49 protein-coding genes (2 of these 49 cut by a window edge) are annotated in these 57,671 nt (G+C 55.3%); 16 read left to right on the top strand and 33 right to left on the bottom strand.

The window, feature by feature from the left end:
- From LBW88_RS08945 to LBW88_RS08985, 9 genes are all read right to left on the bottom strand, one after another.
- A protein-coding gene (locus LBW88_RS08945) for a diguanylate cyclase (protein ID WP_224930653.1) crosses the window boundary here: on the bottom strand, positions 1-756 show its start. The gene continues 837 nt to the left of window position 1, outside the view; only the first 756 of its 1,593 coding nucleotides appear in the window; it begins with the start codon at positions 754-756; its stop codon lies off the left edge, out of view.
- A 165-nt stretch (positions 757-921) separates the two neighbouring features.
- Positions 922-1,752, bottom strand: coding sequence for a phosphodiesterase (locus LBW88_RS08950; protein WP_224930650.1), 831 nt, complete (start codon positions 1,750-1,752; stop codon positions 922-924).
- Positions 1,753-1,763: 11 nt separating this feature from the next.
- Positions 1,764-2,753: an ABC transporter ATP-binding protein gene (locus LBW88_RS08955; RefSeq protein WP_224930648.1), complete on the bottom strand. Its 990-nt coding sequence runs from the start codon at positions 2,751-2,753 to the stop codon at positions 1,764-1,766.
- Positions 2,750-3,562 carry an ABC transporter permease gene (locus tag LBW88_RS08960; RefSeq protein ID WP_224930645.1) on the bottom strand — a complete coding sequence of 271 codons (813 nt, stop codon included), beginning with the start codon at positions 3,560-3,562 and terminating at the stop codon, positions 2,750-2,752. Before LBW88_RS08960 ends, LBW88_RS08955 begins: the two co-directional genes overlap by 4 nt.
- The gene (locus LBW88_RS08965; protein WP_224930642.1) at positions 3,559-4,416 is read right to left on the bottom strand and encodes an ABC transporter permease; all 858 of its coding nucleotides are present in this window, start codon (positions 4,414-4,416) and stop codon (positions 3,559-3,561) included. The genes LBW88_RS08960 and LBW88_RS08965 overlap by 4 nt, the downstream gene beginning before the upstream one ends.
- A 2-nt stretch (positions 4,417-4,418) precedes the next feature.
- Positions 4,419-5,423 (bottom strand): ABC transporter substrate-binding protein, encoded by a 1,005-nt coding sequence (locus tag LBW88_RS08970; RefSeq protein ID WP_414004078.1) that lies wholly within the window; start codon positions 5,421-5,423, stop codon positions 4,419-4,421.
- 23 nt (positions 5,424-5,446) lie between these two features.
- Positions 5,447-6,463 carry a substrate-binding domain-containing protein gene (locus tag LBW88_RS08975; RefSeq protein ID WP_224930637.1) on the bottom strand — a complete coding sequence of 339 codons (1,017 nt, stop codon included), beginning with the start codon at positions 6,461-6,463 and terminating at the stop codon, positions 5,447-5,449.
- Positions 6,464-6,589: 126 nt separating this feature from the next.
- Positions 6,590-7,198, bottom strand: coding sequence for a DsrE family protein (locus LBW88_RS08980; RefSeq protein WP_224930634.1), 609 nt, complete (start codon positions 7,196-7,198; stop codon positions 6,590-6,592).
- Positions 7,199-7,231: 33 nt separating this feature from the next.
- Positions 7,232-7,837 (bottom strand): DsrE family protein, encoded by a 606-nt coding sequence (locus tag LBW88_RS08985; RefSeq protein WP_224930631.1) that lies wholly within the window; start codon positions 7,835-7,837, stop codon positions 7,232-7,234.
- A gap of 639 nt (positions 7,838-8,476) precedes the next feature.
- Between LBW88_RS08985 and LBW88_RS08990 the strand changes: the two genes are divergently transcribed.
- Together LBW88_RS08990 and arsC are read left to right on the top strand one after the other, a co-directional pair.
- Positions 8,477-9,940 (top strand): tetratricopeptide repeat protein, encoded by a 1,464-nt coding sequence (locus LBW88_RS08990; protein WP_224930629.1) that lies wholly within the window; start codon positions 8,477-8,479, stop codon positions 9,938-9,940.
- 7 nt (positions 9,941-9,947) lie between these two features.
- Positions 9,948-10,295 carry an arsenate reductase (glutaredoxin) gene (gene arsC, locus LBW88_RS08995; protein ID WP_224930627.1) on the top strand — a complete coding sequence of 116 codons (348 nt, stop codon included), beginning with the start codon at positions 9,948-9,950 and terminating at the stop codon, positions 10,293-10,295.
- On the opposite strand, the gene hda is transcribed toward arsC, so the two are convergent.
- The 3 genes from hda to upp form a co-directional block, all read right to left on the bottom strand.
- The gene (gene hda / locus LBW88_RS09000) at positions 10,292-10,993 is read right to left on the bottom strand and encodes a DnaA inactivator Hda (RefSeq protein ID WP_034825971.1); all 702 of its coding nucleotides are present in this window, start codon (positions 10,991-10,993) and stop codon (positions 10,292-10,294) included. The two genes, arsC and hda, sit on opposite strands and share 4 nt — an antisense overlap.
- Before the next feature lie 93 nt (positions 10,994-11,086).
- The gene (gene uraA, locus LBW88_RS09005; protein WP_224932006.1) at positions 11,087-12,370 is read right to left on the bottom strand and encodes a uracil permease; all 1,284 of its coding nucleotides are present in this window, start codon (positions 12,368-12,370) and stop codon (positions 11,087-11,089) included.
- A 191-nt stretch (positions 12,371-12,561) separates the two neighbouring features.
- Positions 12,562-13,188: a uracil phosphoribosyltransferase gene (gene upp / locus LBW88_RS09010; RefSeq protein ID WP_100701256.1), complete on the bottom strand. Its 627-nt coding sequence runs from the start codon at positions 13,186-13,188 to the stop codon at positions 12,562-12,564.
- A 240-nt stretch (positions 13,189-13,428) separates the two neighbouring features.
- Between upp and purM the strand changes: the two genes are divergently transcribed.
- On the top strand, positions 13,429-14,469 hold the full coding sequence (gene purM, locus LBW88_RS09015; RefSeq protein WP_224930623.1) for a phosphoribosylformylglycinamidine cyclo-ligase: 1,041 nt from the start codon (positions 13,429-13,431) through the stop codon (positions 14,467-14,469).
- Positions 14,466-15,104, top strand: a complete 639-nt coding sequence (gene purN, locus LBW88_RS09020) for a phosphoribosylglycinamide formyltransferase (protein WP_224930620.1) — start codon at positions 14,466-14,468, stop codon at positions 15,102-15,104. Before purM ends, purN begins: the two co-directional genes overlap by 4 nt.
- 135 nt (positions 15,105-15,239) lie before the next feature.
- Here the strand turns inward: purN and pstB are convergent, their stop codons facing one another.
- The 3 genes from pstB to LBW88_RS09035 are packed head-to-tail and all read right to left on the bottom strand — an operon-like array spanning position 15,240 to position 19,707.
- Complete coding sequence (pstB, locus tag LBW88_RS09025) at positions 15,240-16,007, bottom strand: phosphate ABC transporter ATP-binding protein PstB (RefSeq protein WP_224930617.1); 768 nt, start codon at positions 16,005-16,007, stop codon at positions 15,240-15,242.
- Positions 16,008-16,018: 11 nt separating this feature from the next.
- Positions 16,019-17,617, bottom strand: coding sequence for a phosphate ABC transporter permease PstA (pstA, locus tag LBW88_RS09030; RefSeq protein ID WP_224930614.1), 1,599 nt, complete (start codon positions 17,615-17,617; stop codon positions 16,019-16,021).
- Entirely contained in the window at positions 17,614-19,707 is a 2,094-nt protein-coding gene (locus LBW88_RS09035; protein ID WP_224930611.1) for an ABC transporter permease subunit, read from the bottom strand. Before LBW88_RS09035 ends, pstA begins: the two co-directional genes overlap by 4 nt.
- A gap of 182 nt (positions 19,708-19,889) precedes the next feature.
- Between LBW88_RS09035 and ppk1 the strand changes: the two genes are divergently transcribed.
- The 5 genes from ppk1 (at position 19,890) to mgtE (ending at position 26,005) form a co-directional block, all read left to right on the top strand.
- On the top strand, positions 19,890-21,950 hold the full coding sequence (gene ppk1, locus LBW88_RS09040) for a polyphosphate kinase 1 (protein ID WP_224930608.1): 2,061 nt from the start codon (positions 19,890-19,892) through the stop codon (positions 21,948-21,950).
- 5 nt (positions 21,951-21,955) lie between these two features.
- Entirely contained in the window at positions 21,956-23,479 is a 1,524-nt protein-coding gene (gene ppx, locus LBW88_RS09045; RefSeq protein ID WP_224930605.1) for an exopolyphosphatase, read from the top strand.
- 27 nt (positions 23,480-23,506) lie between these two features.
- A complete protein-coding gene (tehB, locus tag LBW88_RS09050; RefSeq protein ID WP_224930601.1) occupies positions 23,507-24,106 on the top strand; it encodes a tellurite resistance methyltransferase TehB in 600 nt (199 codons plus the stop codon).
- 150 nt (positions 24,107-24,256) lie between these two features.
- Complete coding sequence (locus LBW88_RS09055; RefSeq protein ID WP_034825717.1) at positions 24,257-24,445, top strand: YfgG family protein; 189 nt, start codon at positions 24,257-24,259, stop codon at positions 24,443-24,445.
- A 126-nt stretch (positions 24,446-24,571) separates the two neighbouring features.
- On the top strand, positions 24,572-26,005 hold the full coding sequence (gene mgtE, locus LBW88_RS09060; protein ID WP_224930598.1) for a magnesium transporter: 1,434 nt from the start codon (positions 24,572-24,574) through the stop codon (positions 26,003-26,005).
- 1 nt (position 26,006) lies between these two features.
- Here the strand turns inward: mgtE and LBW88_RS09065 are convergent, their stop codons facing one another.
- Positions 26,007-26,501, bottom strand: coding sequence for a DNA-binding protein (locus LBW88_RS09065; RefSeq protein ID WP_224930595.1), 495 nt, complete (start codon positions 26,499-26,501; stop codon positions 26,007-26,009).
- A gap of 271 nt (positions 26,502-26,772) precedes the next feature.
- Here LBW88_RS09065 and LBW88_RS09070 point away from each other — a divergent pair, with 271 nt between their 5' ends.
- Positions 26,773-26,952: a hypothetical protein gene (locus tag LBW88_RS09070; protein WP_034825711.1), complete on the top strand. Its 180-nt coding sequence runs from the start codon at positions 26,773-26,775 to the stop codon at positions 26,950-26,952.
- 223 nt (positions 26,953-27,175) lie between these two features.
- Here LBW88_RS09070 and LBW88_RS09075 read toward each other — a convergent pair whose 3' ends face one another.
- Positions 27,176-27,952, bottom strand: a complete 777-nt coding sequence (locus LBW88_RS09075; protein WP_224930593.1) for a DUF3750 domain-containing protein — start codon at positions 27,950-27,952, stop codon at positions 27,176-27,178.
- 250 nt (positions 27,953-28,202) lie between these two features.
- Here LBW88_RS09075 and LBW88_RS09080 point away from each other — a divergent pair, with 250 nt between their 5' ends.
- A complete protein-coding gene (locus LBW88_RS09080) occupies positions 28,203-28,532 on the top strand; it encodes an addiction module antidote protein (RefSeq protein ID WP_224930590.1) in 330 nt (109 codons plus the stop codon).
- A 51-nt stretch (positions 28,533-28,583) separates the two neighbouring features.
- Here the strand turns inward: LBW88_RS09080 and guaA are convergent, their stop codons facing one another.
- Both guaA and guaB read right to left on the bottom strand, forming a co-directional pair.
- On the bottom strand, positions 28,584-30,164 hold the full coding sequence (guaA, locus tag LBW88_RS09085) for a glutamine-hydrolyzing GMP synthase (protein WP_224930587.1): 1,581 nt from the start codon (positions 30,162-30,164) through the stop codon (positions 28,584-28,586).
- A gap of 72 nt (positions 30,165-30,236) precedes the next feature.
- A complete protein-coding gene (guaB, locus tag LBW88_RS09090) occupies positions 30,237-31,703 on the bottom strand; it encodes an IMP dehydrogenase (RefSeq protein ID WP_224930584.1) in 1,467 nt (488 codons plus the stop codon).
- A 169-nt stretch (positions 31,704-31,872) separates the two neighbouring features.
- Here guaB and xseA point away from each other — a divergent pair, with 169 nt between their 5' ends.
- The 4 genes from xseA to LBW88_RS09110 all read left to right on the top strand — a co-directional run bounded on the left by xseA (position 31,873) and on the right by LBW88_RS09110 (position 34,918).
- On the top strand, positions 31,873-33,246 hold the full coding sequence (gene xseA, locus LBW88_RS09095) for an exodeoxyribonuclease VII large subunit (protein WP_224930581.1): 1,374 nt from the start codon (positions 31,873-31,875) through the stop codon (positions 33,244-33,246).
- A 47-nt stretch (positions 33,247-33,293) separates the two neighbouring features.
- Complete coding sequence (locus LBW88_RS09100) at positions 33,294-34,307, top strand: M4 family metallopeptidase (RefSeq protein WP_224930578.1); 1,014 nt, start codon at positions 33,294-33,296, stop codon at positions 34,305-34,307.
- Positions 34,304-34,630, top strand: coding sequence for a protealysin inhibitor emfourin (locus LBW88_RS09105; RefSeq protein ID WP_045831618.1), 327 nt, complete (start codon positions 34,304-34,306; stop codon positions 34,628-34,630). The genes LBW88_RS09100 and LBW88_RS09105 overlap by 4 nt, the downstream gene beginning before the upstream one ends.
- Positions 34,631-34,735: 105 nt before the next feature.
- Positions 34,736-34,918, top strand: a complete 183-nt coding sequence (locus tag LBW88_RS09110; RefSeq protein ID WP_045814915.1) for a general stress protein — start codon at positions 34,736-34,738, stop codon at positions 34,916-34,918.
- A gap of 89 nt (positions 34,919-35,007) precedes the next feature.
- Here the strand turns inward: LBW88_RS09110 and LBW88_RS09115 are convergent, their stop codons facing one another.
- From LBW88_RS09115 to LBW88_RS09170, 12 genes are all read right to left on the bottom strand, one after another.
- Positions 35,008-37,446, bottom strand: coding sequence for a glucose/quinate/shikimate family membrane-bound PQQ-dependent dehydrogenase (locus tag LBW88_RS09115; RefSeq protein ID WP_224930575.1), 2,439 nt, complete (start codon positions 37,444-37,446; stop codon positions 35,008-35,010).
- A 421-nt stretch (positions 37,447-37,867) separates the two neighbouring features.
- Positions 37,868-39,361 (bottom strand): ribosome biogenesis GTPase Der, encoded by a 1,494-nt coding sequence (gene der, locus LBW88_RS09120; RefSeq protein ID WP_224930572.1) that lies wholly within the window; start codon positions 39,359-39,361, stop codon positions 37,868-37,870.
- A gap of 177 nt (positions 39,362-39,538) precedes the next feature.
- Positions 39,539-40,720, bottom strand: coding sequence for an outer membrane protein assembly factor BamB (bamB, locus tag LBW88_RS09125; protein WP_038645419.1), 1,182 nt, complete (start codon positions 40,718-40,720; stop codon positions 39,539-39,541).
- 19 nt (positions 40,721-40,739) lie between these two features.
- Positions 40,740-41,357 carry a YfgM family protein gene (locus LBW88_RS09130; protein ID WP_100701277.1) on the bottom strand — a complete coding sequence of 206 codons (618 nt, stop codon included), beginning with the start codon at positions 41,355-41,357 and terminating at the stop codon, positions 40,740-40,742.
- A gap of 39 nt (positions 41,358-41,396) precedes the next feature.
- Positions 41,397-42,671 carry a histidine--tRNA ligase gene (gene hisS, locus LBW88_RS09135; protein ID WP_224930569.1) on the bottom strand — a complete coding sequence of 425 codons (1,275 nt, stop codon included), beginning with the start codon at positions 42,669-42,671 and terminating at the stop codon, positions 41,397-41,399.
- Between the two features lie 106 nt (positions 42,672-42,777).
- Complete coding sequence (gene ispG, locus LBW88_RS09140) at positions 42,778-43,899, bottom strand: flavodoxin-dependent (E)-4-hydroxy-3-methylbut-2-enyl-diphosphate synthase (RefSeq protein WP_224930567.1); 1,122 nt, start codon at positions 43,897-43,899, stop codon at positions 42,778-42,780.
- Between the two features lie 38 nt (positions 43,900-43,937).
- Positions 43,938-44,948 (bottom strand): cytoskeleton protein RodZ, encoded by a 1,011-nt coding sequence (gene rodZ / locus LBW88_RS09145; protein WP_224930564.1) that lies wholly within the window; start codon positions 44,946-44,948, stop codon positions 43,938-43,940.
- A complete protein-coding gene (pilW, locus tag LBW88_RS09150; protein WP_224930561.1) occupies positions 44,938-45,672 on the bottom strand; it encodes a type IV pilus biogenesis/stability protein PilW in 735 nt (244 codons plus the stop codon). Before pilW ends, rodZ begins: the two co-directional genes overlap by 11 nt.
- A 76-nt stretch (positions 45,673-45,748) precedes the next feature.
- Entirely contained in the window at positions 45,749-46,918 is a 1,170-nt protein-coding gene (locus tag LBW88_RS09155; RefSeq protein WP_224930559.1) for a bifunctional tRNA (adenosine(37)-C2)-methyltransferase TrmG/ribosomal RNA large subunit methyltransferase RlmN, read from the bottom strand.
- A gap of 187 nt (positions 46,919-47,105) precedes the next feature.
- A complete protein-coding gene (gene ndk / locus LBW88_RS09160; RefSeq protein ID WP_007884899.1) occupies positions 47,106-47,537 on the bottom strand; it encodes a nucleoside-diphosphate kinase in 432 nt (143 codons plus the stop codon).
- A 169-nt stretch (positions 47,538-47,706) separates the two neighbouring features.
- A complete protein-coding gene (gene pbpC, locus LBW88_RS09165) occupies positions 47,707-50,025 on the bottom strand; it encodes a peptidoglycan glycosyltransferase PbpC (protein ID WP_224930555.1) in 2,319 nt (772 codons plus the stop codon).
- 6 nt (positions 50,026-50,031) lie between these two features.
- Positions 50,032-54,918, bottom strand: coding sequence for an alpha-2-macroglobulin family protein (locus tag LBW88_RS09170; protein WP_224930552.1), 4,887 nt, complete (start codon positions 54,916-54,918; stop codon positions 50,032-50,034).
- A 153-nt stretch (positions 54,919-55,071) separates the two neighbouring features.
- On the opposite strand from LBW88_RS09170, the gene sseA reads away from it, so the two are divergent.
- Positions 55,072-55,914, top strand: coding sequence for a 3-mercaptopyruvate sulfurtransferase (gene sseA / locus LBW88_RS09175; RefSeq protein WP_224930549.1), 843 nt, complete (start codon positions 55,072-55,074; stop codon positions 55,912-55,914).
- Between the two features lie 240 nt (positions 55,915-56,154).
- Here the strand turns inward: sseA and sseB are convergent, their stop codons facing one another.
- Together sseB and pepB are read right to left on the bottom strand one after the other, a co-directional pair.
- On the bottom strand, positions 56,155-56,922 hold the full coding sequence (gene sseB / locus LBW88_RS09180) for an enhanced serine sensitivity protein SseB (protein WP_224930546.1): 768 nt from the start codon (positions 56,920-56,922) through the stop codon (positions 56,155-56,157).
- Positions 56,923-57,132: 210 nt separating this feature from the next.
- Positions 57,133-57,671, bottom strand: the end of a protein-coding gene (gene pepB, locus LBW88_RS09185; protein WP_224930544.1) for an aminopeptidase PepB. 748 nt of this gene lie beyond the right edge of the window; only the last 539 of its 1,287 coding nucleotides appear in the window; its start codon lies beyond the right edge, outside the window; the stop codon is at positions 57,133-57,135.

Below are 57,671 nucleotides of genomic sequence, written 5' to 3' on the forward strand. Positions count from 1 at the left end.
CAGTTTCGGCGTGTCTTCTTCGATGACCTGCACCTCGCCATTGGTGCTCTCTTTGCGTTGACGCTCGCTGACGATCTCCGGCGCGGTTTTACCAATCAGCTGAATATTCTGGTGGTAAAGCACCTGATTGTTGCTATCCAGTACATACACGCGCGTGCCATCCCGGTAGAACTGCTCACCGAGTAACGCATTGAGAATACTTTTCTTCTTCAGATAGATGGTGCCGCCGACATAGCCAAGGTAGCGCCCTTCGTTGCTCCAGATTGGCCAGGAGACAAACACCACCAGATTGTTGGCAGCAGAGATGGTGGGTTTACTCACCATCGGTTGACGCTGCGCCAGCGCTTCCCGCGAGGCCTGGCTGGTGAGCTGCATGCCTTTGAGCATCAGTGACTCAGGCGAAATTGCTTTCACTATCCCGTTGGTATCGACCACCGCAACGGAGTTAAAGCTGTTGGTTTGCTCACGTAGACGGTTCACTTCCTGCTGCGCCAGTTCCGGATTATCAAAATCCTTGCCCAACTGCGTCGCGCTGTAGTGCAGCTGCGACTGTGCCAGCTGGAAAAAGACTTCCGTGGTGGCAGCCAGTTTGGTGGCATAAGCGCGATTGGCTTCGAGAGTGCTCTCGATCAGCACCATACGCTGAACGCGCCAGGTGGCGTACAACGTATTGGCGAGCGTAATGACGATACTGGTGATCGCCAGCAACGCGATCAGCGTACGCAGGTCAGTTTTTGGCCGGATGCGCATCAGCATGACGCAACCGCCCTGGTGTGAGAATTCATAATTTGCGTGCCTGACAATATAGTTATAGTTGGACTAGCTACCCCTGGTGAGGGAACCGCCAATTGTACACCTGCAAACCAGATTGAGCACGAACCATCCTGTCAGGCACGCGTAATTATTCAGCAAACGTTGGCGCTAATCGATCAGACCATTCGCATCATAGAACGGCCACGGTCCCGGATAATCGCCGATAGCGCACTGATGCGTCGTCATACCTTGCTGAGGATGCCAGCGATGCAGCAGGAAACCAGGCGGTTCCAGCACGAAATTCGCCGGACCATTTTCAGATAAATCAAAGGCCACCTGATGCGACACGCCCGGTGCCACGCAGACCAGCGTCCCGGCAAAACGCGCCTGTACCGAGCGATGTAAATGGCCGCTCAGCACGCGTTCCACCTGCGGATGCTGGCGGATGATCGCCGCCAGCGCTTCAGGATTGCGTAGCGGCTGCTTATCCATATGGCCGATACCGGAAATCAGCGGTGGATGGTGCAGCATCACCAGCGTGGGCAATTGCGGCTCACGCACCAGCTGCTCTTCCAGCCAGGCCAGCTGCGCTTGATCCACATAGCCCCAAGGCTGCTGCGGCACGCTGGAATCCAGCGCCAGCAGCTGCACACCTTTCACCCGCGCCTGCCAGTTGAGGGTTTCACCGCGCTGCAGATAGTGGTGATCCGGAAACGCCGCGCGTAACTGCTGGCGATCGTCGTGATTGCCCGCCATCAGCATGTAAGGCAGCTGCAGACGACGCAGCGCCGTTCGCAGCGTTTGATACTCTTCCGCGTTGCCAAAATCCACCAGATCGCCGGTGATCACCACCATGTCCGGGCGCGGCGTCAAACGATTCAATGTCTCGATAACCCGCAGCAGCGCCGCCTGGGTATCCACTTTTTTGTACGACAGGCGACCGTTGGCCTTAATGTGTAAATCACTTATTTGCGCAATCAGCGTCAATGCTTCAGACACGAAATTCTTCCTCAGGATGCAGAAAATTGAAGTGCGGCGTCCTGCGCCAGCGTCCAGCTCACCGGTTGTCCGGCGTGCCAGGCTTCACGCGCGTGGCGATCAACCTGAATCGGCGTCGCCAGGCCAATGTCGATCATCAACCGCTGCGAGGCGCCTAAAAAGGTACTGGCGAGGATAAAGCCCTGACGTGCATAACGATTGTCATCGGCGAGCAGCACATCTTCCGGACGACAGAAGCGCTGTGGATTGCCGCGCTTATCAACATCGACGCAGTTAATCGCCCCCACAAAATCAGCAACAAACTTCGAAGCGGGATGCTGATAGATATTTTGTGGCGTATCGATCTGCACCAGACGCCCCTGCTCCATCACGGCAATACGATCGCCGAGGGCCATCGCCTCTTGCTGATCGTGGGTGACGTACACGGCGGTGATCGCCAGCTTCTTCAGCAGCGTGCCGATTTCCAGGCGTAAGCGGTCACGCAAACGCGCATCCAGCGCCGCCAGCGGCTCATCAAACAGCAGCACTTTAGGACGAGCCGCCAGCGCGCGCGCCAGTGCCACACGCTGTTTCTGTCCGCCCGAGAGCTTATCAATACTGCGTTGCGACAAGGCGCTGAGATCCACCAGTTCCAGCATCTCCTGCACGCGCGCTTCACGTTCTGCGCGCGCCACGCCCTGTACTTTCAAGCCGTAAGCCACGTTCTCTGCGACGTTAAGGTTGGGGAACAACGCGTAGTTCTGGAACACCATACCGACGTTGCGTTTCTCAATCGGCAGCGCGGTAACGTTGCGATCGTCGAACCACACTTCGCCGCCATCATCGCAGCGCTCAAGCCCGCTGATGATACGCAGCGTGGTGGTTTTGCCGCAGCCAGAAGGGCCGAGCAGCACCAGGGTTTCACCGGGATTGACGGTCAGATCGAGCGGATGCAGTGCTAATTGGTGATTGAAGTGACGCGAGCAACCGCGCAACGTCACGGTAACGGCCGCAGGATTCATGCCGCCTCCTTGTTTTGGCGCGAGACCGCGCGGTTAAGCCAGTGATTGACCGCATTTAGCATCAGCAGCAGCGGTAAAATCATCAAAATGAAAATCAGCGTGTAGGCGGAACCCACTTCCAGTCGCATCGAGGCGTAACTGTCCGCAAGGCCGACCGGCAAGGTTTTGGTCAGTGGCGTATGCAACATCCAGGTGATGTTGAACTCGCCGACCGACAGAGTGATCACCATAAAGGCCCCAGCAAGAATGCCGTTGCGACAGTTAGGCACCACTACGGTAAAGAAGCGCTGCCACAGGCTGGCTCCGAGACTGGCGGAAGCCTCTTCCAGGCGCGGCATATCCACCGCCTGCATCACTGCCAGCACCGGGCGCATCATAAACGGCAGCGTAAACAGCACGTGACCAATCAGGATAAACACCCAGCTGTCACGCAGGCCGGAGAACTGGCCGTACAGCAGAATGATACCGAGCGCGGTGGCTAAACCGGGCAACGCCACCGGCAACATCAGGCACTCTTCAATACGTGCCGCCCAGCGTCCAGGCGCTTTTAACAAGCCCCACGCGGCAGGCACGCCAATCGCTAGCGTGACCAGTAAGCAGAACAGCGCAATCAGCAGCGACAACCAAAACGTGTCGGCATACATCTCCCACACCTGCTCAACCCACTTCAGGGTCAAGCCGCTGCGCAGGCCGATAAAATAGTTGTTAGTGACACCTGCCAGCATCGACAGCACCACCGGCACGATCATAAACAGCGCAGTCAGCGTGGTGACCAGCAGTTGCAGGCTAAACAAGCCGCGACGATTCATACTGCCCCCTTATGTGCCAGACGGCGCGCCAGCATCAGCGCCAGCCAGGCCACCGCGCCCATCACCACCGACAGCGCCGCCGCCGTGGCAAAGTTGGCGTAGTTGGTGAATTCGCCATAAATGGTCAGCGGCAGTACCGCCAGATTCGTACCCAGAGTGAAAGCGGTGCCAAATGCGCCCATGCTGGTGGCGAAACAGAGCGCGCCGGTAGAGAGCAACGCCGGTTGCAGTCCGGGCACAATCACATCCCAGGTAATTCGCCACTGGCTGGCACCGAGTGAACGTGCCGCCTCTTCCAGCGAGCGATCGAGCTTTTCACTGGCGGCCACCAGCGTGACGATGGCGCGCGGCAGCGAGAAATAGAGATAACCGATAAACAGCCCGGTGAGTGAGTAAGCCAGCGTCCAGCGCTCGTGCACCAGGCTCATGCTGATTTGTGCCAGCAAGCCCTGACGGCCCGCCAGCATCACCACCAGGAAACCCACCACGACGCCAGGAAAGGCCAGCGGGAAGGTCAATAAGGCTAATAACGTGCCGCGCCCAGCAAAACGCTGTCGCGCCAGAAAACAACCAACGATGGCGGCAATCGCCAACGTCACTATCGTCACGGCCAGGGACAGCACAACGGTATTCAACAAGCTAAACAGATAGTTTGGCTGAGTGATCACCGTCCAGTAGCCGCTGTGCTGGGTGGTGCGATCGTTTTGCATACCGATTTGCAGCAAGCGCGCAAACGGCAGCAGCCAGAAGGCGCTGAAGAACAGCAGCGCGGGCAACGCCAGCCATAACCATTTGCTGCCCGGTAAGCTGCGAGCCTGGCGGCGTGAAGCCGCCAGGGTGTCGGAGATCGACATGATTAATGAATCTCGCTCAGGTACTTAGCAGAGAACGCTTTCTGTGCATCGGCCATCTGCTGATAGTCGACGGTTTGTGCACGAGCGTAATCGCTATCCGGCAGGAAGAATTTCTTCGCTTCGGGCGACATTGCTGAAGTACGCACCGGGCGCAGGAAGGCGTTCGCCCATATCGCCTGACCTTTGTCAGACAGCACATAGTCGATCACTTTCTTGCCGTTGGCTTCGTGTGGCGCGTTCTTCACCAGACTGATGACGTAAGGAACGGTCACCGTGCCCTCTTTCGGGATCACAAACGCGACGTTGGCGTGATCTTTATATTTGGCGCGATAAGCGTTGAAGTCGTAGTCGAGCAGAATCGGGATTTCGCCAGAGAGCAGACGCGCGTAGGCAGTTTGCTTCGGTACGATTGGCTGGTTGGCCTGCAACTTCTTGAACCAGTTCAGCGCAGGTGTGAAGTCCTGCATGTTGCCGCCTTTCGCCTGGTTAACTGCCACAGCAGCCACATAACCGACAAAGGCACTGGCCGGGTCGAGATAGCCAATCATGCCTTTGTACTCAGGCTTCAGCAGGTCATCCCAGGATTGCGGGATCGGCGCGCCGCCCAGTGCATCCACGTTGACCATAAAGCCCATGGTGCCAGAGTGCAGTGCGACCCATTTACCGTTGGGATCTTTCATTCCTGCGGGGATATCATCCCAGTGCTGCGGCTTGTAGCCGGTGATGACGCCCGCGCTGTCTGCCTGGATGCCGAAACTGACGCCGTAATAGACCACATCTGCAACAGGATTACCTTTCTCCGCCACCATTTGCGCCAGCGCCTGGCCGGAGTTTTTGTTGTCTTGTGGCACGGTGATGCCGGTGTCTTTGGCAATGGCTTTGAGCTGTGTACCCCAGTCAGCCCACTCGGGCGGACAGTTGTAGCAGATCGCGGTGTCTGCGGCCTGAGTGAAAGTACTGAACAGCGAACCGGCGGTCAGCGCGATCGCTCCTGCAAGAATTTTCATTTTTTTATGGAATTTCATGGTGGTTATGGTTCCCTGGTGGTGGCAGTCAAAACGGTAGCTGGCGCGGCGATGCTCTCACCGCTCCGCAACCGATGGGCCAGTACGCGGGTGCCGCGGCTGGCTTGTTGTAACAACATATCGATGGCACAGGCACCGAGCATATCCGCTGGCTGCGAGACGCTCGCCAGCGATGGCGCAATCTGCTCGCCAATATCGATGCCATCAAAGCCCATCACCGAGAGCTGCTGCGGGATGCGTACACCGGCACGCGCCGCAGCACCAATCAGGCTGATGGCGAGCAAATCATTGGTACATATCACCGCCGTCAGCGGTGCTGAGCCCTGCAACTGCGGTTGCAGTAGCGCGAAATCAGAATGGGTATGGCTGGCCATTTCAATCACCGGCAGCGCGTTCAGCCCTGCGGCCTGCATCGCATCGCAGTAGCCCTGATAACGCAGGCGAGCGCGGTCAGATTGCAGCATCGGACCGGCGATCATGCCGATATGGCGATGGCCAAGAGACAGCAATTGCTCGGTGGCTTCCCGCATCGCCTGCTGGTTATCCACGCAGATGGCTGGCCAGTGGCTCTGTTGCGGAACGTTGTGCGCGAGGACAAAAGGCATACTGGCTTCGTGCAGCGTGGTCAGTACCGCGCTGTTATCCGCATCGGCAACGGTCAGCACCAGGCCAGCGACGCGCTGACGCAGCATATGTTCAACAATTGCCGCTTCACGTTCTGGCTGATAATCACTGGTCGCCACCAATAAGCCATAACCCGCCGCGCGCGCCTGACGCTCCATCGCCTGTAACTGCCGTGAGAAGATCGGGTTCAGCAGCGAAGGCAGCAGCACACCGAGCGTGGTGGAACTTTGCGTACGCAGCTGACGTGCAATGTGATTGGGACGAAATCCGAGTTGTTCCGATGCCGCCAGCACCTTTTCCAGCGTGTCCGGCCGGAGAAGATGGGGATCAGAAAATGCGCGTGCGGCGGTAGCGCGTGATACGCCAGCCAGCTTTGCCACACTGATTAAATCGGACATGTTCGCCTCGTAAATGAGCAATGAGATCGATCTCATTGGCGCTTAAAGTAGCGGCGAACTGTGACAGCAACATCGCGGGGATATGACGGAAAAATGACAGCAGCGCGAACTGCTGTCAGAAAGGAATTACAACATCAGGAAGGCGTAACCTTCGTTTTGCAGCGAGGCCACCGTGGTGCCGCTGGAGAGGGTATGCGTCACGCGGGTATCTATCCAGTCTCTCTGTAGCTGATGGAAGGCCACCGACTGGTCGCAGATTGTCACCTTCACACCTGCCTGCTTCAATTCATCAATCAACTTCAGGTTCGGGTTATCGCTGCCGTAAGCTTTGCGGAATTGTTCGTTATTGAGCGCAGCGGGCACTGCGTCGCTGTTGATCGACACGACAAAATTCAGCTGATTCAGCGGTACACCGGCAGCGTAATAGAGGTTAGTGACACGTGCCACACGTTCCAGTCCGAGGTTAGGTTGACGAACATCCCCTTCCGTGCGGTTGATCTGAAAAACGATCTTATTGCTCAGGCCTGGCGTATTCGCAGGGTTGTAATCTGGCGTATTCACAAAATGGATTTTGCCGTAGCCCGCGATGGCTGGCGTGCTCCAGAAGTCCGCTGGCTCGCTTTTGTTGTCAGTAAACTTGCTGCTGACCTTATCCACCAGTTCTGGAAGCTGTAAAACATTACCGCCCACAAAACCTGCCAGTGCGGCGATAACAATATAGGACGCTGGACGCATTTCACATTCCTCGATAGAAGAGCCTAAGCCCAATTACATTTGCAGGAAGGCATAACCCTGATTTTCCAGCGTCGACACGGTGGTCGGGCTGGATAACGCATGAATAACCGATTGATCGATCCACTCTTTCGGGAAGTGATGGAACGCCACTGACTGATCGCACACCGACACTTTGACGCCTAATTTGTTGAGCTCGCCAATCAGCGCCAGATTAGGGTTGTCGGCCTTATAGAACTGTTGGAAATGCGCATTATCCAGCATGGCGGGCGTCGCATCGCCGGTCACGGACACCACAAAGTGCAGCTGGTCTGCGGACACGCCTGAAGCAATGTAGAGGTTCACCACGCGAGCCACACGTTCCAGCCCTAAGTTAGGGCGCTTCATATCTCCTTCACTTTTGGTGATTTGAAACACTACTTTGTTGCTCAGTCCCGCTACCGGTTTAAACGCGGCATCAGATTCGTAATGGATTTTGCCGTAGCCTTCGACGGCGGGCGTGCTCCAGAATCCTTCTGGATCGGTCGGTTCGGCAGAAAAATGGCTCACCACACGCTGATAAATATCATCACTTTTGCTGACGGTGGCGCCAACAATCCCGCCCACAATGGCAATCAGGGCGTAAGAGACAACAGAACGCATAAAAAACTCTCCGGCATGCACTGCGCGAATTCACAGTCCGTTTGAATAAAGTGCCTTATCTATACCACAGCGTGAGCATGGCAAAAGTCCTGTAGTTTCGGGCTGTCCGGGGTTTTCATTGCGGAAATAATAATTAGTCAGGCTAATTGAATAATGCTTTTGATTGAGAGGAAGGCAGTACTAAAAAAATAACTGGCATGAATCGATTACCCTCTGTTGAGGTTTTATAAAGCGGGTAGCGATGAAAATATGACCATACTTAACTAAAATTTCAGCGGATCTTTAAAATTCACCATTAAAATCACTGATGGTTAAAACAGGACAGCTCACTGTTTTAGCGCGTGTTTTTCAGAGTAAACCTGGAAAAGTTCATGCCAGATTCAATTATTTTGAGCAACTTTACGTAACTTTAACTTCCTGGCCTGTAAAAGCGCTAACCTGGTCATGGCGGGCTATTCAATTTTTTGCTGCAATTAACGCCTGCGGTAACCATTTTTTCATTTTAAGCCTGTGTCGCTTCTTCATTTGCTTGTTACCGCCCGCTGGTTAAGATAGAACCGCTGCGTCAAAGGAAAGTACGCGCAGAACATTTGAACGACTTACCTGTCCAATTGCAGGTGACTTTTACAGGATCAAGGCATGTTTAACCGGTTGAAGAAATCAGTGCTGGCGGCCCTTATTCCTACGCTGCTGCTGACGCCCGCGCTCTCGGTGCGCGCTGACGTGAGTGATAATCTGCCCGATATGGGAACCACGGCGGGTTCGACGCTTTCTATTAATCAGGAATTACAAATTGGCGACTTCTATGTGCGCCAACTGCGCGCCAGTGCGCCGCTGATTAACGATCCGCTTCTCAATCAATACATCAATGAGCTCGGCCAACGCCTGGTCGCCCACGCAAACTCGGTGCGCACGCCGTTTCATTTCTTTTTGATCCAGAATGACGAACTCAATGCCTTCGCCTTCTTCGGCGGCAATGTGGTGCTGCATTCGTCACTGTTCCGCTATACCGATAATGAAAGCCAACTGGCATCGGTGATGGCGCACGAAATCTCTCACGTCACGCAACGTCACCTGGCGCGTGCAATGGAAGAGCAGAAACGCAATGCGCCTCTCACGTGGGTCGGTGCATTGGGTTCTATTCTGTTAGCCATTGCCAGCCCGCAGGCCGGGATGGCGGCGTTAACCGGTACTTTGGCGGGCACGCAGCAGGGCATGATCAGCTTCACTCAGGCCAACGAGCAGGAAGCCGACCGCATCGGTATTCAGGTGCTGCAACGCGCCGGTTTCGATCCGCAGGCAATGCCGAGTTTCCTGCAAAAGCTCGCCGATCAAAGCCGCTTCTCCTCCAAACCGCCGGAAATTTTGCTGACGCACCCCTTGCCGGATAGCCGTTTAGCCGATGCCCGAAATCGTGCTAACCAGATGCGCCCGGTGGTGGTGCAGTCATCGGAAGGGTTCTATATGGCGAAGGTGCGTTCGTTGGGCATGTACGCCACTGGCCGCAATCAACTGACCGATGACCTGTTAAATGAGTACGCCAAAGGTAATTCGCGTGAGCAGATGGCCTCGCAATACGGTAAAGCGGTGCAATTCCTGCAGGCGAAAAGCTTCGACAACGCGAAAAAGATCATCGCACCGATGCTCGCCAAACAGCCGGATAATATTTGGTTCCTTGATATCATGACGGATATCGATATTGGTCTGAATCAGCCGCAGCAGGCCATCAGCATGCTGACCAGCGCCAAAGGCAGCAGCACCAGTCCGGTATTACAGCTCAACCTTGCTAACGCTTATGTGGAAGCCAAACAGCCGGCGAACGCCAGCCGCATTCTGAATCGCTATACCTTTGCACACCCGGATGATGTCAATGCCTGGGATTTGCTGGCGCAGGCTTCCGCGGCGCAAGGGTTACGAGATGAAGAGTTATCTGCACGTGCGGAAGGATTAGCGCTGAATGGGCAGCTCGACCAAGCAATCACCACTTTAAGCAGTGCCAGCGCGCAGGTGCCGCTCGGCAGTTTGAAACAGGCGCGTTACGATGCCCGCATCGACCAGTTCCGGGAATTGCAAAAGCGGTTCCGTCAGTATCAGAAAGGATAAAAAAATCATGGTGAGCATTTATCACAACCCGCGTTGCAGCAAGAGCCGCGAAACCCTGGCGCTGTTGCAGGATAAGGGTATCGAGCCGGATGTGGTGCTGTATCTTGAAACACCACCTGACGAGCAGGCGCTGAAAACCTTGCTTCAACAACTTGGCATGAGCAGTGCACGCGAACTGATGCGCCGTAAAGAGGATCTGTATAAAGAATTGAATCTGGCGGACAGTGATCTGAGTGAAGATCAATTGCTGCAGGCAATGGTGGCGCATCCAAAACTGATCGAACGCCCCATCGTGATCAACGGTGACCAGGCGCGTATTGGACGTCCACCGGAAGCGGTGCTGGAGATCGTTTAAAGCCCCAGCGCTTCTTTTACAAAAGGAATGGTGAGTTTGCGTTGCGCGCTGATTGAGGCGCGATCGAGCCGATCGAGCGTATCAAACAGCGTACGCATTTCACGATCGAGGCGTTTCAGCAAGAAGCGCCCGACATCTTCCGGTAACTCGAAACCGCGCAGTCCGGCCCGCAACTGCATCGCCTGTAATTTGTCTTCGTCAGAGAGCGGCTGTAAGCGATAAATCTGGCCCCAGTCGAGCCGTGAGGCAAGATCCGGCAGTGCGAGATTGAGCTGACGCGGCGGACGATCGCCGGTGATCAGCAAACGCGTTTTGCCGATTTCCAGGATACGGTTGTAGAGATCGAAGATCGCCATCTCCCACTCTGCGTCTCCGGCAATGCATTCGATATTATCGATACACACCAGCGCCAGATTCTCCATACCATCCAATACTTCCGGCACGAACCAGGTGCGTTTATCCAGCGGAACATAACCTACCGCTTCACCACGCGCAGACATTTCCGCGCAGGCGGCGTGCAATAAGTGGCTGCGGCCGCCGCCTTCGCGTGACCAGAAATAGAGATAGCTGCCGTGCTGCTGAGAAAGTGCGCCTTGCAGCGCCGCCAGCAAAGACGGATTTTCCCCCGGCCAGAAACTGGCAAAGGTTTCATCATCGGGTAAATAGAGTGGCAGTGAAAGCTGTGCCGGCGTGTTCAGAAGTACCTCAACGGATGAGCAGGCAGAAAACGGCGCAAGTTTATCACGATCTTTGCAAGAGATGAACCGGGCTTCCCTGCCCGGCAAAGCGCATCAGGCTTCGCGCTTTTCTTCGGCATCCAGCACCACTTCTTCCGGACGTAACAGGTTGATTACGCGGAAAATCAGTGCCAGTGCTACGCCGACGATGGTTGCCAGCGCCATACCTTTCAGCTCAGCGGCGCCGATGTGCACTTTGGCACCACTGACGCCGATGATCAGGATCACCGAAGTCAGGATCAGGTTCTGCGCTTTGTTGTAATCCACTTTAGATTCAATCAATACGCGAATACCGGATGCACCGATCACCCCGTACAGCAGCAGAGAAACGCCACCCATTACCGGTACCGGGATCGCCTGAATCGCTGCCGCCAGTTTACCTACGCACGAGAGCAGAATCGCGAAGATCGCCGCCCCGCCAATCACCCAGGTGCTGTATACGCGGGTAATCGCCATCACGCCGATGTTCTCACCGTAAGTGGTGTTTGGCGTGGAACCGAAGAAACCGGAGATCATGGTGGACAAGCCGTTGGCAAACATTGAGCGATGCAGACCGGGATCGCGAATCAGATCTTTCTTCACGATATTCGCCGTCACCACCAGGTGGCCGACGTGCTCGGCAATCACCACCAGCGCTGCAGGCAGGATGGTCAGCATCGCTGCCCATTCGAAGCGCGGCGTGTAGAAGGTAGGCAACGCGAACCACGGCGCATCGGCAACGGATTGCCAGTTTACGATGCCCATAAAGGATGAGAGCGCGTAGCCCGCCAGCACGCCGATCAGAATCGGGATAATGGCAAGGAAGCCGCGGAACAGCACCGAACCAAACACGGTCACACCGAGCGTCACCATCGAGATAATGATGGTTTTGCTATCAGGTGAGGTGCCATCTGCCGGTAACAGACCCGCCATGTTGGCAGCGACACCTGCCAGCTCAAGGCCGATAACGGCAACAATCGCACCCATCGCGGCCGGTGGGAACATCACATCCAGCCAGCCGGTGCCGGCTTTTTTGACAATCAGCGCCACCACGCAGAACAGGAAACCGCACAGGATAAAGCCGCCCAGCGCCACTTCATAACCCAGCGGCAACAAAAGCAGCACCGGTGAAATAAAGGCAAAGCTCGAACCCAGATACGCCGGGATTTTGCCTTTACAGATAAACAGATACAGCAGCGTACCGACGCCGTTGAACAGCAAAACGGTGGCCGGGTTGATGTGGAACAGAATCGGCACCAGCACCGTGGCGCCGAACATGGCGAACAGGTGTTGCAAGCTGAGTGGAATGGTTTGCAGCAGCGGTGGACGTTCGTCTACCCCGATAGCCCTACGAGTCATCATTTATCCCCTTCCCCTGCGTCCTTCAAACCATGGCTGCGTTGGCTGCTCTCGTTCACCCGAATCACTTACTGGAGTAAGCTCATCGGGATGACCTCGATTGCCGCCTTGCCATGGCTCGAATGACTTGGGGATGATTGTTGTGTTTTTGCCAAAAAAAAGCCGACTCTCTGGCCGGCTGGATGCTTTATTTATTTCGTTCCGAAAATCTTGTCGCCTGCATCACCCAAGCCTGGAATGATGTAGCCCTTCTCGTTCAATCCCTGATCGATTGACGCGGTGTACAGCTCAACGTCCGGATGTGCTTTCTCCAGCGCCGCAATCCCTTCCGGGGCTGCCACCAGCACCAGCACTTTAATGCTGTTGCAGCCGGCTTTCTTCAGCAGGTCGATAGTGGCGATCATCGAACCACCGGTTGCCAGCATTGGATCCACAACTAATGCCAGACGCTCTTCGATATTGGATACCAGCTTCTGGAAATACGGCACTGGCTCCAGCGTCTCTTCATCACGGTAGATACCGACTACGCTGATGCGCGCACTGGGTACGTGTTCCAGCACACCTTCCATCATGCCGAGGCCCGCACGCAAAATCGGCACCACGGTGATTTTTTTGCCTTTGATTTGGTCAACGTCAACCGGGCCGTTCCAGCCTTCAATGGTGACGCGCTCCGTTGCCAGATCGGCGGTGGCTTCATAGGTCAGCAGGCTGCCCACTTCCGAGGCCAGCTCGCGGAAGCGTTTGGTGCTGATATCATGCTCACGCATCAGGCCCAGTTTATGTTTGACCAGCGGGTGTTTGACTTCCACGATCTTCATGATTGTTCTCCCGGAATTGAGTTGAGCTAAAAAAAAATCGCCGGATTATACCGCCTTTTTGCCGCCGCGCCACTTGTCATTGGTCAAGGGCTTAGCGAGATCCGCGTGATCATAATGATTGGCGAAAAATCAGCGCTGTGCAAAGCGGCGTGAGATGGGACTCGCAAACGTTTGCCTGCACTGGTAGAATTAGCGCGCTTAATTTTTGCCACCAACCGCAATTCGCGTGGGGATTCCGCAGTGACCGACAAAACCTCTCTCAGCTACAAAGACGCCGGTGTTGATATCGATGCTGGTAACGATCTGGTTGACCGTATTAAAGGCGTAGTAAAGAAAACTCGCCGCCCGGAAGTGATGGGTGGATTGGGTGGCTTTGGCGCGCTCTGTGCGCTGCCGCAGAAATACCGCGAGCCTGTGCTGGTCTCCGGAACCGATGGCGTCGGCACCAAGCTGCGTCTGGCGATGGATCTCAAACGTCATGACAGTATCGGTATCGATCTGGTTGCGATGTGTGTCAACGACCTGATTGTGCAAGGCGCTGAGCCGCTGTTCTTCCTCGACTACTACGCAACCGGCAAACTGGACGTGGATACCGCTTCAGCGGTGATCACGGGTATCGCCGAAGGTTGCCTGCAGTCGGGTTGTGCGCTGGTCGGCGGTGAAACCGCTGAGATGCCAGGCATGTACCACGGTGAAGACTATGACGTGGCGGGTTTCTGCGTCGGCGTGGTGGAAAAATCAGAAATTATTGACGGTTCGAAAGTACAGGACGGCGACGTTCTGGTCGCGCTGGGTTCAAGCGGCCCGCATTCGAACGGTTATTCTCTGGTGCGCAAGATTCTGGAAGTCAGCCAGACCAACCCAGAAACTAAACAGCTGGATGGCAAGCCATTGGCTGACCACCTGTTGGCACCGACCCGCATTTACGTGAAAAACATCCTTAGCCTGATCGAGCAGGTGGATGTGCACGCGATTTCTCACCTGACCGGTGGCGGCTTCTGGGAAAACATCCCACGCGTGCTGCCAGACAATACTCAGGCCGTGATTGATGAGAAAAGCTGGCAGTGGCCGTCTGTGTTCAGCTGGCTGCAGCAGGCTGGTAACGTCAGCCGTCACGAAATGTACCGTACCTTTAACTGCGGCGTGGGCATGATCATCGCGCTGAGCCCGGCCGATGCCGATAAAGCGGTACAGCTGATGACCGACGCTGGTGAGCAGGCGTGGAAAATCGGTGTGATTAAAGCCTCTGACTCAGAAGAGCGAGTGGTTATTAATCCATGAAAAAACTGGTTGTGCTGATCTCCGGCAACGGAAGCAATCTTCAGTCCATCCTCGACGCCTGCGAAAGCGGGCGTATCAACGGCAGCGTCGCTGCCGTTTTCAGTAACAAAGCCTCAGCGTTGGGTTTGACGCGTGCGCAGGAAGCCAGCGTACCGGGTCATAGCCTTGCCGCCAGTGATTTTGCCGACCGCGATGCCTTTGATCGCCAGCTGATGCAGGAAATCGATGCCTATGCGCCGGATTTAGTGGTGCTGGCCGGTTACATGCGCATTCTTAGCCAGGCGTTTGTCGCGCACTATCACGATCGCTTGATCAACATCCATCCGTCGCTGCTGCCGAAATATCCCGGACTGCATACCCATCGTCAGGCGTTAGAAAATGGCGATGAGGAACACGGCACATCGGTACATTTTGTGACAGATGAGCTGGATGGCGGACCGGTGATTTTGCAGGCCCGCGTGCCGGTATTTGCTGAAGATGATGAAGAAGAGATCACCTCACGCGTGCAGCATCAGGAACATGCGATCTATCCGCTGGTGATCGGCTGGTTTGTCGATGGGCGCTTGCAGATGCGTGAAGGAAAAGCCTGGCTGGATGGGCAACCATTGCCGCCTCAGGGTTACGCGCACGAATAAATTCCTCGGTGCGCATGAATGCGCACCCTACAATTTACGCTGAACGTGGGTCTCGGTACGCATGAATGCGTTACCTACAACTTGCGCTGAAATTCGTAGGGGCGCCATTTATGGCGACCGATATCATGCTCGCCCTTAACCAAATCTGCCCGTAATGTAATCTTCGGTTTTGCGCGCTTTTGGCGAAGTGAAGATCCGATCGGTTTCATCAAACTCCACCAGTTGCCCGTTATGCATAAACGCCGTGTAATCTGACACGCGCGCCGCCTGCTGCATGTTGTGCGTCACCAGCACCAGCGTGAAATGCTGCTTTAACGTGGTCATCAGCTCTTCAATCACCAGCGTAGAAATCGGATCGAGTGCCGACGTCGGCTCATCCAAAAGCAACACTTCCGGTTCAATCGCGATGGCGCGCGCAATCACCAGACGCTGCTGCTGACCGCTGGAGAGCGTCAACGCATTCTGCGCCAGATGATCCTTCACCTCACTCCATAGCGCCGCCGCACGCAGCGCGCGTTCGCAGGCTTCATTCAATACGCGACGATCGCGCACCCCTTGCAGCCGCAAACCATACACCACGTTTTCATAGATAGATTTTGGGAATGGATTTGGACGCTGAAACACCATGCCAATTCGGCGACGCAGCGCGGGCAGATCCTGAGTAGCCTGCATCACCGCGTGCTGATCGAGCAGAATCTCACCCTCGATGCGGCAACGATCAATCACATCATTCATGCGATTAAAGCAGCGCAGCAGCGTCGATTTGCCACAGCCCGACGGACCAATCAGCGCCGTGATGCGATTTTTCGGGATGCGCAGATCGATACTGTTCAGCGCCTGGCGATCACCGTACCACAGCGACAGCTGATTAACGGTTAACGCGATGTCGTAATCGGGCGTCATCTAAAAACCTTTTAGTGCGTCATTAGGCGGTAACGCTCGCGCAGACGATGGCGTAGCGCCATCGCCAGCAGATTGAGCGACAGAATTATTACCACCAGCAGCAAGGCGGTGGCGTAGAGCAGCGGTCGGTCAGCGTCGATATTCGGGCTCTGGAAAGCCAGATCGTAAATCTGAAAACCGAGGTGCATGAATTTGCGATCCAGATGGAGATACGGGAATACCGCATCCACCGGTAGTTCCGGGGCCATTTTCACCACACCCACCAGCATCAGCGGAGCCGTTTCCCCCGCCGCACGCGCCACGGCCAGAATCAGACCGGTGAGCATAGCGGGAACCGCCAGCGGTAACACCACGCGCCACAGCGTTTCCGCTTGTGTGGCACCCAGCGCCAGTGAGCCCTGACGCAGATTATCCGGGATGCGTGACAGTCCCTCTTCGGTAGCGACAATCACCACCGGCAGTGTCAGCAGCGCCAGCGTTAACGCGGCCCATAACAATCCGGGCGTGCCAAAGGTGGGATTAGGTAGCGAGCGCGAGAAGAACAGTTGATCGATAGTGCCGCCAATCAACCAGACAAAGAAGCCCAGACCAAACACGCCATACACAATGGATGGCACGCCGGCGAGATTCACCACCGCTATACGCACCAGACGGGTTAAGGCATTACGCCCGGCATATTCGTGCAGCCACACTGCCGCCACCACACCCAGCGGCATCACGATAATCGACATCAGCAACACCATCAGCACCGTGCCAAAAATCGCCGGGAACGCCCCGCTCTCGCCGCCGCCTGATGTCGGGGAATCGCTGACAAATTGCCAAATCTGACTGAAGAAGTGCTGCAACTTCTGCCCAAACGACATTGCGTTCGGATACCAGGCATCCACCACCTGCGCCAGCGGGATGATGTGATCCTGTCCCTGTACATCGCGCAGCACCAAAGTGTCACGCTCGCTCTCATGTTGCAGATGCGTCAGCTGCTGGGCTAACGCGCTGAAGCGCCGCTGCAGCGCCACACTATTGGCATCGAATTCCGATTGATCCTGCAGCGTGAAAGTACCGTGTTGCCGTTGCTCATCAGCTTGCTGCTGCAGGCTTTCCAGCTGTGCATTTAGGCGCGCCATTTGCACACGACGAATATGGCTGGCCTGACGCAGCTGCTCATGGACCTGCACCAGCCGCTGATGCAGCAGTGCGTCGCGATCGCGCGCGGTCAGCACCTCATTATCTTCCCGCAACTCAATCAGCCAGCCGTAAGCATTACCGCCGCTGCGGCGCTGTAACACCATCGCATCTGCTGGGCGACGCGTTTTCGCCGCGCCCTGGCTATACAGCACGCGGAAATCCGGTGCGGCAAAGTCACGATTACCGGTTTTCACCACATAGCGCCACTGCTCGCCCTGCGGCTGTTTGTGCAGGGTTTCACCCAGCACCATCACCGCAGCACCTTCCGGCGGCTGGAACAGGTATTGATCCACTGGCTGTGGCCAGAACGCACGCACACCCTGCCATCCCAGCAGGCCAATCAGCAAGGTAAACGCCAGTAAGCACACGGCCACCGCACCGGCGGTCAGCCAGCGCCAGCGATCGTTTTGACGCATCGCTTTCATCCCTGACCCTCATGCTGGCTATAACGCTGGCGTAAACGTTGACGGATCAGCTCCGCTACGGTGTTGATCACCAGTGTGAATATCAGTAACAACAGCGCACTCAGGAACAGAATACGGTAATGCGCACTGCCCGCTGCCGCTTCAGGCATTTCGATGGCGATGTTGGCCGAAAGCGCGCGTAGCCCGGCAAATAAGCCGCCTTCACTCACTGGCGTGTTGCCAGTGGCCATCAGCACAATCATGGTTTCACCCACTGCGCGGCCAAAGCCAATCATCAAAGCGGCAAATATCCCCGCTGAAGCGCCCGGCAATACCACGCGCGTCAGGGTTTGCCACGGCGTGGCGCCCAGCGCCAGTGAACCCTGCCCCAGCGCGCCCGGCACGCTGAATAAGGCATCTTCAGACAGCGTGAAGATCAGGGGCACCAGCGCAAAGCCCATCGCCAGCGCCGCAACCAATAAGTTGCGTTGTTCATAATGCGCTAACCGCTCACCGATATCCGGCCACAGCTGCGTAGGCAGCCACAGCGTTAACAGGGTGACGGCCAGCAATACCGGCAGCAGCAAAATCACTTCAAAGCCAGGGCGTCGCCAACGCTGCGGCAAATGCGGACTGAGAACGCCGCACAGCAGTAGAGTCACCGCCAGCACCAGCGGCAACAGCAAAACGCCGACCAGCGCGGTACTCACGTGCGGTGCCAGCCAGACGCCGGCAATCAATCCAATCACCACGCTCGGCAAAGCGCCCATCATTTCAATACCCGGTTTCACCCAGCGGCGTAATCCTGGCGACATAAACCATGCGGTGTACATTGCTGCCGCCAGGGCCAGCGGCGTGGCGAACAGTAACGCTAACGAGGCGGCTTTTAACGTGCCCAGCACCATGGGTATCAGGCTGAACTTGGCCTGATAGCTGTCGCCAGCGGCGGTGGATTGCCATACCCAATCCGGCTGCGGATAGTTTTCATACCAGATTTTTTGCCACAAATTGCGCCAGGTGAAATCAGGCCACGGATTATCCAGTGCAAACTGTTGCCATTGCCCATCGCGTTCAATAATTAGCGCATCGCCGCGCGGAGCAAACGCCAGCGCCTGAATACCCGGTGCCAGCTGACGCGTCAAAATCGGGCCCTGCTGTTTACTGGCGAACAGTTTGACCTCACCCGCAGCATTAAAGGTGGCAAACACACGGCGCTGGGCCTCAGGTACAACCTTTAATGCATCCTGGCTGTGATTAAAGGTATGAATTTCCTGTAGTCGCGGTCCTTTATCCCCGGCGATGGCAAACCATTGCTTTACCCCCTGCTCATCCTGAATCAGCAGTGTACGGCCGCCAGTGAGAATATGCAGGCTTTGCGGACGCTGGTTGAGGGTCTGCGTTTCACGCAGTTGTGCGCCCTCTGGGGTGATTTGCCATACGCGCAACAAGCGCCCTTCGCTGGCGTAGAGCAGCGTGCCATCGGGCGATAACAGCAAATGCTCGGCTTGCTGATGTGGCAACAGAATCTGATTGACGGTTTGCTGGTTCTCCAGCGTCATCACGCTGATGCCTGCCGGCGTTTGGGCGGCAATCCGCCACTGGTGATCGCTCAGCGAGGTGAGCGCCATGGTGGTAACCGCGCCCTGCGCCAGACGCAGCGGACGATCGCCAAACGGGAAGAACCATTGACCGTGATTTTCGTGGATCAGCGGTTGCATCAGGAGCAGTCCGCCCTGCATATTGAGTAGCACGCTGCTGCTATTGCTGCTGTTGACCGCCGCATCAGGATGCTGTTGCAGCACCAGCGCATCGGCGGCGGGTTGCCCATCGAGCGGAATAAAGCGCGCCTCGTTGCGGCTGATACGCCAGCCGAGATGCCCATCGCTGCCCATCGCCAGCACCGGGGCTTTATCCCAAAGTTGGATATTGGTGGTGGCTTGCATGCCTGGCGCACTGAACAGGGGTAACACCACCCAAATCAGCCAGAAGAATAACAGCAGCATCAGCAGTAAAATGCCCACGCCGCAACCCGTCACCACGCGACGAACAAACTGATCGACGGCACGGCGACGGCGGTCGCTGAAATGGACAGGGATACGGTTTATGCTCATGCAGGCCAAATTACAGGTGAAAACACGTCGCTATGTTGCCCGTAGCTGATTGATAAGACAACCTTTGGTGTTGGACAAGCTTGCCATACTCTCGCCATAATGGTGATGGACACTGAGCGGAGGCGCATTTTTGCGATTTTCCCGCCGGACAATCCGTCCAGCAACAGCATCACGGAGTCAGAATGGGTCAGGAAAAGCTGTATATAGAAAAAGAAATAAGCTGGTTAAGCTTCAACGAACGTGTTTTACAGGAAGCCGCGGACAAGACTAACCCGCTGATTGAGCGCATGCGCTTCCTGGGAATCTATTCCAACAATCTCGAAGAGTTCTACAAAGTGCGCTTCGCCGATCTGAAACGTCGCATTCTGATCGGTGAGGAGCAAGGCACGCCAACGTCCCTTCGTCATATACTGAAAAAAATTCAGCTGCGGGTGCAGAAATCGGATCAGGAATTCGATGCGCTGTACAACGACCTGCTGCTGGAAATGGCACGTAATCAGATCTTTCTGATTAACGAACGCCAGCTGTCGCCGAATCAGCAAGATTGGCTGCGCTATTACTTCAAACATCAATTACGCCAGCACGTCACGCCGATTCTGATCAACCACGACACCGATCTGATTGAGTTCCTCAAAGACGACTACACCTATCTGGCGGTCGAAATTATCCGCGGCGACGATATTCGTTACGCGCTGCTGGAGATCCCGTCAGACAAAGTTCCGCGCTTCGTCAATTTACCGGCCGAATCACCGCGTCGTCGCAAGCCGATGATCCTGCTGGATAACATCCTGCGTTACTGCCTGGATGAAATTTTCAAAGGCTTCTTCGATTACGATGCGCTGAATGCCTATTCGATGAAAATGACGCGCGATGCCGAGTACGATCTGGTGACCGAGATGGAATCGAGCCTGCTGGAATTGATGTCCTCCAGCCTGAAGCAGCGTCTCAATGCCGAACCGGTGCGCTTTGTGTATCAGCGTGACATGCCGGATGCGATGGTGGAAATGTTGCGCCATAAGCTGGCAATCTCGAACGACGATTCGATTGTGCCAGGTGGCCGCTACCACAACTTTAAAGACTTCATTGGCTTCCCGAACGTCGGTAAAGCCAATCTGGAAAACCGTCCGCTGCCGCAAATTCGCCACATCGGCTTCGACGGTTTCCGCAACGGTTTCGATGCCATCCGTAATCGTGATGTGCTGCTCTATTATCCGTATCACACCTTTGAGCACGTACTGGAACTGCTGCGTCAGGCCTCGTTCGACCCGAATGTGCTGGCAATCAAGATCAACATTTATCGTGTGGCTAAGAACTCACGCATCATGGATGCGATGATCCACGCGGCGTACAACGGTAAAAAAGTTACCGTTGTGGTTGAGCTGCAGGCGCGTTTCGATGAAGAAGCTAACATTCGCTGGGCGAAGCGTCTGACCGAAGCGGGCGTGCACGTAATCTTCTCTGCCCCAGGTCTGAAAATTCACGCCAAGCTGTTCCTGATTTCACGTCGTGAAGGCGATGAGATTGTGCGTTATGCGCATATCGGTACCGGTAACTTCAACGAAAAAACCGCCCGCATTTATACTGACTATTCATTGCTGACCGCTGATGCGCGTATCACCAATGAAGTGCGCCGCGTGTTTAACTTTATTGAGAACCCGTATCGCCCGGTCACATTCGAGCACCTGCTGGTATCGCCGCAGAACTCGCGTGACATGCTGTACAAGCTGATTGACGCCGAGATTGCCAATGCCCAGCAGAAAAAACCGGCTGGCATTACGCTGAAAATTAACAATCTGGTGGATAACGGTTTGGTTGATCGTCTGTATGCCGCATCATCCGCAGGCGTGAAGATCAATTTATTGGTGCGCGGCATGTGCTCTCTGATCCCTGATTTACCGGGCATCAGCGAAAATATTCGCATCACCAGCATCGTTGACCGTTATCTTGAGCACGACCGCGTCTATATTTTTGAGAGCGGCGGCGACAAAAAAGTCTATCTCTCCTCCGCAGACTGGATGACGCGTAACATCGATCACCGTATTGAGGTGGCCGTGGCAATCCTCGATCCTCGCGTGAAGCAGCGCATACTGGATATTATCGCCATTCTGTTGAGTGATACGGTGAAAGCCCGCATCGTGGACAAAGAGTTGAGTAACCGTTATGTTCCGCGCGGCAATCGCAAGAAGGTGCGGTCGCAGCTGGCCATTTACGATTACATCAAGAAACTGGAACAACCCGAATAACGCCTATGCCAATTTCCCATAAAAGTACGCCGAAACCGCAGGAATTTGCGGCCATCGATCTGGGCTCTAATAGCTTCCACATGGTGATTGCCCGTGTGGTCGATGGTGCCATGCAGGTGCTCGGGCGGCTGAAACAGCGCGTGCATCTGGCCGATGGGTTGGATGCGCAGAATCGCCTGAATGAAGAAGCGATGGAGCGTGGCCTGAGCTGCCTGGCGCTGTTTGCTGAGCGTTTACAGGGATTCAGCCCGGCAAACGTCACCATTGTCGGTACGCATACGCTGCGTATCGCCACCAACGCCGAAGAGTTTCTGCAGCGCGCAGCGGAGGTGATCCCGTATCCGATTGAAGTCATTTCAGGCAATGAAGAAGCTCGTTTGATCTTCATGGGCGTGGAACATACGCAGCCGGAGAAAGGCCGCAAGCTTGTGATCGATATTGGCGGCGGTTCGACGGAGCTGGTGATCGGTGAAGATTTTGAACCGCAGCTGGTGGAAAGCCGCCGCATGGGTTGCGTCAGCTTTGCTCATCTCTACTTCCCGAAAGGGGAAATCTCACCAGAGAATTTCCGTCGCGCGCGTCTGTCTGCAGCACAGAAGCTGGAAACCATGGCCTGGCAGTATCGTCTGCACGGCTGGCAGTATGCGCTAGGCGCATCGGGTTCGATTAAAGCCGCCTGCGAAGTGTTGCTGGCAATGGGCGAGAAAGAGAAGCTGATCACCCCGGAAACACTGGAAATGCTGGTGACCGAGGTGTTGAAGCACAAGTCTTTCAATGCTCTGAGCCTGCCGGGTTTGTCGGAAGAGCGTAAAGCGGTGTTTGTGCCCGGATTAGCGATTCTGTGTGGCGCCTTTGATGCACTGGCGATTCGTGAGCTGCGTCTGTCTGACGGTGCACTGCGTGAAGGTGTGCTGTATGAAATGGAAGGTCGTTTCCGCCATCAGGATATTCGCAGCCGCACCGCGCAGAGTCTGGCGAATCATTACGCCATTGATAGCGATCAGGCGCGCCGCGTGCTGGAGACAACGGAACAACTGTATCTGCAGTGGCTGGATCAAAATCCTAAGCAGGCCAATCCGCAGCTTTCCGCGCTGTTGAAATGGGCGGCACTGCTGCATGAAGTGGGATTGACCATCAATCACAGCGGTATGCAGCGCCATTCGGCTTACATCTTGCAGAACTCCAACATGCCGGGCTTTAACCAGGATCAACAGATGCTGCTGGCCACGCTGGTACGCTACCATCGTAAAGCGGTGAAGCAGGATGAGATGCCACGTTTCACCTTGTTTAAAAAGAAACAGTTTCTGCCGATGGTGTTCCTGTTGCGTCTGGGCACGTTGCTGAACAATCAGCGCCAGGCCACGACTAAACCTGATTCACTCAAGCTGACTGCCGATGATAGCAACTGGACGCTGACGTTCCCTGCCGGCTATCTGAGCCAGAACACCCTGGTGCAGCTGGATCTGGAACGCGAACAAGCCTACTGGAATGATGTCACCGGCTGGAAACTGACGCTGGAAGAGGAGTAACGCGGGCTGCTGGCCCGCTGTATCACTATGACTACACGTCCCGACAACTATTTCGCGGAGAAATATGGCCTGACGCTGCCCCACTCCGAAGTGTTGGCCGCGCTGCCAAAACTGACCGTGGGCAAAGCGCTCGATCTTGGCTGCGGCCAGGGCCGTAACAGCCTGCTCCTGAATCAGCATGGTTTTGACGTAACGGCCTGGGATAGTAATCCCGTCAGCCTTGAGCGTCTGAACAGCATCATTCAGGAAGAGAATCTGGAGAACATTCGCACTGAACTGTGCGATCTCAATCAGGTGCGTTTTAACGGCGGCTATCAGTTTGTGCTTTCAACGGTGGTAATGATGTTCCTGCAACCGGAATCCATCCCACAGCTGATTGCCGATATGCAGGCCAGTACGCTGAAATATGGCTATAACCTGATTGTGGCGGCGATGAGCACGGATGATTATCCCAACTCACAGAATTTCCCGTTCACCTTCAAATCCGGCGAGTTGAGCAATTACTACCGCAACTGGCACATCGTGAAGTACAACGAGGATATCGGTGAACTGCATCGCCGGGATGAAAACGGCGATCGCATTAAATACCGTTTCGCCACCCTACTGGCGCAAAAAGCCAGCTATTGATGACGAGGCCGCGTGATGCGGCCTAATCTGATTTTGATCAACGCCCCCTTAACCGTTACTGCTCATTTTTCACACAGCGATTGACCTGACGATCTAACTGTGACTAAATGTTGCCACCGCCCAACCGGGCATTTACAGGAACCACCCCGCGTGAACAGCGCCATCCCAGCACGAAGACGTCCCAAAACCGGTACCATGACTCGCATTATTTTGCTGATCAGTTTCTTTATTTTGGTTGGCCGTCTGATTTTCATCATCCCCGGTGCTATTGAGCATCATCAGCAAAAAAAAGCCGCACCTGAGCCGGTCACCACACTGAGCACCAGCGATTCGCGCTAAGGAACTTGCGGGTCATCGTTGCTTGTCGCTTCACATTGCCCATTTGTGACAATGCTGCTAAATACGCCCTGATTACCCGCAACGCGCTACACTTTGACCTGACTTTACAGACACAAGGGACGCGTTATGTCTGCTCCGTATGCACAACAATTAACTGAAATCCGCCAGCACATCTTGCATCTTCTCCTCAGCGAAGACGATCTCGTTGATGTGCTGCTGGATAAATCTATCGATCTCAATGCCGCTGAGCTGCGGGAGATCACCGACTGGCGCCATCAGCTGGAAGAAGAGCTGCAGCTGCTGCATGCGGCTGACTTAGCGGATATCCTCGAAGCGCTACCCGAACAAGAGCGTCTGGCATTGTGGCGCCTTGTGCCCTCCGAGCAGCGCGGTCGCGTGCTGGTCGAAGCTTCAGAAACCGTCTGGGCCAGCCTGACGGAAGGTATGACTGATCGCGAGATTCTGCACGCTATTGAGCCGCTGGACATCGACGATCAGGTATATCTGGCGCGCTATCTGCCGCGCGATTTAACCGGACGTTTACTCACTACGCTGGAACCTAACCTGCGTGCACGCCTGCTGGAAGTGATCGAGCTTGATCGCGACCGCGTGGGTCAGGTGATGGATTTCAATATCCTGACCGTCCGATCTGACGTGACTCTCGCCACGGTGCAGCGCTTTCTGCGCAAGCGCAAAAGCATGCCGGCCGGCACCGATAAAATCTTCATCACCGACGAGCAGAATCAGTTGCTGGGTGAGTTAACACTCACCGACATTTTGCTCAACAAGCCGAAGACGCTGGTTTCTGATGTGATGAATGCTCGACCGACCACCTTTCAGCTCGACGACAAAGCCGAAGAAGCGGCCAGTGCCTTTGAACGTTATAACCTGATCTCTGCCGCCGTTATTGATGCTAATGGCAAGTTGATAGGCCGTATCACCGTGGAAGATGTGATCGATCTGGTGAACGAAGAGAACGAAAGCAACATTCGTAAGATGGGGGGTATCAGCCAGGGCGAGGACGTGTTCGCGCCAGTGCGTAAAGCGGTGGGCAAGCGCTGGGCGTGGCTTGCCATCAATCTGTGTACCGCATTTATCGCTTCTCGCGTGATTGGCCTGTTTGAAGAGACCATTTCTCAACTGGTGGCGCTGGCGGCGCTGATGCCGATTGTGGCCGGGATTGGCGGTAATACCGGTAATCAAACCATCACCATGATTGTACGCGCTCTGGCGCTGCATCAGGTGGAGCCCGGTAACTTCTCTTTCCTGGTGGTACGCGAACTCGGCGTTGCCCTGATCAACGGGCTGTTCTGGGGCGGGATTATGGGCAGCATCACCTGGTTAATGTACGACAATATGCAACTCGGTGGCGTAATGATGCTGGCGATGGTGCTGAATCTGCTGCTGGCGGCGCTAATGGGTGTACTGATTCCGTTGATCATGACCAAGATGAAACGCGATCCGGCGGTGGGCTCCAGCGTGCTGATCACGGCCATCACTGACACCGGTGGTTTCTTTATTTTCCTCGGTCTGGCGACGGTGTTTTTACTGCACCATTAAATCAAAGACAGTGTGCGTAACGTTGCAGCGCCTGCTGCAAATTGAGTTGCAACGTTGCGTACGCCAGTTCGCTGATGCCTGGTGTTACGCGCGATGAGCCGCGTTGATTTGGCCACTCCACCACATCAACCAAGTGCCACAGCGCGGTTTTACCATCATGAATCGGGCGTGGGAACTGTGGGCTGTGAGTGAGCATTAACTTACGCATATTTTGACGTGACACGCCAATCAACTCAGCGATATCCGTGAGGCCGACCAGATCGGGGGCCGCTTCAATCAGTTCCGCATCGGGTAAAGCCTGGGTGACTTCGGCTAAAGCATCGCGAATCGCCTGCTGCGCATTCTCCGCTTCCCGGCAGTACATCAGACTCAATTTACCTGCCACGCCGGTGCCCACCAGCGCATCAGTGCAACCGGCAGCGCCGAGTCGCTCCAGGGCCTCATCATCTGTAACAGCTTCACTCAACTGAAAACGTAACGTGAATTCAAATTCCATTTTTGATCCTTAAAAATTTCAATTTCTTTGTGTGGGTGTCGTTTCCTTTCTGACATTGCATGCCAACTTATAGTCTGAATTTTGGTTGTCAACTGACAGCCAGTGCGAATATTTTGATGCTATGTCAGCAGCATTTAAGGCAAGAAAAAACAATAAGTATCCTGTGATCCCGAATTTCATTTGAGGTTGGATTCCAGCGCACAAAATCAAGCGCGCCTGAGTTCAAGCGCATATACACTTAGCGCTATCACTGACCTGAGGGAAAAACAGCATGTTTAAAGTTGATGATTTTGTGCAGTCGAAAACCGGTGGCCCAAAGATGCAGGTAACACGGGTTGAAGGTGAGTTGCTATGGTGTGCGCGTATTGACGATCCCATCAAGCGTGAGATCGAAGTTAGAGCAGATAGCGTGAATTTGTATCACGAAGAAGGCGATTTCGGCGTGTGCTGATGCTCATCGGTTGCGCGATCAATCGCGCCGCTACTGGCCATAGCGGCGCAATTTATTGCGTAATGCTTGTCACTTAAGTGCTTTGGTCGCCATGAATGGCGCCCCTACATTGCTCGGTGCGGTTTTCGTAGGGGGCGCACTCATGCGTACTAAGTTAAATAGGCACTCATTGGCTTAAGTGAGAGGCATTACGCACTTTATTGAGCGACGTTAACGCATACCATCACGGATTATCTTTTTGCAGATTATCCTGCCCAATCCCACCAATAAACGGCAAGCGCAGCTTCAGCGGCGCGAAGTCCAGACCGAGGTTTAATCCCAGCACATTCACCTCCAGCCCCTCTTCCGCGCCCAGCGTGACGCCTAAAACGCCCAATAAAGATACCTGTAAGCCGCGCCCTGACGGTGGTAAGCCAATTGGATGAAGCAGTGAGCGATAATCTTTGCCTAAAGCATTGGCAGGCAGATCCAGCTTCAACGCAGGCACTTCACGACCGATGTGCGCCATAAAGGTGTTGCTATTCGGCCCCGGCCACGCGCGATAGGTCGTTGGCCACGGGTAGGATTTTATCGCCGCTTCGATCTGCGGAATCATCGCTTCGGCCTCTTTGCCACGATGCTCCACCAGCAAGTGCGGCTTCGCTCCGTACCAGTAACCATCTGGCAAATTTGAGTTGCGGCGTACCTTATCGCCACTGCCCCAGCTGATCACTTCATAACGGTTGTACTGAGTCTCACCTGCACGCTTAAAAATGATCCATGGATGTACGGCGACTGCTCCCTTCCAGCCGTACGTGGGCGCGGCATAGACCTGCACGATAGCCAGATTGGCATATTGATGCGGATCCGGCGCTATCCCGGCCGAATCTCGCCTCGCCGTCGCCCAACCACCGCGCTCACTGGTTAGCTCACCAGTGCGCGTGGCCTGCGCCAGACTCGCTGCCAGTGATAGCAGCACAATACAGAGGAAAGAGATGAGAAAGGCTTTCAGTGGCAGCATCGACGGCATCCTGATGAGTAATATTTCACCTGCCATCATGCATGGATAGAGGTGAGTTTGTATTCACTAACTATGCGATAGGGCAAATCGTTCTGAAAACTGATGTTGGTTGGCCACAAAAGAATGGAGTGTATCTCGCAGATGCACACTCTTCGCTGACCCTTGCGTTGCATCAATGTCGCTTATAAAAGACAATTTTTGCTGGATTGAATGCTTGCGAGGACGCTATGCAACTCACCGAGGTAACAGCATGACTATCATCACTCAATCTGCACCAAAGAAAAAAGCAGTCAGTCACGACGATGCGATGGTAGCAGAGTTGCGAGACAACCCTGATTACGCTGAAATCTACCTGCAAACGGCATTGGAAGATATATACGAAGAAGGTGGGATAGCTGCCTTTCTGATCGCCCTTCGTCGGGTAGTTGAAGCCCGAGGTGGCATTAGCGAAATCTCTCGCAAGTCCGGGTTGTCGCGCCAGCAGTTGTACAAAACGCTCTCAGAAAAAGGAAATCCAACGCTCACTACCCTAACAGAGATTACTCGTGCGGCGGGCGTTAGGCTTATCCCTCACCTCTAAAGAAAAAGCCCGCATTTAAGCGGGCTTGATAGGCAATTCAATCAGCGGAAATCATTCCCACTCAATCGTGGCCGGTGGTTTACCTGAGATATCGTAAACCACGCGTGAAATGCCGTTCACTTCGTTGATGATGCGGTTGGAGACGCGGCCGAGGAAATCGTACGGCAGGTGCGCCCAGTGCGCGGTCATGAAGTCGATGGTCTCTACTGCACGCAGTGACACAACCCAATCGTATTTACGACCGTCGCCCATTACGCCAACAGAGCGCACTGGCAGGAACACGGTGAAGGCCTGGCTGACTTTGTTGTACAGGTCAGCTTTATGCAGTTCTTCGATGAAGATTGCATCGGCACGACGCAGCAGGTCGCAGTACTCTTTCTTCACTTCGCCCAGCACGCGCACGCCCAAACCTGGACCTGGGAACGGGTGACGATACAGCATGTCGTAAGGCAGGCCGAGTTCCAGACCGATCTTACGCACTTCATCTTTGAACAGCTCTTTCAGCGGCTCAACCAGACCCATCTTCATCTCTTTCGGCAGGCCGCCCACATTGTGGTGCGACTTGATCACGTGCGCCTTGCCGGTGGCAGAAGCCGCAGACTCGATTACGTCAGGATAGATGGTGCCTTGCGCCAGCCACTTCACGTCTTCCAGGCGCAATGCTTCCTGGTCAAATACTTCAACGAACACGCGGCCGATGATCTTACGCTTGGCTTCTGGATCGTTCTCGCCTGCCAGTGCATCAAGGAAACGGGCTTCAGCGGCAACGTGAACGATGTTCAGACCAAAGTGGTCGCCAAACATGTCCATGACTTGCTCGGCCTCATTGAGACGCAGCAAGCCGTTATCCACGAATACGCAGGTCAGACGATCGCCAATGGCGCGGTGCAGCAACATGGCGGTAACAGATGAATCCACGCCACCTGACAGGCCGAGGATCACTTTGTCTTCGCCAACCTGCTCACGCAGACGCTCTACCGCATCTTCGATGATCTTGGCCGGGGTCCAAAGTGCTTCACAACCGCAGATGTCGCGGATGAAACGCTCCAGCATGCGCAGGCCCTGACGGGTATGCGTCACTTCCGGGTGGAACTGCACGCCGTAGAATTTCTTCTCTTCGTTGGCCATGATGGCGAACGGACAGGTTTCGGTGCTGGCAACGGTTTCAAAACCAGCTGGGATAGCGGTAACTTTATCGCCATGGCTCATCCACACGTCGAGCAACGGTTTGCCGGCAGCGCTGATGGCATCTTCGATGTCACGGACCAGCGCGCTCTGCGTCAGCACTTCGACCTGCGCATAACCAAATTCACGCTCGTTAGAGCCTTCAACTTTGCCACCCAGCTGCATCGCCATGGTCTGCATGCCGTAGCACACGCCCAGCACCGGCACGCCAGCGTTAAACACGTATTCCGGTGCACGCGGGCTGTTATGCTCAGTGGTGCTTTCCGGGCCACCTGACAAAATGATGCCATTTGGGTTGAAACCACGAATCTGCTCTTCGGTGACATCCCACGCCCAGAGTTCGCAGTAGACGCCCAGCTCACGCACGCGGCGCGCGACCAGCTGCGTATACTGAGAACCAAAATCGAGGATCAAAATGCGATGTTTATGAATATTTTCAGTCGTCATTGAGGCGTTTCCATTGGGATGGACTTGATAATAAAAGCGCCCGGCAGGTGCCGGGCGTTGAATCTTACGGGATTATGAACCCATGCGGTAGTTCGGTGACTCTTTGGTGATGGTCACGTCATGCACGTGGCTTTCGTTGATGCCTGCGCCACTGATGCGCACGAACTCGGCTTTAGTACGCAAGTCGTCGATAGTTGGGCAACCGGTCAGGCCCATGCAAGAGCGCAGACCGCCCATTTGCTGGTGCACGATCTCTTTCAGACGGCCTTTGTACGCGACGCGACCTTCGATACCTTCTGGCACCAGTTTGTCAGCGGCGTTATCGGTCTGGAAGTAACGGTCTGAAGAGCCTTTGGACATCGCGCCCAGTGAACCCATACCGCGGTAGGATTTGAACGAACGGCCCTGATACAGCTCGATCTCGCCAGGAGACTCTTCAGTACCTGCCAGCATAGAACCGACCATCACTGCGGCAGCACCCGCCGCGATCGCTTTGGCGATGTCACCTGAGAAGCGAATACCACCATCAGCCACAACCGGGATGCCGGTGCCTTCCAGCGCAGCAACCGCATCAGAAACAGCGGTGATCTGCGGTACACCCACGCCAGTCACGATGCGCGTGGTACAGATTGAACCAGGACCGATACCGACTTTCACCGCGCTCACGCCCGCTTCGGCCAGTGCCAATGCACCTGCACCGGTTGCCACGTTGCCACCGATGATGTCGAGATTCGGGTATTTAGCACGGGTTTCACGGATACGCTGCAAAACACCTTCAGAGTGACCGTGTGAAGAGTCAATCAGCAGCACGTCAACACCGGCAGCCACTAACGCATCAACACGCTCTTCGTTACCTGCACCCGCGCCAACCGCAGCACCTACGCGCAGACGGCCTTCCGCATCTTTACAAGCGTTAGGTTTACGTTCTGCTTTCTGGAAATCTTTAACAGTAATCATGCCCAGCAGGTGGAAGCTATCGTCAACAACCAGCGCTTTCTCAACACGTTTTTCGTGCATTTTCTGCAGAACGATGTCGCGTGCTTCACCCTCTTTCACGGTGACCAGACGCTCTTTTGGCGTCATCACTGCGGAAACTGGCAGGCTCAGGTCAGTCACAAAACGCACGTCACGACCGGTAATGATACCGACCAGTTCGTTGTCGGTGTTTACAACCGGATAACCCGCAAAGCCGTTGCGCTCGGTCAGCTCTTTCACTGCCGCCAGTGCGGTGGTAGGCAGTACAGTTTGCGGATCGGTCACTACGCCACTTTCGTGTTTTTTCACTTTGCGAACTTCATCCGCCTGGCGCTCAATCGACATGTTTTTGTGGATAAAGCCCAGACCGCCTTCCTGTGCCAGTGCAATCGCCAGACCGGCTTCGGTCACGGTGTCCATTGCAGCAGACAGCATAGGAATGTTCAGACGGATGTTTTTCGTCAGTTGGGTGCTGAGATCAGCGGTGTTAGGTAGCACAGTGGAGTGAGCTGGAACGAGCAGAACGTCGTCGAAAGTGAGGGCTTCTTTAGTGATTCTTAGCATTGCAATATCTCCACCTGGGGGCGATTAAAACAGATAAAATATTGCCGCGGCATTATACAGGCCGAAATCGATTGCCTCCAGTGTTTTTTAGGAAAAAGTCTTGATCCTCCGGGTGAGCAATGTAGTATCGGTTGATTAACCCTCTGATTTAAAGTTTGATCTACATCACATGTCGCTACCGCCAACCGCCAATATTTTTACTGTCAGCCGCCTGAATACCACGGTGCGCCAACTGCTGGAAAATGAGATGGGCCTGGTGTGGCTCAGCGCTGAAATTTCAAATTTTACTCAGCCCTCTTCCGGCCACTGGTACTTCACGTTAAAGGATGATGGCGCACAAGTTCGCTGCGCGATGTTCCGCAACAGCAACCGTCGCGTTACTTTTCGTCCACAGCATGGTCAGCAGGTTTTAGTTCGCGCCAGCATTACGCTGTATGAGCCGCGTGGCGACTATCAGCTGATTATTGAAAGCATGCATCCGGCGGGTGAAGGCCTGTTGCAGCAGCAGTTCGAACAGCTTAAAGCACGACTGGCGGCCGAAGGGTTATTTGATCAGCAATTTAAGCAATCGCTGCCCGATCCGGCGCGTCAGGTAGGCGTGATCACCTCCGCGACCGGCGCTGCGCTGCATGATGTGCTGCGCGTACTGCATCGCCGCGATCCGTCGCTGCCCGTGATTATCTATCCTACGCCAGTGCAAGGTGTCGATGCGCCCGCAGCCATCGTGCGCGCCATTGAACTGGCGAACCAGCGTGATGAGTGTGACGTGCTGATCGTCGGCCGTGGCGGCGGCTCGCTGGAAGATTTGTGGAGCTTTAATGACGAGCGCGTGGCGCGCGCTATCTTTGCCAGCCGCCTGCCGATCGTCAGTGCCGTGGGTCACGAAACAGACGTCACCATCGCCGACTTTGTTGCCGACCTGCGTGCCCCTACCCCTTCTGCAGCGGCGGAAATCGTCAGCCGCAATCAGATAGAGCTATTGCGCCGTTTGCAGTCACAGCAGCAGCGTATGGAAATGGCGATGGATTTCTACATTGCTGAGCAGCAGCGTCGCTTCACCCGCATTCAGCACCGCTTACAGCAGCAGCACCCGCAGCTGCGCCTGGCACGTCAGCAAACCACGCTGTTCCAGTTGCAGCGCCGCCTGGGCGAAGCGATGGATCAGCGCCTGCGCATGGCCAATCGCCAGCAGGATCGCGTGTTACAGCGCCTCAATAATCAGCAGCCGCAAGGGCGGATTCTGCGTGCGCAACAACAAATGCAGCAGTGGCAGTATCGTTTGCAGCAGGGCATGGAGAAGCAGCTCAATCACAATCGCCAGCGCTTTGGCAATCTGGCTGCACAACTGGAGGGCGTCAGTCCGCTGGCGACTCTGGCTCGCGGTTTTAGCGTGACAACGGATACCCAAGGCCAGCTGGTGAAGAAAACCCAACAATTGCATAAAGGCGATTTACTGCGCACCCGTCTGGATGATGGCTGGGTGGAAAGCCAGGTGACCGCCCTTGAGCCACAGAAATCACGCAGCCGCAAAGCACGCTCCTAGCTGAAAAACTATACTTCTGGCATGTTCCCTCACGGCCAGGAGTTCATATGACCTACAGCGTTATTCCTCCGTATATTCTTCGCAATATCATTGACCACTGCTCGGGTGCGCCACAAGAGTCTGCTCGCCGCACCCTAACTCATGTTCAGCAACTGATGGCCGAACACAACCATAAAGCGGCCAGCGCGGCCACCTCACAGCCCGGCACCGTGCTGCGTGCCATCTATGATGCTGAAAATACGCAAAATCTGCCCGGCACCTTAATCCGCGATGAAGGCCAGCCGGGCAATGGCGACGTTGCGGCTGAAGAGGCCTGGAATTATCTCGGTATCACCTACGATTTCTACTGGCAAATCTTCAAGCGCAATTCACTTGATAACAAAGGCCTGAAGCTGGATGGCACCGTGCATTACAGCAAGGAGTATCAGAACGCCTTCTGGAACGGTCAGCAGATGGTGTTTGGTGACGGCGATGGTGAGATCTTTAACCGCTTTACCATCGCACTCGATGTGGTGGCACATGAACTCACCCACGGCGTGACCGAGAACGAAGCGGGACTGGTTTACTTCCAGCAGTCTGGTGCGTTGAATGAATCGATGTCTGATGTGTTTGGCTCGCTGGTGAAGCAGTTCCACCTGCAGCAAACGGCGGATCAGGCTGACTGGTTGATCGGTGAGGGTTTGTTAGCCGCTGGGATTAAAGGCCGAGGACTCCGCTCCATGTCCGCACCCGGCACCGCCTACGACGATCCGAAACTCGGTAAAGATCCGCAACCCGCTGATATGGATCACTACATTGAAACCCGCGATGACAACGGCGGTGTCCATCTCAACTCTGGCATTCCCAATCGCGCGTTTTATCTCGCCGCGAAGGCGTTAGGCGGTTTTGCCTGGGAGCTGGCGGGTCAAGCCTGGTATGACACGCTCTGCGACAAGACACTGCCGCAGGATGCCGACTTCAGCACCTTTGCCCACTTTACCGTCGAGCATGGCGGTAAGCGATTTAACCGCTCGGTGGCGGAGGCGATTCAATCCGCCTGGCTACAGGTAGGCGTAACGTGAATATTCAACTGACTGATGACGCCATCATTGAACTGGCACGTGAAGGCGGCATCGCCTTTATCCCCAATCTGCGTGGCGAACGACGGTTTGCCCTGGCGCAACTGCCAGAACCGCAAAAACAGCGGGTGTGTAACGTGCTGGAGCAAGCGCTGCCACTGGGCGAACCGGAAGATCAGGCGGCGAATCTTGGTCGCGGCGACCAGCGCTATTTTCGTATTCAAATCACCTATGCCACCCATCATGAAGCAGGCTCCATCGTGATTTTGATTCCTGAAACAGCGGCATCGCCTGAATTAGAGGCACTTTGGCGCGACGGCCAGTGAAGAACTCGGAGATCTCCCAAAGCAAGCTCTAACTTACTGACTATAATCATTAATGTGGCTAGCTAGTCCACGTCGAAGAAAACACCCTTAGATGAGGTCTCTGCTATGACACAAAAGAAGCAAAGAGGTGGTGCCGGGAACTTTGCAGAGGACCCGGAGCGCGCCAGGGAAGCAGGCAGTGCTGGCGGCAAAGTCAGTGGGGGCAATTTCAGAAACGATCCTGAAAGAGCCAGGGAAGCTGGAAGAAAAGGAGGACAAAAAAGCCGTCGCCCCTCCAAGCAGCAGTGAATAAGGTACCTTTAGGGACGTTGTGCGCCACGGATGGTTAATAAAAAAAAGGCCGACATCATGATGTCGGCCTTTCTCATTACGGCTACTTACTTGCTGTCTGGCAGCGCGTAAGCAATCACGTAGTCACCACGGTCTGGTGACTGACGTGCGCCACCCGCGGAGATCAGGATGTACTGTTTGCCATTCTTCGGCGAAACGTAGCTGATTGGACCGCCCTGGCTGCCGACTGGCAGGCGTGCTTTCCACACTTCTTTACCGGTTGAGCTATCGAAGGCGCGCAGATAGTAATCCTGCGTACCGGCGATGAACACCAGGCCGCCCTGAGTCGCTAAGGTGCCACCCAGCGTTGGCATACCGATTGGCATCTGTGCGCGCATCTTAATACCGAATGGACCGGTATCCTGCACGGTACCGACCGGAACCTGCCATACGATCTGGCGGGTTTTCATGTCGATAGCTGACAGCGTACCAAACGGTGGTGCCTGGCAAGGAATACCCAGCGGAGACATGAAGCGGTTTTTGTTCACTGCATACGGGGTGCCTTTCAGCGGTACTGCGCCCATACCGGTGTTGATCGCTTCACCACCATTGCTGGCTGCGTCTTTGCTGGTGTCCTGAGGAATCATCTGCACCCACAGACCCAGACGCATGTCGTTAACGAACATGTACTGGTTGTTCGGGTCGAACGAGATGCTGCCCCAGTTCATACCACCCAGTGAGCCAGGGAAGCTAAGTGACTTGTCGGTGTCCGGTACGGTGAACAGGCCATCGTAACGCATGCCTTTGAAGGCGATACGGCACACTAACTGGTCAAACGGCGTAGCACCCCACATGTCAGACTCGGTCAGTTTCTGGTTGCCGATATTAGGCATCTCCACTGAGTGCGGCTGCGTTTGGGTGTACTGCTCTCTTGGAATGTGACCCTGCGGCATTGGCTGCTCTTCAACTTTCGTTAAAGGCTTGCCGGTCAGACGATCCAGAACCCAAATCATGCCGGTTTTCGCACCGATCACGACAGCAGGCTTGGTGGTGCCATCCTTCATTGGGAAGTCAACCAGGCTCGGCTGCATTGGCAGGTCGAAGTCCCACAGATCGTTATGCACGGTCTGGTAAACCCATTTCTGCTTACCGGTTGTCGCATCCAGTGCAAGGATTGATGCGCCATAGGTGTGATCCAGTTTGGTACGTTCAGCACCATACAGGTCAACCGAAGAGCTACCCATCGGCAGGAACACGGTGTTCATTGCCGGATCGTATGACATTGGTGCCCATGAGTTCGGGGTACTACGGGTGTAGTCTTTGCCCGGCATCAGGATGGCATTCGGGTCATCGTTGCCTGGGTCAAACGCCCAACGCATCTGACCGGTGATCACGTCAAAGCCACGCAGTACGCCGCCAGGCATATCGGTCTGGACGTTATCCGCCACACGGCCGCCAACTACCACGGTGGTGCCTGCAAGCTGTGGTGCAGACGTCAGCTGATACTGTGGATCTGGCGCAGCGCCAAGACCTTTTTTCAGGTCAACCACACCGTGGTCGCCGAAGTCTTCACAGAACTCACCGTTATCAGCGTTGATGGCAATCAGACGCGCATCGATGGTGTTCATCAGAATACGACGCTGACAGGTATCACCTGCGGCCAGAGCTGGCGCAGGAACCGGCGTTGAGCCAGGCTGGCTTGGCTGCTGCACCGGCTTGGTCGCATCGAAATACGCCAGACCACGGCAGCGGTTCCACACTTCTGCCTGTGCGTTAATTTCACGCTTCCAGATCTGCTTACCGGTATCGGCTGCAACCGCGATCACGTTGTTGTGCGGGGTGCAAAGGTACAGAGTGTTGCCAACCTGCAGTGGTGTTTCCTGATCTTCCGCACCGTTACCGGTTGGGCTGATTGGGGTATCGCCAGTGTGGAAGGTCCACGCAACCTGCAAGTCTTTGACGTTGTCACGGGTGATCTGATCGATCGCTGCGAAACGGTCACCTTCAGGGGTGCGGCCGTAGCTGCTCCAGTCCTGCTGTGGCTTAGACTTGTCGACCGGAATCAGCGGCAGCTGTTTGCCGTCGAAAGCGACGGTTGGGTGCGGCTGGAACATCTGCACGAAAGTTGCCACCATGCCAACAGCGATGACCGCTGAGAGCACATAGGACACTTTGGCCAGAGAGCTTTTGCCTTCACGCTTACGCAGCGCAGGCCAGGTCAGGAACGCCAGCAGCATAAGACCTGCAGGCACCATCAGGCGGGAAACTAACTGCCAGAAGTGGAAGCCCGCATCGAACAGCGCCCAAATCAGGGTGCCTACGAAGACCAGAATGAACAGGGTCACGGCGGATGATTTGCGACGGAAGAACTGAATCGCCGACAGCAACATCACAATACCGGAAATGAGGAAGTACCAGCTGCCGCCCAGAGCGACCAACTTGCCACCGCCGATCGCGAAGAACAGACCGACAGCCAGCAGGACCAGCCCGAACAATACAGACCAGATACTCAGCCCTTTAGAGGGACGAGCGGAATTTTCTGCCATAACAAAAACTCTCCTGAAAAAATAACGCGCTGGTGCCGGCTAACAGGTTGTAGCCGGTGACAATGCTCCTGCCAACGATGGGGGACAGGAACCAATCCGTTACGCTTTATTTTATATCTATTGGTACGGGTGCAATGCCCGTAATTCGGCGCTTGTGAGCAAGGACACATCGCAAGTGAGAGTGATTCTCGCTACAAGGCGGCAGGATTGTACCACCTGGTTCATTAGAAAGTGAACATCCATAACGAAGGAGTTACTGGGCAATAGCATTTTTGCTACAAAACCAGTCATAAGTTATTAATAAATATGAGGCTGAATCAAAGTGTAATTTTTGATGTTGAGAAGAGGTCAGAGTGGGATAGGTAGCAGGTATCGTGCGGTGGGGGCGAAAAAAAAGGGCCCCATCAGGGCCCTCATCAGATTAACGCTTGTTCTTCTTCAGATGCGACATCAGTCGCTGGCGTTTACGCTGCTGCGTCGGTGTCAGCAGGTTGCGCTTGCCCGCATACGGGTTGTCGCCTTCTTTGAACTGAATACGAATCGGCGTACCCATGACATTCAGTGAACGGCGGAAGTAGTTCATCAGGTAACGTTTGTAAGAATCGGGCAAATCCTTCACCTGGTTACCGTGAATCACCACGATCGGCGGGTTGTAACCACCGGCATGGGCATATTTCAGCTTCACGCGACGACCGCGCACCAGCGGTGGCTGATGGTCATCTGCCGCCATGGTCATCACGCGCGTTAACATCGCGGTGCCGACACGTTTGGTCGAGCAGTCGTAAGCTTCGGTCACGGATTCGAACAGGTTACCTACGCCGCTGCCGTGCAGTGCCGAGATAAAGTGAATGCGCGCAAAGTCGATGAAGCCCAGGCGGAAGTCCAGCATCTCTTTGACTTCATCACGCGCTTCCTGCGTCATGCCATCCCACTTGTTGACCACAATCACTAGTGAGCGGCCACTGTTCAGGATAAAGCCCAGCAGCGACAGATCCTGATCGGAGATGCCTTCACGCGCATCAATCACCAGCATCACCACGTTGGCATCTTCAATGGCCTGCAGCGTTTTGATGACGGAGAATTTCTCAACGGTTTCGGTGACCTTGCCGCGCTTACGCACACCGGCGGTATCAATCAGCACGTATTCGCGCTCATCGCGTTCCATCGGAATGTAGATGCTGTCGCGCGTGGTGCCCGGCATGTCAAAGACCACAACGCGATCTTCGCCAAGAATGCGGTTAGTCAGCGTTGACTTGCCAACGTTAGGACGGCCAACAATAGCCAGCTTGATCGGCAATGTGGTGGGGTCGAAGTTTTCTTCTTCCTCTTCCGCCAGCGCCTTCTCGTCCTCTTCTTCTTCTAACGCAGCCCAGTAAGCGGCGTTCTCTTCTTCTTCCGTCAGCTCAACGTCTGGAACCTTTTCGTCCATCCACGGCAGCAGCGCAGCTTCCAGCAGGTTGTTCACACCGCGACCGTGTGAAGCCGCAATCGGGTGAATTTCACCCAAGCCCAGCGCATAGAAATCCAGCACTGCCGCATCAGGATCCAGACCGTCAGTTTTGTTCGCGACCAGGAAAGTGGCTTTTTCACGCGAACGCAGGTGATTGGCGATCTGCTGATCGGCCGGCATCACACCCGCACGCGCATCCACCAAAAACAGCACCACATCCGCTTCTTCAATCGCTAACAGCGACTGTTCCGCCATGCGGTTCTCGACGCCTTCCTCGGTGCCATCGATACCGCCGGTATCAATAACAATGAATTCGCGCCCTTCCACTTCGGCGCGACCATATTTGCGATCGCGAGTCAGTCCAGGAAAATCCGCTACCAGCGCATCACGTGTGCGCGTTAAGCGGTTAAATAGCGTAGATTTTCCCACATTGGGACGCCCAACCAGCGCGACCACAGGTACCATAACACTTGCCTCAGTTTTGAAAATAAATCGCCCGAATGGCGTGATTATAACGACATTTGCCGGAAGGCGTCAGGCTGAAGGCGCAAAGAATACCATGCCTGACAGAAAACGAAACGGCCCCTGACGAATCAGGAGCCGTATAAGCGAGCAGGAAACAGGTTCCTGCAGAGCCAAATTTTAACGCGTGATGGCATAAACTTCGCCGCCTTTCGCCTGGATCAGCAGCTTGTCACCGGCAACCACCGGGTCAGTCTGGAAGCCATCACTGTCCAGTTTCTGCTGCGCTACAAAGCGCCCGTCCAGGGTGTTAATCCAGTGCACGTAGCCTTCGCTATCGCCGACTACCAGATAACCGTTGAACAGCGCAGGTGAAGTCAGGTTGCGGTGCAGCAGATCGCTTTGACGCCAGATAGCCACGCCACCGTCGGCATTAAGCGCAATCACGCGGTCATCCTGATCAACCAGGTAGATACGACCCGCATCAACCACCATGTCTTTCACGCCGCCGATTTCGCGTTTCCACAAAATCTGGCCTGAACGCAGTTCAAGCGCGGTCAGATTACCGTTGTAAGCCAGCGCGTAAATGACGCCGTTAACGACAACAGGCGTGGTATCCACATCGCTCAGACGATCAATCTCTGTGGCGCCGCTTGGCTGCGAAATACGCTGCTGCCAAATCAACTGACCCTGGTTCATGATCACCGCGCTTACGCGGCCATTGTCGCCACCAACAATCGCACCACCGAATGCTACGGTCGGTGCAGATTCACCGCGCAGTGACAGCGCAGGCATGTCGAGGTTGACGCTCCACTTGATCGCGCCAGTGCTCTGATCCAGCCCCTGCAACATACCGTTGCTGGTATGAATCAGCACCAAACCATCGCTGACAACCGGACGTGACAGCGCTTCACCAGCGACCTTGGTCTGCCAGGCGATGCTGCCATCGCTGTTGTTCAAGGCAAATACCTGACCGCGCTCGCTGCCGATATAAATGCGATCGCTGGTGGCAGTAATACCGCCAGAGAGCAGCGCGGAGATGTTTTTCGAGAAGAAACCGGTTTTCTCAGAAAGATCGACTTTCCATTTCTCTTTACCGTTGCTGGCATCCAGTGCTTTTACCACACCAAAGCGGTCGGCAGCATAGACGGTGCCATCCTGCCAGGCCGGATGCAGATTGGAATAGAAATCGCCAACGCCGTCACCCACAGAGGTGCTCCAGGCAGTCTGTGGCGTAAACTGGTTTTCCACTTTCGGCAGCGGAGCCATTTTTACTACATCTTCTTCGCCGCTGAACAGCGAGCAACCGCTGAGCAGAGTGACTGAAATCAGCCCTGGCAGCAGGTATTTACGTAATTCCATGTGCGCTCTCTTGACTGGCTTAACTTAAGTTATTCATCTTCATTTGCAGCATTTGCTTCAGCGCAGGAGAGGCCTGCGATTCAGCACCTTTGCTCCAGGCATCACGTGCGCCCTGCTTGTCGCCTTTGCTTAGCAGTGCTTCGCCACGAATGTCCGCAATAATGGCTGTCCAGCCATCACCCTTAACATTGTTAAGAGTAGAAAGTGCGGCATCGGCCTGATTTTGCTGCAATTGAATGCGCGCCAGACGCAGGTTAATCACCGCCTGCAGGTTGGCATCTTTGGTATCTTTCAGCCCGCTCTGAAGCAGCGTGATGGCTTTATCTAACTGATTCGCTTCAACGTACTGTTTCGCCAGATCCAGCGAAGCCAGTGCACCATAGGTGTTGTTGTTTTCATTGGCAAAAGCGGCAACCGCTTCCAGCGTCTGCGGCTTGTCAGCCTGCATCGCAGTGGTCAGCTGTTGATACTGCGCCGATGCGGCTTTATCCGCACCATCCTGATGGCTGGACCAGTAACGCCAGCCACCCAGCGCAGCGATGCCGATGATCACACCCACAGCCAGTGCTTTGCCATTATTCGCAAAGAACTGACGCAGTGCGTCAACCTGTTCGTTTTCGTTGCTGTAAACTTCCACGCAATCCCTCTCCTTTAAATGGCTGTTGCAGTGCTGCGTTTACTGCAGCAGCGTGCGCAATGTCGCAGCGGCTTCGCTTTGGGCAACGGTTTGTTGATCGCCAGTGCTCAGGTTTTTAATCACTACCTGACCGGCTTTCACTTCGTCTTCGCCCAGCACCAGCGCAATGCGTGCGCCCCACTTGTCTGCACGGCCAAACTGCTTCTTGAAGTTACCGCCACCGAAGTTGGTCATCAGCTTCAGCGCCGGGTCTGCATCACGCAGTTTTTCCGCCAGTTGCATCGCAGCGGACTGAACGCCCTGCCCCGAAGCGATAACATAGACATCAACAATGCGCGTCGGTTCAAATTCTGGATTAACCGCTTGAACCAGCAATACCAAACGCTCAAGCCCCATGGCAAAACCGACCGCTGGCGTAGCGCGACCACCCAGTTGTTCAACCAGGCCATCATAGCGTCCGCCGGCGCACACGGTGCCCTGTGAGCCTAAGCTGTTGGTCACCCACTCAAACACGGTGCGGTTGTAGTAATCGAGACCACGCACCAGACGTTGATTCACGGTGTATGCGATACCCGCGTCATTCAGCAGGCTGCACAGCCCGTCGAAGTGCGCGCGTGAATCTTCATCGAGATATTCATTCAGCGTCGGCGCATCGTTCAGCAGCAGTTGGATATCCGCGTTTTTGCTGTCGAGTACGCGCAACGGATTGCTGTACATACGACGTTTACAATCTTCATCCAGCTTGTCTTTATGCTGCTCAAGGAAGGCCACCAGCGCGTCGCGGTAATTCGCGCGAGCTTCCAGTGAACCAATAGAGTTGAGTTCGAGACTAACGTGTTCTGAGATACCTAACGCTTTCCACCAGCGCGCGGTCATCATAATCAGTTCGGCATCCACATCCGGTCCTTGCAGACCAAAGACTTCCGCACCAATCTGATGGAACTGGCGGTAACGACCTTTCTGTGGACGCTCATAGCGGAACATCGGACCGATGTACCACAAACGCTGTTCCTGATTGTACAGCAGACCATGCTCAATACCGGCGCGCACGCAGCCCGCGGTGCCTTCCGGACGCAGGGTCAGACTTTCACCGTTGCGGTCGTCAAAGGTGTACATCTCTTTTTCAACCACATCGGTGACTTCACCGATGGCGCGTTTAAACAGCGGGGTCTGCTCTACAATCGGCAAACGGATTTCGCTAAAGCCATAACTGGCCAGCACCTGCTTCAGGGTGCCCTCAATACGCTGCCAAATCGCGGTATCCGCCGGCAGGTAATCGTTCATCCCACGGATCGCTTGAATATTCTTCGCCACGTTAGAATCTCTTAATACAAAAAAACCTGTCCGGCATCATACCTTATGGGGATGAAACCGCACAGGTTCATTCAAAAACGGGTACGCGACGGGCGCGTACCTTCCCTTATTTTTCCAGCTGCTGCACATTAATGCGGCGGCTTTCATCCAGCATGCTGGCCTTAGCGCGAATGCGCGCTTCCAGCTGGTCGATCATGTCATCGTTATCGAGACGGTCGCGCTGACGCACCCCATCCTCGTAGAAGCCACTTTTGCGGCTACCACCGGTCACGCCCAACGTAGAGACGGTCGCTTCGCCTGGACCGTTCACCACACAACCGATAATCGAGATATCCATTGGTGTGATGATGTCTTCAAGACGTTCTTCCAGCGCATTCACCGTACCGATCACATCAAATTCCTGACGTGAACAGGTTGGGCAGGCGATGAAGTTAATACCGCGAGCACGAATGCGCAGAGATTTCAGGATGTCGTAACCGACTTTCACTTCTTCAACCGGGTCAGCGGCCAGTGAAATACGCAGTGTGTCACCAATCCCTTCGGCCAGTAACAGTCCGAGACCAATGGCTGATTTCACGGAACCCGCGCGCAAGCCGCCAGCTTCGGTGATGCCGAGGTGAAGGGGTTGATCGATAGCCTTGGCCAGCAAGCGATAAGATTCAACGGCAAGGAACACGTCAGAAGCTTTCACACTCACTTTGAACTGATCAAAGTTGAGACGATCGAGGTGATCAACATGGCGCATAGCGGATTCGAGCAGCGCCTGCGGCGTTGGCTCTCCGTATTTTTCCTGCAGATCTTTTTCCAGAGAACCGGCGTTAACACCGATACGGATGGGAATATTGTAGTGGCGGGCACAATCCACCACCTGGCGGATACGCTCGTTGTTGCCGATGTTGCCTGGGTTGATGCGCAGGCAATCCACGCCATATTCGGCGACTTTCAGTGCGATGCGATAGTCAAAATGAATATCCGCGACCAGCGGCACATTGACCTGTTGCTTAATCAGTTTGAACGCTTCAGCCGCATCCATAGTAGGAACGGAAACACGGACGATGTCCACACCGACACGCTCAAGCTGGCGAATCTGGTTAACCGTGGCTTCAACGTCCGTGGTGCGGGTGTTGGTCATTGACTGAACGGCAATGGGCGCGCCATCACCAACCGGCACCTTGCCGACGTAAATCCGCTTTGATTTGCGACGGATGATGGGTGCTTCGTTATGCATATTCTCTCTCCACAATTACCCGGAAAGCGCGCTGCGCGTTATTGCGCACCCAGCGTCAGACGGGCAACCTGGTTATTACGGATAAAACGACTTAAATCAACGGGCTGATTCTGATATTGCACGTCAACTGCTGTTGGAGCGCCAATTTTCAGACGATACGGAGGCGTTCCGGACAAGCTGAGCTTACCGCCGCTACGTTGCAATCCGCTGAACAGCTTCTTGCCGGTAGCATCGGTAACTTCTAACCAGCAGTCGGCTTTGAAATTCATGACCACGGTGTTCGGGTCGCCCGCTGGCTGGCTCACACCCGCATTAGCGGTTGGCATTTGGCCAGCTGGAATGCTGTTGGCCGGCGCCGGAGAGGTCGCCGCTGGCGGTGCGTTATCGATCGGTGCCTGGCTCGGTGAAACCACAGCGTTATCGCTGCTGGCTGCAGGCGCCGAAGTGTTAGCAGCATTGCTGTTGCTGGTACTCGGCGTAGTCACCGCACCGGCACCATTATCCACCGGCGTACCGGCGGCATTGGTATCAGTGTCAGTCGCGCTGTCAGTGCTGTTTTCACCCAGCGGAATCGACTGACTGTTATCGCTACTGCTGCCATTCTGGTCAGCCATTGAGACCAGATCGGCCTGCGAGGCTTTATGGTTTTGCCACCACCACGCGCCGGTCAGACCGATGACAACAAAAATCACCAACCAGGTGAAAATCATTAGCCAGCCATCACGCTTTTTACGGCGCTTACCTAACGAGAAGCTCTGCATTGGCTCAATTTTGGCCGCGCGCACCGGAGCCTGCTTCGCCATCATCGGCAACAGGTCATCTTCCGGCACATGCACCAGACGAGCATAAGATCGAATGTAACCGCGCAAGAACGTCGAGGCTAAATCAGCCGGTGACTTATCCTCTTCAATGTCTCGTACGGTAGAAAGTTTCAGGCACAGGCGTTCAGCGACATTTTGCTGAGTCAGCCCCATCTGCTCACGGGCCAGACGCAGGCGTTCACCTGTGGAATGTACTGCAGAATTCTCTTGAGTGGCTTCAGTATTCATTAGCTAAATAACGCTGGTACTGTATCGATTGTGGAAAACTTCGCGCCAACCGGTCGCCATAACGTATAACGTCAGCAGCGTTTCCCTGTTGCGCGGCGAAACGTATTTGTAACCACTGGCTCTCTGCCGTTGCCGGCAAACGCTGGTGGTACACTTCTAATAGCAGCGGAACCGCCAGGCGATCCTGCTGTTTGAGCCGCTTTTCCACTTCCGTAAGCAGTTGACTGCCCTGCTCCGGTGCGGCAATCAGCGCGTTGCTTAATGACTCGCGCGCTGAGGCACTCTCTCCAGCCTGCAGGTAACAATAGCCCGAAAACAGGAATGCATCCTGACGGGCTTCAATTTCCTGTGCAGCCATCGCCAGCTTAAACTGTTGATGCGCTTCGCCATACTGCCTTAAACCGCAAAGAAACGCACCGTAATTGTTAGCGATGTAGCCATTCGCTGGCGCTAACTGCTGGGCGCGCTGATAGTGCCAGTGTGTCTGCGCGCTATTCTGCTGCGCCTGTGCCAGCCGCGCAAGCGCCAGTGGCACACGATAATCCCGCGGTGCTGCACGCTCAGCGCGTAATAAATTACGCTGTGCTGCCTCAAAATCTTTCACTGCAAGGTAGTGCAACCCCAGCTGTAGCCGGATATCCGCAGCGCCTTGCTGAGCCGGAGAATTGACACACCCGGTTACAACAAAAACCGCCAACAACACCGCCGATAATCCCTTATGCATTTCAGTCTCTCCCTATGACATTGAGAGGAGAGACTGACACGGCTTACGCCCGGTGGGTATCACCTGGCACCGTGTTTCAGAGCGCCTTCACAGAGATGGTTTCACCGGCCATTTTCTTACGCAAGGTACGCTTGGTACGGTCGATAACATCACCCGCTAACTGACCACAAGCCGCATCAATATCGTCGCCACGCGTTTTACGCACGATGGTGGTAAACCCATAATCCATCAGTACTTTGGAGAAGCGATCGATACGGCTGTTTGAGCTACGGCCATAAGGCGCGCCCGGGAACGGGTTCCATGGGATCAGGTTGATTTTGCACGGCGTCTCTTTCAGCAGTGCAGCCAGCTCATGCGCGTTGTCGGTGCTGTCATTGATGTGATCCAGCATCACATACTCAATGGTCACGCGGCCCTGATTGGCGTTGGACTTACCGATGTAGCGTTTAACCGCCGCGAGGAAAGTTTCGATGTTGTACTTTTTGTTGATCGGTACGATTTCGTCACGGATGGCATCGTTTGGTGCATGCAGCGAAATCGCCAAAGCCACGTCGATCATGTCGCCCAGCTTATCCAGCGCCGGCACTACGCCAGACGTTGACAGCGTGACGCGACGTTTTGATAAGCCAAAACCGAAGTCATCCAGCATGATGTCCATCGCTGGCACCACGTTGTTCAGGTTAAGCAATGGTTCGCCCATGCCCATCATCACCACGTTGGTGATCGGACGCTGACCGGTGACTTTCGCTGCACCGATGATTTTCGCTGCACGCCACACCTGACCGATGATTTCGGAGACGCGCAGATTGCGGTTAAAACCTTGCTGCGCGGTCGAACAGAATTTGCACTCCAGCGCACAACCTACCTGCGAGGAGACGCATAGCGTTGCACGGTCTGCTTCCGGAATGTACACGGTTTCGACCAGCTGATCGCCCACGCGGATCGCCCACTTGATGGTGCCATCGCTGGAACGCATCTCTTCCGCCACTTCCGGCGCACGAATTTCAGCGCGTTCCATCAATTTGCCACGCAGCACTTTATTGATGTCAGTCATCTGCTCAAAGTCATCGCTGCAGTAGTGGTACATCCACTTCATGACCTGATCGGCACGGAAAGGCTTTTCGCCCATTTCGAGAAAGAACTCACGCATCTGCTGACGGTTAAGATCCAGCAGGTTAATTTTTTCTTTTTTTGGGGAAACAACCACGGGGGAAGCGGACGACGGCGTCACAATCTGTTCGGACATAATGTTCTCTGGCCTCGTTGTTACACGTTACGGCTCTGGTTAAGAATAGGAAAAAATAACGCCCTCGCTGAGCAAGGCTCAACAAGGGCGCATTATTGTACTACATCTGCTGCATGATGCCAGGGGGAACGACTTTACCAATGTTGAAAAGGTGTAAAGACGTTTATCCGCATCAGCAGCAACGCACTTAGCGAGTGCGTGGGCAGACTTCGTTCTCAGCGAAGAAGTAGGCGATTTCGCGTGCAGCAGATTCAGCTGAGTCAGAACCGTGGGTAGCGTTCTCAGTGAAGCTGTCAGCATAGTCAGCACGCAGAGTACCGGCCAGCGCGTTGTCTGGGTTGGTTGCACCCATCAGATCGCGGTGACGCTGAACGGCATTTTCGCCTTCCAGAACAGAAACAACCACTGGACCAGAAGTCATGAACTCAACCAGACCATCGAAGAATGGACGGCCTTTGTGCTCAGCGTAGAAGCCTTCAGCCTGCTCTTTGGTCAGGTGCAGCATTTTTGCGCCAACGATTTTGAAGCCTGCGCTTTCGAAACGGTTGTAAATAGCACCAATCACGTTCTTAGCGACGGCGTTTGGTTTAACGATAGAGAAAGTACGTTCGATTGCCATGATGACCTCTAGTTAGCATCCTGAAGAAACCGGGAGTTCGCTCCCGGTAAGAAAACGCGCCGATTATAGGGACATCATCGGGCGTTGCCTATTGCCGATTGGTGGAATTATCGAAAATAATTGATTTTTGTCGGGGCGAACACGCGCAAAATCTGGCATACGCGAACATCTAGCCACGAATAAATGAGACAGATGCCAGTTTACCCGCCTCATCCATCACCACCAGTTGATACTGGCCCGGCTCGCTAAGTACCAACGCCGCACTGCTTTGCCCCGCTTTCTGTTCAATCGGTTGCCCGTTCAAAAACCACCAGCGCTGCGAACCCTGCCCACCCTGAACCGTGACAGGCAGCATCAATACCACCTTACCCGGTAACGGCTGCACGCGCTGACCATTAATCACGCCAGTGATCAGCAGCGGTGGCGCGCTGTTCTGGTTCAATGGCGGGCAATGAGGGTCAATTGGCGGCAGTCGCTGCTCGCGGCGTTCCGCCATCAATAGCCAGGGTTCCAGCGGTAGTGGCCACATCAGACGATCCTGGCTCTGTGCATTGGGGCAATCTGCCGCCACGCGTAAGCCCTGAGGGTTGATCCAATAACGTTGACGTAAACCATTCACACCTTCCTGACCGGGCGCCAGCAGCGTCGGGGGCACCGTTTGGTTCAGTATCCAGCTCTGACGACGCTGGCGGCAGTTTTCGTCACCCAGCGGCAAAGGTTGGCCTCCAGGCCAGCAAATACTCATGGCGCTGACTGAATCCGGACGTGGATCGCGTGGTGCACCGCGCACCGACATATGCCCCGCCAGCAGGTTATTAACCTGGTTCATCACGGGCACGGCGGAGGCAAAGCCAAACTGACCGGCAACCGGCGTGGCATCCGGCCTGCCAACCCATACGCCAATTAAATAGCGCGGTGTGATGCCGATGGTCCAGGCATCGCGATAGCCATAACTGGTGCCAGTTTTCCATGCCAGCGGCGCAATATCAGGAATGGCAGCGGATGGCAGTGCTTCGCCCGCCAGAATACGTCGCACAATCCAGGCTGCACCCGGTGAAAGCAGCGGCCGCTCTTGCAATGGCTGATTGGGCAACCAGCGCAGTTGGGCGGCATTTCCCTGACGAGCAAAAGCGCTATAAGCCGTCACGATATCATCCAGCCGCGCACCCGTACCGCCAAGAACCAGCGACAGATTCGGCTCGGCTCCCGCCGGAAAGCGCAGGTTCAGGCCGACATTGCGCAAACGCGCCGCCACCGTCTTCGGGCCAAGCGCGTCCAGAAGCTGGACTGCAGGTAAATTCAGTGAACGTTCCAGCGCCTCGCTGGCACTCACCGGGCCGTGAAAGCCGGAGTCAAAGTTGCCGGGGCGATAATCACCGAAGCGGCGTGGCACATCCTGCAGCAGTGATTCACCGTGGATCAGACCATCATCCAACGCCATGCCATAAACAAAGGGTTTCAGCACCGATCCGGGCGACCGCACACTGGAGATCATATCCACATGACCAAAACGGCTGTCGTCATTGAATGACACTGAGCCGACATAGCCACGCACTTTCATATTGCTGTGATCCACCACCAGCAACGCCAGTGAAGTGCGCGGCGGCAGCTGGTTTTTTAATGACGATGCCAGACTCTCTAGCTCGCGCTGCAGTGACACATCAAGGGTCGAGGTAATTTTGTTGTCGGGAGAAAGCGACAGCAGGCGGCGTGCCAGCAGCGGTGCCATTTGCGGGGTCTGGCGCGGCGGCAACCACACCGCTTCCTGTTTGATATCCGCGACATCCTGCGCCGACCACACTTGATACTCTGCCAGCCGATCCAGCACTTTGTTGCGGGCGGCTTCCGCACGCTGTGGCCAGCGATCCGGACGAAGTCGGCTGGGTGCCTGCGGCAGTACGGCGAGCAACGCGGCTTCGCCTTTGGTCAGCTGCGACGGCGGTTTACCGAGCCACATCCAGCTTGCTGCGCCGATGCCTTCCACGGTGCCGCCAAAGGGTGCGCGATTGAGGTAGAGCGTAAGGATGTCGCGCTTGGATAAGTGCCACTCCAGTTGCAGCGCGCGCCAGGCCTGAATCATTTTACCGCTCAAAGTACGCGGTTGCGGATCGATCAGTCGCGCTACCTGCATCGTTAGCGTGCTGCCGCCTGACACGATGCCGTGATGCAGCAGGTTTTGCCCAATGGCACGCACAATCGCCATCGGATTGATGCCAGGATGGTGCCAGAACCAACGATCTTCGTAAGTGAGCAGCGCCTGAATATAGTCAGGCGAAACCTCCTCCAGCGTCACCGGATAGCGCCAGACGCCTTGCTTGTCGGCAAAGCGCCACAGTGGCGTGCCATCTTCAGCGACCACCACCCGCGCGGGCTGCACTTCCCGTAACGGCAAAGGATCAAGTCGATCCAGCAGCCACACGCCAGCTAACAGCAGCAGTAAAAAAAGCGGCAGCCAGCGCCACCGCTTTAAGGCATTACCCTTTTTCATCAACGCTTAACGCACATTCAGTTTTTCTGGCGTAGAGCCTATCGCGCGCCACTCCGGCACATACATCGACTCGACCTGCGGAGGGGGCAGACGATAGCTGCCCGGCGTCACCGCGCGTGCCAGATACAGCAACGTGCCCGGTGTATAACCATCCAGCGCCAGCGCAGCAACGAAGCGGTCATCACGGAACTCAATGTGTTTGATGTTGGCTTGTTGCATATCCATCATGCTCTCTTTCAGTGCATCGGCGCTGTCGCCCAGGCTGGCGCTGCTGTCACTCAGGTTCTGGTTTTCCAGTTCCAGCCCCGCCGGCAGCAAATCCACCACCAGCGCATCGCTAACGCGTTCGCTGGCCGCCACTTTCAACCGCACCACCAGCAATTCGCCACTTTTCAGGTTGGTGAGGTCTGCAGGCTTACCGTCCAGGGTGAAATACTCACGGCTGATTTTCAGCACGTTGCTCATGGGCGACGGTGCCGTTTGCGGATAACCCACCACATTCAGCGTGCCGTAAAGTGGCGACGCATTGTCGCTTTTCACTGACAAGCCCTGTCGCAGCTGGTCTTCACTGATACCCATGTTGAGTGCCTGATTGCTGCTCAGCGGCTCGCTTCTGCCCTGCAATGTGGCTTGCCAGTTCTCACCTTTGTGCTGTTGCAAGGTGCGCGCGGCAAGGAACAGCGCGTTATTTTCCTGTGTCGAGAACCAGCGCTGGCCATGCACCGCTTTCGCCAGATCAATCAGTAATGGCCCCTGCATATCGGGCAGCAGCTGGTTTTCTGTGATCAGCGCAAGAATCAGCGCACGGTCTCGTACCGGGCTACCGTAATCCCCCAGCCAGCTGTTGGGCTTGCGCTCCAGCCCGATACCCTGCGCCAGCGCTAACTGCGCGCGCTGTTGATCGCCCATCAGTTTCAGCGCCACACCCAGTTGCACCAGCGCCAGGCCTGATTTCGCCTGCTCACGCTTTTCATACAGCGCACGCAACGCACCGAGCGGTGCCTGCTGCTGACGCGCCAGTACCAACCCGGCGTATGCTTGCACACTGAAACGCAGGCCATCCGCATCACTGCTCCAGCTAGTTTCGATCTGTGCCGGGTCCTGCAGATAGCGCAGCAAGCGTTCATCGGCGCGACTGATCACCCCTTCCGGCACGCTGTAACCCGCTTCACTGGCGCGCAGCAGGAAATCAGTGACGTAAGCCGTCAGCCAGAACTCCTCCTGACTCTCTTTGCTCCACAAGCCAAAACTGCCATTGCCACGCTGCATACCTGCCAGGCGCGCAATACCGGTGGCGATCGACGCCCGGCGCGCCTCGTCGGTGCTGGTTTTTATACCCAGCGCATCCAGTTGCGCTTTGTTGGTGAACACCGATGGCCAGATGCCGCTGGCGGTCTGCTCAAGGCAGCCATAAGGATAGGCATACAGTTGGCTGATAAAGCTGGCAATATTCAGCGGCGGTCGATTGCTGAGCGACAGCTGTCCGGTCAGCGTATCCTTTTGCAGGCCGCTAAACGCACTCGCCACCACCTGCCAGCTTTGGCCCGTTTGCATCACATTGTCGAAACTCAGGGTTTGGGCTGGATAAGCCGGACGTACGCCGATGGTCCATTTACGCTCGCTGGGCGCCAAAGTTTCACCTGGCAGAGTCATGCCAGAGACCCTGACCTGCACCGCACCTTCACCGAAGGCACCCTGGGCTTTAACCGGGATTTGCAGGGTGGTGCGCGCGCCCTTCGCCAGTTGCACGCTGGAAATGACAGTGCCGTTCAGCGCAATCAGTCCCTGAGCGGTCACGTCGACTTTCAACGTCTGCGGCTGATCGGTCAGGTTGGTGAGATCCAGCGCCAGCGTCGACTGGTCACCGCTGGCCATAAAGCGCGGCGTCGCCAGTTCGCTGATAAGTGGTGCGGCCACCACCATTTTACGATCTGCCGAGCCGAAGCTGTCTGCACTCCATACCTGCGCCATCAAGCGTAACTCGCCATTAAAGGCCGGAATCGGAAGCTCGATCGTGCCTTCACCGTTAGCATCCAGCGTGACCGGCTGCAGCTGTTGCGCGACGATCTGCACATCGGTGACCGGCTTCTTACCGCCGCGTGACAGCGCATCGGCATCATCTCCGTCACCACCGAAACGCAGCGCCGCCAGCTTGCCTCCGCCTTCGATGAGCTGACCGTACACATCGTATTGATCGGCGTTATAGCGCTTGCGGCCAAAGAACGCGTCCCACGGATTTGGCGTTTTGTAATCAGTGATGCTCAACACGCCGCTGTCTACTGCTGACAACAAGACCTGAACCTGTTGAGGCAACTCGCCACCTTCACGGCTGGCTTTCACCTTCACTTTTACCGTCTGCTCAGGGCGGATTTTTTCGGGCGCATCGATCGCCAGATTGAGACGTCGCGCTTCGGTCGCCATCGGCAGATGCAGCAGACCCACTGCGCGTTTTGGTGTGGTGCCGTTGGCTTTATCGCCATCACGCACCACAATTGCGCTGATATAGAGATCGTGACGCTTCCAGCTTTCGTTAATCGGCACATCGATGGTCGCGCCACCTGCAGGTACTTCTAATGGCTGCCACCACAGCGTGCCGCTGCTGGATTCCACCATCAGATAGCCTTTACCGGCAGCCGGGGATTCCACCTGCACTTTTGCGGTATCACCCGGTTGGTAGGCGCTTTTATCGATTTTCAGTTTGACCTGATCGGGACGGAGCGCACCGGTGCCATCGGTATTGTCCTGCCACCAGTAGCCCGCATTGAAGCGCACGCTGCTGACAATGTTCTCGCCCGCATGCACTTCCAGACGATAAGTGCCCCACTCCACCGGGAAGCTGATTTTCTGGCTGCCGCCCGCAGCGATAGTGATGCGCTGCTCGTCTTCCTGCAGATCCTTCTGGTCATAACGCGACTGCCACCCTTCGCTGTCTGAGAAGCTCCAGAAGTAGTCACGGCGTTCATGGATAAGGCGCACATCCAGATCCTGCGCCGCCAGTTTTTCGCCTTGCGGATTGGTATAAACAACATCAAATTCCGCCAGGCCGTTTTCAGGCACGGTCGGTTCATCGCGATAACGATCGGTGCGATAGTCATACACCGACTCACTGTTAAACAGCGGACGAATTCCCGGCAGTGCAGGCGCGGGCCAGATCGATTGGGTGGCACGACGTGTCACCGGACGGCCGCCAGTTTCCAGCAGACTGGCTTGCAGAATGAGATTGAGTGGTGAATGACTTTCTGCCCAGCTGCTTTCTACGTTGAGCTGCAGCTTGCCGCTCTCATCCAGCTTCTCATCGACTTCATCCAGACTGCGTTTCAGTTCCTCTGTGACATCGCCGAACTGATAGCCAGGCAGCGCTGCCACGGCTTCACGCGCCGGGCGCAGGAACAGCTGCCCCTGCAACTCATTGCCGGCAGCCGGTGCGCCATACAGATAACGGCCCTCGACATCAAATGTCACCGAGGCGTCCGGAGCCACCGGCTGTTCGCTGTTGCTCAATGCCAGTGCCATACGTTCCGGGAGAAAATCCTCGACATGGAACGTCCAGCTACGCGGCTGGTTGTCGCCACTGTTGATGCGCAGCGACCATTCACCGGTCATGGCTGAAGCCGGCAGTGCAAAGCGCTGCTGGTACACACCGTTTTCCGGCTGCCAGACGAAGGTTTGGGTGACTTCACCATTGGGCTGCAGCACTTCGGCTTTCACCGGTTGTGGCGGCAGCGGCTTGCCATCGGCATCACGCAGTAACGCGTTGACGATCACCGTTTCTCCGGGGCGATAGAGATCGCGCGGACCAAACAAGAAGAACTGCTTGTCATAACCCTGCGGGCCATCAATCGGGAATTCGGCGAGATCCAGTGCTGGGCGATTGAGATCGATCAGTGAAGTTTGCCCTTTCTGCGTTGCCAGCAGCAACTTGCCTTTGGCATTGGCGGGCAGGCGAAGATGGCCATTGCTGTCACTGGTGCCACTCGCCAGCTGTTGGCCTTTCTCATCCAGCAGTTGCACATTGACGTCATCCAGCGGTGCGCCATTGGCGAGACTTTGCGTAAACAGTCCCAGTTGATCCGGGAAGCTGTGCAGCGATACACCAATATCACTGAGTGTGAACAAGGTCGCTGGCTGCGTGTAGTTATAGGTGCCAGCCTGTTTCATGACGGCCAGATAGACACCGGGCTGCTTGAGTGCGTCGACATCGCCAAGCGGTAACTGCAACTTTTCACGGGTGTTGCGTGCCGGATTGAGATCAAAACGTCCGCTATAGACCAGATCGGCATTTTTCAGTAAATCGCGTGATTCCCAGTACGACAGGTTATTACCGTAATTCCACTGGGCGAGAAAATCGGCCAGTGCGGCGCTTTTCACCCGGAAGAAATCGACATCAATGTTGTTCACATTGAGTGCCAGCACCGGTAAACCCTGCGTCAGGCGCAGCGGCAGCAGTGATCCCCGACTGGCGAATCCCACCATCGGCTGGATATCGCGGGTGGTGAACGTTTGGCTGAATGGACTGGATAAGGTACTGCCATCGGCGGCCTTGAGGCCAGCATCGACGGTCACCGTTAATTTGCGCGACGGTTCAGGATGGCGGAAGCGTAGCGCCTTGCCATTCTGCGCCAGTTCCCAACCGCCATCGACCTTGCCGCTTTTCTCATCGCTGATATGGACCCGCGCGTTCAGGTCCTGTTTGCTATCGATCGCGCTGTTAAAACTCAGCACCAGTGCTGATGCGCCATCCAGTTGCAGCTCGGAAAGGTCGATCACCGAGATCGTTTTCGCTGCATGTTGAACCACAGGCGTATCCTCAGCCTGCGCAGGCAGCAAAGCGCCGCCCAATAGTGTTCCGCCGATCAGCATGCTGAGCAGCAGTCGATTAACACGTTTTGCCATGGTAAGTCCCTCACCAGCCCCAAAGGTTAAAATAGTGTGCTGCGCAATTTCACATCAACCTACTCACTTTAGCAACGATACCCTTGAGATAGCGTTCACATTCCCGGACACTGGCTCTTTCCATTTTCCGATGATTGAGAAGAGGTTGTTGCGATGACAGCTCCCCTGTTTGTCTCTGCCGATTGGTTAAAAGAGCATTACACCGATGAAACGTTGCAGGTTTTAGATGCGCGCATGTTGCCGCCAGGTCAGGAAGCGGTTCGCGATCTTCAGGCCGAATATCTGGCGGGGCATTTGCCGGATGCACCGTTTTTCAACATCGAAGCCTTATCCGATCACACCAGCGCTTACCCGCATATGATGCCGCGCCCGGAAGCTTTTGCCGTCGCGATGCGCGAACTGGGTGTTAATCAGGATAAGCATCTGGTGGTGTACGACGAAGGTAACCTGTTCTCCGCGCCACGCGCATGGTGGATGCTCCGCGCCTTTGGCTGTGTGAACGTGTCCATTCTGGCGGGCGGTTTGCAGGGCTGGAAAGCGGCAGGATTTGATGTGGCATCGGGCCCGGTTAATCTGCCGGAAGGCGAGTTCGAAGCCCATTACGATCAGGGTCTGGTGAAACGCCTGACCGATGTGTTGTTGATCAGCCATGAAGGCGGCGCGCAGATCGTTGATGCCCGAGCGGCTAACCGCTTTAACGCAGAAGTGGATGAACCGCGTCCGGGCCTGCTGCGCGGGCACATCCCGAATAGCCTGAATATGCCGTGGAACAATCTGGTGGCGAACGGCGAACTGAAGCCGGCAGCAGAGTTACGCGATCTGTTTGAGAAAGCCGGTATCAAACTGGATCAGCCGATTATTGCCAGCTGCGGTTCGGGTGTCACCGCGGTGGTGGTGATTCTGGCGCTGACGTCGCTGGGCGTGCGTGACGTCACGCTGTATGACGGCTCCTGGGGCGAATGGGGCAGCCGCGACGACTTACCAATTGAGAAATAAAGTTTAGCTAGCCGCTTAAACTGCTGAGCATGGCAATAAAGGGGGGTTGCAGAACAAACTTCTGAGCCTGCCAATGATGATTTGACTACCGCGCAACAAATTGCGCCGCTACCAGATAAGTGCGATCTGTAGCGGCGCGATCAGATAAGTGCGATCCGTAGCGGCGCGATTTATCGCGCGTATCTTAAGCCGGACGATGGCTGTCAGATGCGCAATAAATTGCACCGCTACTAGCGATGTTTAGATAATCCGCTGACTGCCTTTGAAGTCGCGCAGGAAACTCCCCCAGCGACGCTCATAAAACGGCGTAATATGCGCGGTGAAGAAGTGGCTGACGCCTTTCTCATCGACCACCACTTCGCAGATATCAATCGGTGCGTCATCCGCCAGCGTATCGGTTGCCACGCTGCCTGCCGCCTGAATAATCTCATCGATATTGCTATCGGCTTCGATACCGATCAGCAGATTCGGCTCTTCCATGGCACTCTCACGAATGCTGGCGATGTAAGCACGGCGCACCTGCTTATACTTGGCAAACAGCTGCGTCAGTGAATCAATCATCTGCGCTGGTGGCTCAGCCACTTCTGATAACAGCAGCGCATGACCGCCCTCCAGCACCGTTTGCTGACTGAGCGCACTGCCCTCTTCACCGATCAGATGGGCGATTTCACCTGGCGAAAACTCTTTACCCGCCGGTAATTTGGGATTGAGGAACAAGCTCTCACCCATGGTCATTTCGAACAGTGTACGGGCTGGCAGGCGCAGGTAAGGCTGCTGCTCTTTGATCGCTTCAGCCATCGCCTCTTCTGAGGTGAAGAACGGGATAACACTGCCGCCGCCCTCTTTTTCCCAATGCTGCAACTCCACAGGCGAGGTGGCATCAAACTGCTCTGCAGAACTTTCCCCTGGCACCCAAATGTCAGATTCCAGCAGCAGTTGAAAGAACTCCGGACGGTGCGCAGGCTCAGTGGCGGCCAGCTTCAGCACCTCTTCAAGACGATTGCTCATTTATCAAGTTCCAAAAAAACGGCAAGCTCATGTATGAGGTTTGCCGCTTAAGCGCTGTTCGGTCGCCATCAATGACGACCCTACACAATACTAATGAAGGGTGCACATCCACGTGCGACCTGACGTAGGGTACACATCAATGTGCGATCCGACGAAAGGTGAACATCTATGTGCGACCTGACGTAGGGTGCGCATTCATGCGCACCGGTTTTATTTCAGTAACAGATTGGCGATGGTGCGCACGCCAAGACCGGTGGCACCAGCTGACCATTGATCCACCGCACTTTTGCGGTAGGTCGCAGAACAGTCGATGTGCAGCCATCCTTGCTGATACTTGCTCACAAAGTGAGAAAGGAACGCCGCCGCGCTGCTGGCACCTGCTGCATGCGCCGGGCTGGCAATGTTGTTCAGATCGGCAAAGTTTGACGGCAGATGGCTACGATGGAACTCCGCTAGCGGCAGACGCCAGAAGGCTTCATTTTCACCGGTTGCGCTGCCCAGCAGTGATTCCGCCAGCACATCATCAAAGGTAAACAGGGCGTGATAATCGTTGCCCAACGCCGTTTTCGCTGCACCGGTCAGGGTGGCTGCATCAACCAGCAACTCAGGATTTTGCTCGCTGGCATCGATCAGGCCATCGGCCAGCACCAGACGTCCTTCCGCATCGGTGTTCATCACTTCCACGGTTTTACCGTTACGGTAACGGATAATGTCGCCGAGACGGAACGCGTTACCGCTCACCATGTTGT

It is taken from the genome of Pantoea sp. alder81 (genome assembly GCF_020179835.1).
GTDB lineage: Bacteria > Pseudomonadota > Gammaproteobacteria > Enterobacterales > Enterobacteriaceae > Pantoea.

Excerpts from the sequence above, each read along its gene's own strand:
- LBW88_RS08955 (WP_224930648.1), bottom strand. The coding sequence starts at position 2,753 with ATGAATCCTGCGGCCGTTACCGTGACGTTGCGCGGTTGCTCGCGTCAC.
- LBW88_RS08960 (WP_224930645.1), bottom strand. The coding sequence starts at position 3,562 with ATGAATCGTCGCGGCTTGTTTAGCCTGCAACTGCTGGTCACCACGCTG.
- LBW88_RS08965 (WP_224930642.1), bottom strand. The coding sequence starts at position 4,416 with ATGTCGATCTCCGACACCCTGGCGGCTTCACGCCGCCAGGCTCGCAGC.
- LBW88_RS08970 (WP_414004078.1), bottom strand. The coding sequence starts at position 5,423 with ATGAAAATTCTTGCAGGAGCGATCGCGCTGACCGCCGGTTCGCTGTTC.
- LBW88_RS08975 (WP_224930637.1), bottom strand. The coding sequence starts at position 6,463 with ATGTCCGATTTAATCAGTGTGGCAAAGCTGGCTGGCGTATCACGCGCT.
- LBW88_RS08980 (WP_224930634.1), bottom strand. The coding sequence starts at position 7,198 with ATGCGTCCAGCGTCCTATATTGTTATCGCCGCACTGGCAGGTTTTGTG.
- LBW88_RS08985 (WP_224930631.1), bottom strand. The coding sequence starts at position 7,837 with ATGCGTTCTGTTGTCTCTTACGCCCTGATTGCCATTGTGGGCGGGATT.
- LBW88_RS08990 (WP_224930629.1), top strand. The coding sequence starts at position 8,477 with ATGTTTAACCGGTTGAAGAAATCAGTGCTGGCGGCCCTTATTCCTACG.
- arsC (WP_224930627.1), top strand. The coding sequence starts at position 9,948 with ATGGTGAGCATTTATCACAACCCGCGTTGCAGCAAGAGCCGCGAAACC.
- uraA (WP_224932006.1), bottom strand. The coding sequence starts at position 12,370 with ATGACTCGTAGGGCTATCGGGGTAGACGAACGTCCACCGCTGCTGCAA.
- upp (WP_100701256.1), bottom strand. The coding sequence starts at position 13,188 with ATGAAGATCGTGGAAGTCAAACACCCGCTGGTCAAACATAAACTGGGC.
- purN (WP_224930620.1), top strand. The coding sequence starts at position 14,466 with ATGAAAAAACTGGTTGTGCTGATCTCCGGCAACGGAAGCAATCTTCAG.
- pstB (WP_224930617.1), bottom strand. The coding sequence starts at position 16,007 with ATGACGCCCGATTACGACATCGCGTTAACCGTTAATCAGCTGTCGCTG.
- pstA (WP_224930614.1), bottom strand. The coding sequence starts at position 17,617 with ATGAAAGCGATGCGTCAAAACGATCGCTGGCGCTGGCTGACCGCCGGT.
- LBW88_RS09035 (WP_224930611.1), bottom strand. The coding sequence starts at position 19,707 with ATGAGCATAAACCGTATCCCTGTCCATTTCAGCGACCGCCGTCGCCGT.
- ppk1 (WP_224930608.1), top strand. The coding sequence starts at position 19,890 with ATGGGTCAGGAAAAGCTGTATATAGAAAAAGAAATAAGCTGGTTAAGC.
- ppx (WP_224930605.1), top strand. The coding sequence starts at position 21,956 with ATGCCAATTTCCCATAAAAGTACGCCGAAACCGCAGGAATTTGCGGCC.
- tehB (WP_224930601.1), top strand. The coding sequence starts at position 23,507 with ATGACTACACGTCCCGACAACTATTTCGCGGAGAAATATGGCCTGACG.
- mgtE (WP_224930598.1), top strand. The coding sequence starts at position 24,572 with ATGTCTGCTCCGTATGCACAACAATTAACTGAAATCCGCCAGCACATC.
- LBW88_RS09065 (WP_224930595.1), bottom strand. The coding sequence starts at position 26,501 with ATGGAATTTGAATTCACGTTACGTTTTCAGTTGAGTGAAGCTGTTACA.
- LBW88_RS09070 (WP_034825711.1), top strand. The coding sequence starts at position 26,773 with ATGTTTAAAGTTGATGATTTTGTGCAGTCGAAAACCGGTGGCCCAAAG.
- LBW88_RS09075 (WP_224930593.1), bottom strand. The coding sequence starts at position 27,952 with ATGCTGCCACTGAAAGCCTTTCTCATCTCTTTCCTCTGTATTGTGCTG.
- LBW88_RS09080 (WP_224930590.1), top strand. The coding sequence starts at position 28,203 with ATGACTATCATCACTCAATCTGCACCAAAGAAAAAAGCAGTCAGTCAC.
- guaA (WP_224930587.1), bottom strand. The coding sequence starts at position 30,164 with ATGACGACTGAAAATATTCATAAACATCGCATTTTGATCCTCGATTTT.
- guaB (WP_224930584.1), bottom strand. The coding sequence starts at position 31,703 with ATGCTAAGAATCACTAAAGAAGCCCTCACTTTCGACGACGTTCTGCTC.
- xseA (WP_224930581.1), top strand. The coding sequence starts at position 31,873 with ATGTCGCTACCGCCAACCGCCAATATTTTTACTGTCAGCCGCCTGAAT.
- LBW88_RS09100 (WP_224930578.1), top strand. The coding sequence starts at position 33,294 with ATGACCTACAGCGTTATTCCTCCGTATATTCTTCGCAATATCATTGAC.
- LBW88_RS09110 (WP_045814915.1), top strand. The coding sequence starts at position 34,736 with ATGACACAAAAGAAGCAAAGAGGTGGTGCCGGGAACTTTGCAGAGGAC.
- LBW88_RS09115 (WP_224930575.1), bottom strand. The coding sequence starts at position 37,446 with ATGGCAGAAAATTCCGCTCGTCCCTCTAAAGGGCTGAGTATCTGGTCT.
- der (WP_224930572.1), bottom strand. The coding sequence starts at position 39,361 with ATGGTACCTGTGGTCGCGCTGGTTGGGCGTCCCAATGTGGGAAAATCT.
- bamB (WP_038645419.1), bottom strand. The coding sequence starts at position 40,720 with ATGGAATTACGTAAATACCTGCTGCCAGGGCTGATTTCAGTCACTCTG.
- ispG (WP_224930567.1), bottom strand. The coding sequence starts at position 43,899 with ATGCATAACGAAGCACCCATCATCCGTCGCAAATCAAAGCGGATTTAC.
- rodZ (WP_224930564.1), bottom strand. The coding sequence starts at position 44,948 with ATGAATACTGAAGCCACTCAAGAGAATTCTGCAGTACATTCCACAGGT.
- pilW (WP_224930561.1), bottom strand. The coding sequence starts at position 45,672 with ATGCATAAGGGATTATCGGCGGTGTTGTTGGCGGTTTTTGTTGTAACC.
- LBW88_RS09155 (WP_224930559.1), bottom strand. The coding sequence starts at position 46,918 with ATGTCCGAACAGATTGTGACGCCGTCGTCCGCTTCCCCCGTGGTTGTT.
- ndk (WP_007884899.1), bottom strand. The coding sequence starts at position 47,537 with ATGGCAATCGAACGTACTTTCTCTATCGTTAAACCAAACGCCGTCGCT.
- pbpC (WP_224930555.1), bottom strand. The coding sequence starts at position 50,025 with ATGAAAAAGGGTAATGCCTTAAAGCGGTGGCGCTGGCTGCCGCTTTTT.
- LBW88_RS09170 (WP_224930552.1), bottom strand. The coding sequence starts at position 54,918 with ATGGCAAAACGTGTTAATCGACTGCTGCTCAGCATGCTGATCGGCGGA.
- sseA (WP_224930549.1), top strand. The coding sequence starts at position 55,072 with ATGACAGCTCCCCTGTTTGTCTCTGCCGATTGGTTAAAAGAGCATTAC.
- sseB (WP_224930546.1), bottom strand. The coding sequence starts at position 56,922 with ATGAGCAATCGTCTTGAAGAGGTGCTGAAGCTGGCCGCCACTGAGCCT.